The sequence below is a fragment of the Halomonas sp. SpR8 genome, from assembly GCF_031010195.1.
Classification (GTDB): Bacteria; Pseudomonadota; Gammaproteobacteria; order Pseudomonadales; family Halomonadaceae; genus Vreelandella.
The window spans coordinates 1-57,671 of record NZ_JAUAMC010000004.1 but is presented as its reverse complement, the minus strand read 5'-3'; the positions used below and the strand labels follow the sequence as shown (position 1 = coordinate 57,671).

Below are 57,671 nucleotides of genomic sequence, written 5' to 3'. Positions count from 1 at the left end.
GCCTCGATTACCGAGTCACGAAATTCCCCTTCCCGGCCTGGCAGGCTCGCTAAGCCTCGTTCACCAGCCTCCCAATCCCCCGGGGGCAGGTTAAACAGCACCTGCTCCAACTGCGATTCTTGCAGTGCTTGGCGCAGCTCTTCTGGGGAGAACGCATAAGGAAATAGGTACTCAACACCTTTAAAGCCCGCACGCGCAGCCGCGGCAAAGCGATCCATAAAGGCGTGCTCGTTAAACAGCATGCTGAGGTTGGCGGCTAATCGAATCATCGTGGGCTCTTTTTATGAATTGCATTGTTTTTGGTCAAAACGGTGCTGGTCAAAACAGTGCTGGTCAAAAAGTGTCATTAATCACGTGGAAAACGCGCTTCCAGCTCGGCGACTTGTTCTGGCGTTAGCCCACGGGGATTCTCGCCACGCAACAACAGATAAAGCTTAGCGGTCTCTTCAAGTTCTTCAGTGGCATACACCGCCGCTTCGAGATTTTTCCCCGCCACCACCGGGCCGTGGTTGGCCAGCAGTACCGCGCTGTGTTTGCCGGCCAAGCCTCGCACCGCATCGCCCAGCTTGGGGTCGCCGGGTATGTGATAGGGAATCAGCGGTAGCTTGCCTACCCTCATCACGTAGTAGGCGGTCAGCGGAGGAATACAGTCGCAAGGGTCAACACCTGGCAAACAGGACACCGCTACCGAATGGGTAGAGTGCAGGTGCACGATAGCTCCAGATTGCGGACGCTCCTCGTACATGGCCATATGCAGAAACTGCTCTTTGGTGGGCTGGTCACCGCTTAGCAGTTGGCCGTGTTGATCCAGATGGGAGATCCGCACTGGATCCAGCCTGCCCAGACAGGCATTGGTCGGGGTCATCAGCCAGCCGCCATCTTCCAAGCGCACGCTGATATTGCCGCTGGAGCCCATGGTTAGACCGCGATCAAACAATGATTTGCCGAGCGTACTGATCTGCTCCCGCAGGCTGTTCTGGTGATGATGACGAAGATGAACGCTCATGCCAGCACCTCAAACGCGCGGGTGAAGAAATCCACACCTCCAAAATTGCCGGACTTTAGCGCCAGCGATAGCGGCGCCTCACGGCCCGCCAACGGGGCTTGAGTCCAGGGCACGCCGGGGTCAATCTGCTCGCCGATGCGTAGGGTGGTAATACCTAACGCCGAGACCACTGCGCCTGAGGTTTCGCCGCCAGCCACCAACAAGCGACCCACGCCTTCGTTGACCAAAGCAACCGCCAGTTGGCTCATTGTTTCTTCAACCAGTGCGCCCGCGCGCGCAACGCCCAAGGCTTGCTGGGCGGCGCAGACCTTGTCTGGATCGGCCGAGGCGTAAATCAATACCGGCGAGTTGCTAGATAGGCGCTCTCGGGCAAAGACCAGCGCTTGCTCCTGCTGCTTGTCTCCTTCACTAAGCGATAACGGATCCAGGGCAAAGCCACCGTCAGGATGTTTGTCCAAAAAATCCGCCACCTGAGCGAGCGTGGCGCGGGAACAGCTACCAGAGAGTACCAGCGCACTGCCAGAAGCAGGGGCTAAACGACCTGGTTGCGTAATTGTCTCTAACCAGCCCTGCTTGCGATACTGAGCAGGCAGCGCCTGCCCCAGACCAGAGCCGCCGGTGACCAAGGGCATCAAAACGGTCGCATCAGCTAGGACGTCTAGATCCTGCTCATCCAAGGTGTCGCAAATCACATGGCGAACTCCCTGCTCTGCCAGCGTAGATAAATGCGCACGGGTAGCGTCTGCTCCTTGGGCCAGCATGGCACGATTGGCCAAGCCCACCGGGTGCGGCGTTTGGCGGGAGAGTACGCGCACTAAGTCTGCGTCTTGCATGGGGTTTAATGGATGGTGCTGCATCCCGCAGTCGTTAAGCAGACGGTCACCGACGAACAAGTGGCCCTGGTACACCGTGCGGCCATTTACTGGAAAGGCGGGCACCATCACGGTTTGATTAGCGCCGAGGGCTTCCAGTAGAGCATCGGCCACCGGGCCGATATTGCCCTGGTCGGTGGAGTCAAAGGTGGAGCAGTACTTAAAGCACAGCTGTCGTGCGCCTTGTTGACGAAGCCACTCAAGCGCGGCGAGGGAGTCCGCCACGGCCTCATCCGCCGGACAGGATCGAGATTTAAGCGCCACGACCACCGCGTCGATATTGTTGAGGTCGACCTCTTGCGAGGGAACGCCAATCACCTGTAGGCAGCGCATACCCCCACGCACCAGGTTATTGGCGAGATCAGTGGCCCCCGTGAAGTCGTCAGCAATGGCGCCTAAGACGATTTTCGCTCCCACCCCCATGCGCATCAGACTTCCTCGGCATCGTTGGCCGCTTCGGGCAGCGTGATGCCGGATAGCCGCTGGTAGACTTTGATGACCGCCGAGTCATCTTCACGGCCAAAACCCGCGCCGCTGGCAGCGGTAAATTGCTGCAGAGCGCTTGAAGCAACGGGCGTTGCCAGCGCCAGCTCACGACCGGTTTGATGCACGATATTGAGATCTTTGACGAAGATATCCACCGCCGAAAGCGGCGTATAGTCGCCACTCAGAATATGCGGCACGCGGTTCTCAAACATCCAGGAGTTACCCGCCGAGTGGGTAATCACCTCATAAATAACCTCGGGGTCGAGCCCCATGCGAATGCCCAGCGCCATCGCTTCGGCAGCAGTGGCAATATGTACCCCTGCCAGTAGCTGGTTGACCAGCTTCATGCTTGAACCGACGCCTGGAGTATCGCCAAGGCGGTAAACCTTGGCAGCCATGGTATCGAGAACTACTTCGGCGTAGGTGAATACCTCCTCTGCCCCTGACGCCATCACCGATAGCTCACCACTTTTGGCTTTGGCAGCACCGCCGCTAATGGGCGCATCCAAAAACATCACCCCTTCTGCCGCCACACGCTCGCCAAACTGTTTCGCCTGACTGGGCGCCACCGTGGCGCACTGCACGATCAAGCTGCCCTGGGCCAAGTGGCTCACCACACCCTGCTCGCCGAACAGCACTTGCTCAACCTGCCCCCCGTTTACGACGACCACCAGCACAATATGGCAGTGAGCAAGCTCAGCAGGAGTCGCTACGCTTTGGCCCCCTGCTGCCGTAAAAGCCTCTCTGGCCGCAGCGGAGATATCGCAACCTGTTACGTTCAGCCCTTGTTGGAGCAAGTTGGTTGCGGTGCCCATGCCCATAGCACCCAAACCAATGACACCTACTTGAAGTGATTGCTTATCGTGTTGACTCACCCGCCGACACCTCGCTGTTGTTGTGTTTGTTGCTATTTCACGGTGCTTCGCTGTTTCTTCTTTCACTCATCGCCACCAGAGCTTATCGCCACCAGCGCAGTGGTAGCGCTGTCATGATAGCGCTACCATTCGTTTTAGATTACTGTTTGCGTAACGACAAGTTGAAAATCAGGATCGTGCGACCAATGTCTAAAGACTCGCCTAGCAAAGTTTCTCCCAACGCTGACTCTCCCAGCACTACCAGGCAGCGCCGAAGCTCGGATCAGGTCACGCTCAGCCAAGTGGCCCAAGCGGCAGGGGTTTCACCGATTACCGCATCTCGAGCCCTGAACTACCCTGATAAGGTCAGCGATAGTGCACGCCTGAGTGTTCTACAAGCCGTAGAGCAGTTAGGCTACGTACCCAACCTAGTGGCCGGTAGCCTGGCCTCTTCCCGCTCGCGGCTGATAGCGGTGATTGTGCCGTCACTGATCAACAGCGTGTTTGTTGAGGTCATTAAAGGCCTGCAGGAAACACTCGAAGCTGAGGGTTACCAGATACTGCTGGGTAATACCGACTACGATTTAGACCGAGAGTATCAATTGGTGCGCACTTTTCTGGGCTGGTCATGCTCTGCACTGGTCACCGCTGGACTGCGCCATAACAAGGCCTGCCATACGCTGCTGGCGAACTGGGATCACCCCATTATGGAGGTAATGGAGCTTGGCAAAGGCATGGATCTTAACGTTGGGCTGGATCACGTGGCGGCAGGCCGCTGCATGGCCAGCCATCTTATCGACAAAGGCTACCGTCATATTGTTTATGTGGGCGCACGGCTCTCGCAGGATTATCGCGCCCGCATGCGCTTTGATGGGCATCAATCGGTGCTAAAGGAGGAAGGGCTCGACGCCCCACTACTGGAACTAGACACCCTGGGCAGCCTGCAGGCGGGCGCGGAAGGGCTTACCCAAGTATTAGCTCAATACCCTCACACCCAAGCCATTCACTTTGCCAACGACGACTTGGCGGCAGGCGCCCTGCTGGCCGCTCAACGCCAAGGGCTCAATGTACCGAAAGATATCGCCATTGCGGGGTTTAACGGACTCCCCCTTGGTCAACATGTGACGCCGCAGCTCACGACTATTCTCTCCCCCAGAGAGGAGATGGGACGCCTCGCTGCCAAAGAGCTCATCCGCCGGCTAAGCGGTAAAAACGTCTACCGTCGCCAACACGATGTAGGTTTTACGCTGCAAGCTGGCGGCAGTACTTAAGTTCTACCTGCTAACCAAGCGTCAAAGAAGGTCATAAACGCACGCGCTTTAGCGGTCACGTGCCGCCCTGGCGGATATACCGCATAAACACCGCCTTCGGGCAGTGCCCACTCGTCAAGCACGCGTACTAAACGTCCAGCGGCTATCTCCGGTGCCGCGGTAATATCCGGCAATACTGAGAGACCACCACCAGCGACCATCAGCGCGACTAAACTCACCGTTGAGTTGGCTGCCAACCCCGCGCTCATTTGCACCTCGTACCGCTCATCGCGTCGCTGGAAAGTCCAGGTTAACGGTGCTTTTAACGGCGTAAAGGCAATCCAATCGTGCGCTTCCAGCGCCTTGGGGTGCGAGGGTGTGCCGTGGCGTTTCAAGTAATCAGGCGCAGCCACCACTTGCTGCTGAAAAGCGCCTAGCCGACGGGCGCGCAGCGTGGAGTCTTTTAACCAGCCTAAACGAAACGCTAAATCGATACCGTCCTGCACCATATCGCTTATCTGATCGCCGCTACGTAGCTCTATATGCAGCGCCGGGTACAAGCGACTAAACGCCACCACCGCTTCGCTCAACACCCCGGAAGCGTAATCTTCGGGGGCCGTGATACGCAGCTCACCATGCAACTGTTGGGTGTCACTAACTGCACTGGCAAGCGCCCCCTGTAGATCTGTTAACAGCGGGTGACATTGATGATAAAGCGCCTCGCCGGCCTGGGTAAGTTGGACCCGCCGCGTGGTGCGAAGGAACAGCGTTACCCCTAGTCGCGTCTCCAACTGGCGAATTTGCAGGCTTACCCGGGTTTTCGTGCAGCCTAGACGCTCCGCCGCCTTGGTAAAGCTACCTGCCTCCACCAGGGCGATAAAGATCGGCAAACCGTTTAGGTCGAACTCGCTAGCGGTGGTCATTTAACGCCCTATTGTTATGAAATCGACAACAGTAAATTACGTTAATCGCTATTTTTCAAATCAATAACGCGTACGACAATGCAGCGACTACCCACTGAAGGAGTACTACGATGAAGATTGCACTGATTGGCGCCAGCGGATTTATTGGCTCCGCCCTGTTAACCGAGGCACTCTCCCGCGGTCATCACGTGACGGCGTTAGTGACTCGCCCTGAACGAGTGGCACCACAGAAGAATGTCACTATCGTTAAAGCCGATGTATTAAATACTGATGAACTCGCCGGGCAGCTTCGCGGTTTTGAAGCTGTTATCAGTGCCTTTAGCGGCCATGCCCAAGAGGACGTTTACAGCTACTATCTCAAAGGCTTTAACTCGATTTTGGCCGCCACTCAACACGCGTCTGTGCCTAGATTGTTGTTAGTGGGTGGCGCAGCCACACTCGAAGTAGCACCGGGTAAGCTTTTGTTAGATGCATCGGGGTTCCCAGCAGAATACCGGGCTACCGCGGAAGGGGCGAAAACGGCCCTTGAAACACTGCGCGGGCAAACGGCTCAAGCGTGGACGTTTCTCTCCCCCGCTGCTGAGATTTTCCCCGGCGAACGCACGGGCAGTTTCCGGATTGGCGGCGATACACTGTTGACCGATAGCGAAGGCAATAGCCGTATTTCCGTACAGGATTACGCCATCGCCATGATTGATGAGTTGGAAAACCCACGCCATATCAATCAGCGTTTCTGCGTCGCGTACTGAGCCAGTTCCCATAACCCCCTCACCTGAGATAGGAGAGGGGGTTATCTTTAATTCCCCGTAACATTCATCATGTCATATTTAACTACGCAAATTAATTAAAACACTACCCGACTACACATTACTTAACAGCTGCGTATTAAAAAGTTACTTACAAGTAATTCCTTACATAGAAACAGCGAATCTCCTACAAATACCATCAGCAATATCCTACATACACAGCCGCCAATACTTTCAACAATCATGTAGACATAAATAAAGAAATACTAAAAAAACTTGCACATTTGTGACAGCTAATGAACTTGATAGGTTCAGAATCAATTACTCAGACATGCACGCGCATAGAGCTCGCATTAACTGACCCAATTACTGCAAGGAAAAGATCATGAAAGCCCAAACCGAACTCGTTGAGATAGGCAATCATTGCGTGCATGTAGAAATCTATCAACAGCCACAAAATACTGAAAGTATTATTATGGTTAACGGCGCGCTAGCCACCACGGCCTCTTTTACCAATTGCGTCAAATACTTGAGTGACGGCTTAAACGTTATCCTGTTTGATTTGCCTTTTGCTGGGCAGTCAAAACCGTATAACCCTGTGGGTGGTATCATTACCAAGGAGGATGAAGTCAATATCCTCCTAGCTCTGATTGAACGTTACCAACCAACGTCGCTACTTTCCGTTTCTTGGGGAGGTTATGCCGCCATGAGGGCGTTGGCGCAATCCCCCACCTCTATTAAAAGAGCAGTGCTAGCCTCATTTTCTACTCAGCTTAACGACGGTATGCTGCGCTATATCAATGGTGCACGCCATTATATTCAGATTGGCGATGTCAAAACCGCTGCTAATCTGCTTAATGACGAAGTGGGAAAATACTTACCCCGCTTATTAAAATATATCAATTACCGGCATCTCTCGCGGTTAGATGACCAAGAGCTTCAACAGGTTTGCTTTCATATTGAACAGATACTCTCCATGAACGACACCGACTACGAGCAGCTACTGGGTAATATTGAGATACCGACGCTGTTCGTGAATGGCAAATTGGATGAGTATACAACGCCGGAAGACATCCTAATCGCCGACGACTATATGCCAAAATGCGAGTTCGAAGTCGTGCCCAACGCAGGGCATTTTCTTGACCTTGAGCATGCTGATGCACGGCAGAGAATGGAGAAAATCCTGCGTGGTTTCTTGATTCCTGGTGAGCTTGAAAGGCAGGTTGCCTAATCCAAGACGGTGGATGACTGCCACTGTTCTTCAACAACACTACACCACCTCGCTATGCGCAATAGCCGCTTAGCGAGGTGTTTTGATATATCCTTTAGCAAAATAGCGACAGTATATTCAAGGATTAAGCGCTATCTGCATCAACGCGCCGACTGCCAACGGCATCACTGCCTCATCAAAGTCAAAGCAGGCGTGATGATGGCCAGCCGCAAGATCAGCGCCGAAAATCATGTAAGTTGCCTGACCACCACGCTCCATCACCCTGGCCATTAGCGAGGTGGCATCTTCAGAACCTGCGGGCGTCACGTCGTGCCTCACTAACTGGGTGATGCCAGGATAATCGGCGAGGCAAGCGGCAATTTTTTCTACCAAAGCAGGACTGGCGGCACACGCACTGGCAGCGCCTACGCGCTCGGTAGAGATGCTTACTCCCTGCATAGCGGCAGCCCCTTTGAGCACCTCAAACGCACGATTTTCCATATAACTGTTTATGTCCGCGGTGGCGCCACGGGTCTCCAGCGTTAATAGCGCACTATCGGCGATGATATTGCGCCCACTCCCGGCATGCAGCTGACCAACATTGATCCGCGCAGCGCCTTGGCTATGAGGGGCAATGGCGTGCAAACCCAGGGTCGCATGGGCGGCCGCCAGCAAGGCGTTTTGGCCAATCTCCGGCTGCCCACCAGCATGGGCCGCTTTGCCGGAAAAGTGAACATCCAACTTGGTGGTGGCAAGAAAGCCATCCGCCGCGCATATCACCTGGCCGCTGGGGTGGCCGAGGCCCAGATGCGTGGCGACCAGTCTGTCAACGTCATCAACGACACCCGCCTCGACCATCGACTGGGCCCCCCGCACGCCCTCTTCAGCAGGCTGGAAAATCAATTTAATTTTGCCAACCAGCTGATTGGAAAATTGGCTCAGCAGTTCGGCCATTCCCAAGCCAATGGTGGCATGACCATCGTGGCCGCAGGCGTGCATTGAGCCTTGATTGAGCGAGTGAAAACCCGCTTGGTAAGGGCGGTGATTGCCCTCGCTGGACTCTACGATTGGCAGGGCATCAAGATCGAAACGGAACGCCTGGGTTGGCCCCGGGCGCTGCGTATCCAGTGTACCCACCACGCCGGTAAAGCCCCCTTCCAGGGCAGGCAACCAGCGTTCAATGGCGCCCTGTGTGCGCGCGCGCGCCAAGGCTTCTTCCAGGGTTTGCCTATCCGGCACGCCCATGCGTGCGCACTCACTCACCACCGCTTGCCCCAGTTGAACGCTGAACCCCAGTTGGCTAAGCCGTTCAGCCACAAGGCTGGCGGTGCGGAACTCCATCCACCCCTGCTCGGGGTAGCGATGAAAGTCACGCCGCTGGGCATTGAGTTGGGGGGTGATAGCGTTAGCAGCATCCACAATATTCGCGTTCATAAGGTCTCTCCACCGCTAGCCCATGGCCTGAGATATCAAGCCAAAGCGCGTTAACGGCCCCTCCTCAACGCTCTCGCCATAGTACATGCGGGTCACTTCGTCGACGCAGTTGAGCCCTGAAGCAGTCAGCCAGCTATCATCGTCGGGATCCACTAAGTCGATGCGTATAAATTCTCCCTCACTCTCCGCCAGCAGCGCCAATACCAACGCCTGAGCCTGTTCAGCACTGCGCGCCAGAATGGGGCCAATTTGCGCACCTCGCCCATATGTTCGCTTCAACGCTACCCCTTCAATCACGCCCGCCTTTTCAATGACCACCCCATGGGTAGCCGATTGAGCGACCGCCGCATGAGCCGGGCTATCGGGTGAGAGAGCAAGCAGCGCCGCCTGATCGCTTGCCTGCATCGCACGTAAACCCGGCAGCGGCGGCGCAGGCGGTGCAACGGTGACTATCCCTTGGTATTGGCAGATGCGATTGGATGCCTCAAAGCCCAGCTTTTGATACAGAGGCCGGCCCGCGGCCGTGGCTACTAATAGCAGCGTCCGGGCGCCCGCCAGCGCCATCAGCCGCACCATCATCTCGCGCCCCAGCCCGAGGCCCTGCCACTCGTCGCTAACAACCACCAGCCCCAGGGTGGCCACAGCCCCTTGATTGAAACAGAGCCCAGTGCCTACCAGTTCACCGTCGATGCTCTCCAGAGCGACGCCCTCTCCCACCTCAAGCATCTGACGCCAATCGCCGATGCGGTGGGGCCAGCCGAGTTTAAGCGACAGTCGATGCGCCGCCTCAAGATCGTTAGCGGTCATTGGTCGCCACGTTAAGTCCTCACGCTCAAAACGGGCGGGAGCACTAGCTGAAGCAGACGTCAAAGGGGAGTGAGTCATCGCACTATTTTCCTTGCGCTGGGGTTGATCGGTTTGCCGCTACTTTGGCACTCAGGGCGGTGCGATGCCACGCCGTAAACGAGCGCTTGGTGCAATTCAGCAGATTTAACCGTCGCTGCTATAGGGGAGCGCATCACCTGCGCCCAAGCACCCTGTACTCAGCACCCCATGCTGGGGTATCCGACCTAGGATGGTAGGTAAACGAAAACGCTATTGAACTAACTTCAAGGACTCTCATGCCAAGTTTCGATCCTGCCCGCATTGCCTTGCCCTGTGCGCACTTTATTCAGGGCCAGCACGTCACTGACCCAAGTGCGCTCAGCGTATCCCGCCCCTCCGACGGGGCTGTCTATGCCGAACTGCCCATGGCCGATGCCAACCGCGTCGATGATGCCGTCACCAGTGCCCACCAGGCGTTTGTGCGCGGCGACTGGTCACGCTGCGCGCCGCGGGAGCGGGCACGTATTATGCGCCGCTGGGCGGATCTGATTGAAGCCGATATTGACTATCTCGCCCCACTGGAATCACTCGGCTCCACCCGGCCGATCGATCAGACGCGGGCCTGGGATGTGCCCTACACCGCCGAGGGTATTCGCTTCTTTGCGGAATTCGCCGACAAACACGGCGGCGAGGTCGCGGCGACCGCCCACGACCACCTGGGTATGCAGATTGCCGAGCCGCTGGGCGTCGTTGGCGCGATCGCCCCCTGGAACTTTCCCCTCAGCATGACCTGCTGGAAAGTCGCCCCCGCGCTGGCCGCAGGCAACACAGTGGTGCTCAAACCTTCCGAGATGACCCCTTTCACCGCCGTGCGGCTGGCCGAGCTAGCCATCGAAGCAGGCATGCCGCCAGGGGTGTTCAACGTCATTCAGGGCAATGGGCCAATCACTGGCGATGCGCTATGCCGTCACCCCTATGTGGCCAAGGTCACCTTCACCGGCTCAACGGTAACCGGGCGCACCATCATGGGCGCCTGTGCAGAAACCGGGCCCAAGCCGGTCACCCTGGAGCTGGGTGGCAAGAGCCCGCAACTGGTGTTTGCCGATATCCCGGATATTGATCGCACCGCCAAAACCCTTGCCGCCGCCATTACCGGCAACGCCGGGCAAGTGTGCGTCGCCGGCTCGCGGTTATTGATCCAACGCGAGCTGCTTGAGCCCATAATTGAACGGCTTAGCGGGCTTTTCAAAGCCCTCACCCCTGGCCACACTTGGCAGGCGGGCGGTTGGTTTTCACCGATTATTTCCAACACCCAGTTGACCCGCATTGAATCGATTGTGGCACGCTCTCGCGAGGCAGGCGCTGACCTATTGAGCGGAGGAGAGCGCTTCGAACGCCATGATGGCGGCCACTTTTACCAACCCACCCTGCTGCATACAAACGATCGCCATAATCCCGCCGTGGAGGAAGAAATCTTCGGCCCTGTGCTGACCATTCAAACCTTCGACAGTGAAGAAGAGGCCTTAGCACTGGCCGAGCACGATGTTTACGGCCTGGCAGCCGGTATTCATACCGCTGACCTGGGGCGCGCGCTGCGCACGGTAAGAAAACTCTCGGCGGGCACGGTATGGGTTAACCGTTACGGCCGTAGTAACGACTACATTCTGCCCACTGGCGGCTACAAGCGCTCTGGGGTGGGCCGGGACTTGGGCCGTGCTGCTTTTGACGCCTGCCTGCAACATAAAAGCGTGCTGATCGATCTCGACCAGTGAGTGACACCGCGTATTAGATGATTACTTTATCTACCAAATAGAGGTAGCAAGCATGTTTATCAACGTGGACACCGTACACGACAGCCCGGCCCTTCCCGAGCAGGTTGATGTGGTGGTGATCGGTGGCGGCATCGTGGGGACGACCGCCGCCTATGAACTGGCGCGACAAGGGGTCTCGGTTGCCGTTTTGGAGAAGGGACTTATCGGCGGCGAGCAGTCAAGCCGCAACTGGGGATGGGTACGTCAGCAGAATCGCGACATGTTCGAACTGCCGCTGGCCATGTATAGCCTTGACCGCTGGGAGGCGTTCTCCCAAGAGATAGGCCGCGACGTGGGCTTTCGGCGCAACGGCATCGTCTACACCACCGATAGCCAAACCAGCCTTGCCAAGTGGGAGGCATGGGGAAAACAGGCCCGGGAACGGGGCTTTATCAGCCATATGTTGAGTGCCGAAGAAGCCCGTGAGCGCTCGCCAGGCAGCACCACACCCTGTATTGGCGGCGTTTGGTCACCCAACGATGCCCAGGCCGAACCCTCGATGGCCTGCTCGGCCATCGCTATTGGCGCCCGTGAACACGGCGCCTATCTTCATCAAAACTGTGCTGTGCGCGGCCTGGATCTGCACGACGGGCGAGTGAGTGGCGTTTGGACGGAGCACGGATTGATTAAGACCTCGATGGTCATCTGTGCAGGCGGGGCCTGGAGTTCTCGCTTCTGCCGTCGTCACGGCGTTGAGCTACCTTCGGCCAATATTATGGGCACCGCGCTGCAAACCACCGCCGCACCGGAGGTCACCGCGGGTTGCTTGATCACCCCCAAGGTCGCGCTGCGCCGACGCCTAGATGGCAGCTACACCTTGGCGTTGCCGGGGCTTGGCCGGGTGGAAATCAGCCCCCAAGGGCTTCGCTACGCGAGCAAATTCTACGCCGCCTACCGCAGCAAATTAGCCAAGAAACTGCAGATCCGCATCGGTGCGTCTTTCTTCAACGGGCCTGAAGCGGCGGGTAGCTGGCAGTTTGATCAGGTATCGCCGTTTGAGCGCCAGCGCGTGCTTGATCCCACCCCAGACCTTCCTCAGGCACGTGCGGCTCTGGCAGAACTGAAGGCAGAGTACCCAGCGCTTAAAGGCGTGCATATTGCCCGGGCCTGGGCCGGCATGATCGATACCACGCCGGATATGATACCTATCATCTCTCCGGTTGATGCCATCCCTGGCTTTATCGTCGCCGCTGGCTTTAGCGGCCACGGCTTTGGCATTGGGCCTGGTGCAGGAAGACTGGCGGCGGATTTGGCGACCAATGCCACTCCCGTTGTCGATCCCCTGCCTTATCACATCAAACGCTTCTCCGATGGCAGCCGTATCCGCCAGCCCGAAATGATGTGATCGACCTGCCGCATTCTGTGCTGCATCAATCCCAAAAAAAGGCGGTTTGTGTTAGCCGGGCGCGTACTTTCAGCGTCGGGCGCCTGCTCAAGAATGCTGTAATGAAATGAGTCGTTGCGCTAAGGACTCTCCAATTACTCCAATCATGACACAAGAGGATCAAACACCATGAGCGAGATTATGCGCCCTAAGTACATCACCTTTGATTGTTACGGCACACTCACCAACTTCCAGATGGGGCGCATGACGCGCGAAATTTTTGCCGATCGCATCCCTGATGCTGAACGCATGGAGCGCTTCGTGCAGGACTTTGGCGCTTATCGTTACGATGAAGTACTCGGCGAGTGGAAACCCTATGCGGAGGTTCTCTGCAGCGCTCTGGAGCGCACCTGCAAACGCTGGGGCATCGAATACCGTGACAACGAAGGCATGCTCTATTACCAGGCCGTCCCTACCTGGGGCCCACACCCGGACGTGATTGAGGGGCTGGCGAAAATTGCCGACAAAATCCCCCTGGTGATTTATTCCAACGCCGATGACAGCCAAATCATGTCGAACGTGCAAAAGCTCGAGGTGCCCTTTCACAAGGTCTTCACCGCCGATACGTTCAAAGTCTACAAGCCACGTTTAGCCGCCTTCGAGGCCATGATCGACAGCCTGGACTGCCACCCCGAAGAGCTGTTGCACGTCTCATCGAGCTTCCGCTATGACCTTATTTCAGCTCACCTAATGGGCATCAAGAACAAGGCGTTTGTGGCGCGCAACCACGAGCCCTATTGCGACGGCTATGGGGCGACCAAGATTAATGATATCCGCGACTTGCCCGCGTTAGTCGGTCTCTAAGCTGACTGTTTCGCCAACCGTGCAGGAGCCGCCCATGCAACTCAACTCCTATTGGCTGTCCACAGCGCCCGCCTTTACCGGGGGCCAGCAGGCCCTCACCCAAGAGCACTACGATGTTGCGGTGGTGGGCGGTGGCTTTACCGGGCTATCGGCTGCCCGCACGCTGGCCCGGGGCGGGGCCCGCGTAGCACTGTTGGAAGCAGGCCAAATCATTGGCGAAGCCTCGGGGCGCAACGGCGGCCAGTGCAACACCGGCGTGGCCCAAGACTACGCCAGCTTGGTCGAGCAGCTTGGCCGCGAGCGCGCGATTGCTCACTACACCTCTTACGCCGATGCCGTCTCCAGCGTCGAGCAGGTGATGGCCGAAGAGGCGATCGACTGCGACTACCTGCGCCACGGCAAGCTGAAACTGGCGGCTAAACCGGAACACTACGACAAGCTCGCGCGCACCTGCGACGCCATTCGCCGCGACGTGGATAGCGACGTGGAGATGCTCTCCGCCGCCGCCGTTAAAGAGGAGGTCGATTCAAAGCTCTACCATGGCGGATTGCTTCAGCGTAACGGCGGCCAGATGCATATGGGGCGCTTCGGCGTCGGCTTGGCCGAAGCAGCGGCAAGGCATGGTGCGCATATTTTTGAACGTACGCCGATGACCCGCGTCACCCGCGAGAAGTCCGCGTACTGGCTAGGCACACCCAGCGGTGACATTCGCGCCGAAAACGTGCTGCTGGCCACCGGCGCTTCGCAGACAGGCCCACTAAGCTGGTTTCGCCGCCGCCTGGTGCCGGTGGGCAGCTTTATCGTCGTCACCGAGCCGCTTTCAGCCGCCCAGTGTGCCCAGCTGCTGCCCCAGCGACGCTCCTATGTCACCAGCCGCATTGTCGGTCACTACTTCCGGCTTACCGCCGATAACCGACTGCTGTTTGGCGGGCGAGCCCGCTTTGCCATGTCCGGCAGCCAATCGGATGCCAAAAGCGGCGAGATACTGCGCCGCGGCCTGGAAGAGGCCTTTCCCCAACTAAAAGGGGTGCGGCTCGACTACTGCTGGGGCGGGCTGGTCGATATGAGCCAGGATCGGTTTCCCCATGCAGGCCAGCACAACGGCATGTACTACGCCATGGGCTATAGCGGCCATGGCGTACAGATGTCGGTGCATATGGGGCATGTGTTAGCCGAGGTGATGCTTGGCAACCGCCAGACCCATCCTTGGCAGGATACCAAGTGGCCAGCTATCCCCGGCCATTTTGGCAAACCGTGGTTTTTACCCCTGGTGGGCAGTTGGTACCGACTACAGGATCGATTGCATTAAGCCATCACCACAGCACTCACACGACTTACCAAACTCACCAAGAGAGCGATCATAACAGCGATTACAAAAACAGAGCTATTAAGAAAAAAGCTATTAAGAACAGAGCTATTAAGAACAGAGCTATTAAAAATAAAGCTATTACAAAAACCAGTTAAGCACGCGCTGCCAGACTCACAACAATACTTAATCGCAGTAAGGAGAAGGCTTATGACACGTGAAAAGAATCCTAATGATCTGTTTGTTTCTCCCGAACAAAGCATGCAGGTTTACAACGCCATGCGGCTCGGGCTGTCTCGACGCGAAGCTATGAAAGTCCTTGGCGCGGCGGGCGTCTTTGCCGCCGCGTCTGGCGCCTTTCCCGGTTTCTCTTCGGCCTGGGCGGCGGATAGTGAAAGCGCAACACCCCAATACGGCGGCCGTATCCGCATAGCGGCCCATTCGGCATCCACAAAAGACACCCTGGATCCCGCTTTAGGGGCGACGGCCATCGACTATGTTCGCGCCTACATGTTTTATAACGGCCTGACCCAGTACGATGAAGATCTGACACCCCAGCCCTGCCTGGCGGAGTCGTTTGAGAATACCGATAACGGCAGCCACTGGATCTTTACCCTGCGGCGCGGCGTTACCTTCCACGATGGCAAACCGCTGACACCTCAGGATGTGATCTTTTCGATCATGCGTCATCAGGATCCCGCGACGGGTTCAAAGGTCGCCTCCATGGTCGAACAGATCGACAGCATCCGGGCTCTGGACGATCATCGCATCGAATTCAACCTCTCCTCGCCCAATATCGAGTTACCCTCCATCCTGGCCGTTTCGCACCTTGTGATTGTGGCAGACGGCACGACCGACTTCTCGAAAGGGCTGGGTACTGGCGCCTTTAAGTGCCAAGAGTTTACCCCCGGCGCGCGTTCGGTCGGCGTTAGGAATGAGAACTACTGGCGCGATGGCCATCCCTATCTGGATGCCATTGAGGTGGTGGGGATTAGCGACGAATCATCACGGGTCAATGCGCTGCTGTCTGGCGATGTGCAGATGATCAATGAAGTCAGTGGCAACTCCGCAGAGCGATTGAAAGGTAGCGACGGCTACCAGGTAAAAGCGACGAACGCCGGTAACTACACCGACCTGGTCATGCGCTTTGACCAGCAGCCCACCAGCCGCCCCGAATTCCGCGAGGCGATGAAGTACCTCTTCGACCGCGAGCAGATCAAGCGCGTCGCCCTGCGCGGCTATGGGGAGATTGCCAACGACCATCCGATTATCTCCAGCTCCCCCTACTACTTCGATGGGCTACCCCAGCGTGAGTACGACCCCGAGCGGGCGGCCTCCTTGCTTGCCAAGGCAGGGCTGGCTGGCGCAACCGTGCCTCTGGTGGCGTCGCCTGCAGCTTCCTCGTCGGAAGATATGGCCGTGCTTCTCCAGCAGTCCGCGGCTCAAGCAGGGCTCAACCTTAATATCAACCGTGTTCCCTCTGACGGCTACTGGTCGAACCACTGGATGAAACACCCGCTGGGGTTCGGCAATATCAATCCCCGCCCCACGGCGAATATTTTGCTCTCGCAGTTTTTCCTCTCCAGCGCTGCCTGGAACGAAGCCGGTTGGCACAACGAGCAGTTTGATCAATTGCTGATTGCCTCGCGGGGAGAGCCGGATTTGGCCACCCGTAAGCAGATGTACGCCGACATGCAGACCATGATCCATGAAGAGGGCGGCATCGGCATCCCCGTCTTCCTAAGCAGCATTGAAAGCTTCGATGCCCGCATTGGCGGCATGGATCGTACCATCCCCCTGGGCAGTTTCATGGGCTATATGTTCGCCGAGCATATCTGGTGGAAAGGCTAATTCCTGCTCTCCCTACTGTGATCACAGGCCATGGGTATTATCTCCGGCGCGGCTAACGACGCTTGATGATGATGAACATGGCCCTTGAGCCGGAGAAGAAAGATGCGCGACTCACTCTTTGGACTGGTACTAGGTCGCTTAGCCTCCAGTCTTATTACCCTGCTGCTGGTCTCCCTGGTGATCTTTGCGATTACCTCGCTGCTGCCAGGGGACACCGCCCAGCAGGTGCTGGGGCAGTTTGCCACGCCGGAACAAGTGGAGGCACTGCGAGCCCAGCTAGGTCTTAATCAGCCGCCCTTGCTGCGCTACTGGCAATGGTTAAGTGGCTTTGCCACCGGCGACCTTGGCCGCTCCGCCAGTAATGGCGTCGATGTCATACAACTGGTCAATGACCGGCTGCCCAATTCGCTACTGTTAGCCGCGATTACCACGGTTATATCAGTCCCCGTGGCGCTGATTATGGGTATCGCCGCCGCCATGCGCCGGGGTGGCGTGCTTGACCGCACCCTGAACCTGATCACCCTGTCGATGGTGGCGGTACCCGAGTTTCTGGTCGCCACCCTGGCGGTGCTGATTTTCGCCGTGCAACTCGGCTGGCTACCGGCGCTCTCCTACGTATCCACCGTCGACAGTTTGGGCGCCTTTATGAAAGTTTACGCCATGCCGGTGCTCACCCTGTGCAGCGTGTTGATTGCCCAGATGGCGCGCATGACGCGGGCAGCCTTAATCGATCAGCTCGACAGCGCTTATGTGGAGATGGCCCGGCTCAAAGGCGTTCCCCCGATGCGGCGTGTACTGCGCCATGCGCTGCCTAACGCCGTCGGCCCGATTGCCAATGCGGTAGCGCTTAGCCTCTCCTACCTGCTGGGCGGGGTGATCATCGTCGAAACCATCTTCAACTATCCAGGCATCGCCAGCTTAATGGTCGATGCGGTTTCCAACCGCGATCTCGCCCTCGTGCAGGCCTGCGCCATGATCTTCTGCGGCGCTTATCTGCTGCTGGTCATGCTGGCTGACCTATGCGCGATCCTCTCCAACCCGAGGCTGCGAAACCGATGAATAATACCAAGGCAATACCATCCGCCAAGGACAACAGACACCAACATGCTATGGCTGGCAGTCGCCTGCCGGTTACCTCACCAAAACAACGCAACCGTTCCCGGCTGCAACTCACCCGCTGGATCGGTCTTGGTTTGTTTAGCTTCTGGCTATTAGTGGCCATGTTTGGGCCACTGTTATCACCGTATCCCATGGGGGCTTTTGTCTCTGATCAGATTTATGGCGGCGCGAGCACAGCCCACCTGCTGGGCACCGACTATATGGGCCGCGATATGCTCAGCCGCATGCTCACCGGGGCACGCTACACCGTAGGGCTGGCCTTGGTCGCCGCGCTATTATCGAGCCTGGTCGGAGCGGGATTTGGCATGTTGACGGTGCTCCTGCCGCGCTGGCTCGAGGAGAGCGTTCGGCGGATATTCGACACGCTGATCTCGATCCCCAGCAAAATGATGGCCCTGGTGATGGTCTCCGCCTTTGGCACCTCTATCCCACTGCTGATTCTGGCGGCAGTGCTCAGCTACGCGCCGGGCTCTTTCCGTATTGCCCATAGTTTGGCCAAAAATCTCGCCACCCTGGAGTACGTTCAAGTCGCCCGTACCCGGGGGGAGGGACGGCTGTATATCGCCGCCGTGGAAATTTTTCCCAACATGATCCAGCCCGTGCTCACCGATATGGGCATGCGCTTTGTGTTTATCGTCCTGCTGCTCAGCGGCATGAGCTTTCTGGGCTTAGGCGTGCAGCCGCCGGTCGCCGACCTGGGCTCCCTGGTGCGTGAAAACATCGGTGGTCTTAGCCAGGGGGCGTTGGCCGTGATTGCGCCAGCCCTAGCAATTGGCTCATTAACCGTCGGTGCCAACCTGTTGATCGACAGTCTTTCAAACAGCCGCGACAACCAGAAGGAGTGATGCCATGCAAGGTGAATCGCTGATCGTACGCGATCTTGATATCTGTGCGACCCCGCCTGGTGAGGATGAGCGCACGATAGTCAGTCAGATCAATTTTGCGCTTAAGCCCGGCGAGGTGATGGCACTAATCGGTGAATCCGGTTCAGGCAAAACCACCATTGCGCTGGCCATGATGGGCTATGCCCGGCGCGGCTGCCGGATCGCCGGGGGCAGCGTGCAACTGGGCGAGACCGACATACTCACCCTTTCAGCGGTGGAAACCCGCGCGCTGCGCGGCCACCGGGTGACCTACATCGCCCAAAGCGCCGCTGCAGCCTTCAACCCCTCGCGCCGGCTAATGGATCAAGTCATCGAAGGCGCGCTTATCCATGGCGTTATGGATCGACAGCAAGCGCGGCAAAAAGCCATTCAACTGTTTGGCGAGCTGGCCCTGCCCGACCCGGAACATATCGGCGACCGATACCCTCACCAGGTCTCCGGGGGCCAGCTACAGCGTCTTATGGCCGCCATGGCCTTGATTACCGATCCCGCGCTGGTGATTCTGGATGAACCGACCACCGCACTGGATGTGACCACCCAGGTCGATGTACTGCGGGCCTTCAAGCGCGTTATGCGCGAGCGGGGTACCACGGCGCTGTATGTCTCTCACGACCTTGCCGTGGTTGCCCAGATTGCCGATCACGTGCTGGTGCTGCAGGCCGGGGAAGAGCAGGAGCAAGGGCCCATCGGGCAAATTTTGGACAATCCGGGCCATGCTTACACGCGTAGCTTATTGGCGGCGGCACGTCCGGAGACCCGCGTGCCCACCGGCCTTCAGTCCAGCGGCGACGAATTGTTGCGTATCGATGATCTTCAAGTGGGCTATGGGCGCTGTGATCGCAATGGGCTCCCGAATAATGTCGTGCTGGATCACATCCAACTGCGCATTGATCGCGGCCAGGCGTTAGGCGTGATCGGGGAGTCCGGGTCAGGCAAATCGACGCTTGCCCGAGCGGTCGCTGGTTTGGTGGCACCGTCACGGGGTGAAGTTCAGTTCAATTGCCGTGAGCTACCGCCGACGCTGCGAGGACGCACACCCGACCAGTTTCGGCGTATTCAGATCGTCTTCCAGAGCGCCGACAATGCGCTCAACCCGGCCCACACGGTTAGGCGGCTGCTCAACCGCCCGCTGGAAACCTATTTTCAGATGAGCCGCGACGCCCGCCAGCGGCGGGTTGAAGAGTTAATGGACTTGGTCAAGCTGCCACGCACGCTGCTCGACCGCAAGCCCCGCGAGCTCTCCGGCGGCCAGAAGCAGCGCGTTAACCTCGCCCGGGCGCTGGCCGCCGAACCCGACCTGATTCTCTGCGATGAAGTGACCTCGGCGTTAGATACCGTGGTGGGCGCGGCAATTCTCGAGCTGCTGGCCGAACTGCGCCGTGAACTGGGCGTCGCCTACCTGTTTATCAGCCACGATATCTCGACAGTACGTTCGTTGTGTGACGACGTCATGGTGCTTTACCAAGGGGAATGTGTGGAGTTCGGCCCTTGCAGCACAGTGCTCAACCAGCCACAGCACGACTACACCCGCAAGCTGATCGGCTCGGTGCCTGAACTCCAGCCTGGCTGGCTGGAGGCTTGTGAATGGTCAACCCATACGCAGCCCACAACCGCGCCCGTTTAACCACTAGTTCTATTGATGTCCCAGACCGATTGATGACCTAGCCCTATTAATGACAAGGAGAAAAGCATGCCGACGCTGCCCCTTAATGACAGTGACCTGCTACGCGAGCAGGCCTTTATCAACGCACAATGGTGCGACGCCGATGATGCGGCCACGCTGACCGTCACCAACCCCGCCACCGGCGAAGCGCTGGCTAGCGTACCCAGCATGGGTGCCAGCGAAACCCGCCGGGCAATCGAGGCCGCCGAAGCGGCGTGGCCCGCCTGGCGTACCCGCACAGCGGCAGATCGAGCAGCACTGCTGGAGCGCTGGTATGCACTGATACTGGAAAACAGCGAGGATCTGGCGGTATTGATGACGCTGGAACAGGGCAAGCCGCTAAGCGAAGCGCGGGGAGAGACCCAGTACGGCGCGAGTTTTATCAAGTGGTTTGCGGAAGAGGCACGCCGCGCCTACGGCGAGACCATCCCCTCGCCCAGCGCGGATCGTCGCATTGTGATCCTTAAACAGCCGGTGGGCGTGTGCGGTGCGATTACGCCATGGAACTTCCCCATTGCCATGATTACCCGCAAGTGCGCACCCGCGTTAGCGGCCGGATGCCCGATTGTCATCAAACCGTCGGAGCTGACGCCGCTGTCAGCACTGGCCTTGGCAGTACTCGCGGAGCGGGCTGGTTTCCCCCCCGGCGTGGTGAATATCGTCACCGGATTGCCCGAAGGCATTGGCGGTGAACTAACCTCCAACCCCACCGTGCGCAAACTCTCCTTCACCGGCTCAACCCGGGTGGGCAGCCTGCTGATGCGCCAGAGTGCCGACGATATCAAGCGCCTCAGCCTGGAGTTGGGCGGCAATGCCCCGCTGATCGTGTTTGACGATGCCGACCTGGAACTGGCGGTGGCTGGTGCCATGGCGAGCAAGTTCCGCAACGCCGGTCAGACCTGCGTTTGCGCTAACCGTATTCTGGTTCAATCCGGTATTCATGACCGTTTTGTGGCCCGTTTGGCGACGGAAATCGAGGCGTTGCGCTGTGGCGACGGCATGCAGGAAGGCACCACTATTGGCCCACTGATCAATGACCAGGCGGTGAGCAAAGTCGCCCGCCATCTCGATGACGCCCTATCCCATGGGGCTGAAAAGGTGCTCGGCGAGGTACCCAGTGGTAAGGATCGCTTTGTGGCGCCGGTACTGCTCACCAAGGTAACCGAAGCCATGCTGGTCACCCAGGAGGAAACCTTTGGCCCCGTCGCCCCCATCATGCAATTTGAGCACGAAGAAGAGGCTATTCGTATTGCCAACGCAACGCCCTTTGGACTAGCCGCTTACTTCTTTACCGAAAGCGTGCGCCGGGCCTGGCGGGTGGGCGAAGCGCTGGAGTTCGGCATGGTCGGCCTCAACACCGGCTCTATCTCAATGGAAGTAGCGCCGTTTGGTGGCATGAAACAGTCTGGCCTGGGCCGTGAAGGCGCCCGCCAAGGCCTGGATGAGTATCTGGAAGAGAAAGCCTTTCATATGGGCGGGCTTAACTAGCCTGGGAAAGTACCTGGAAAAGTAAGTGAGGCGCCCGCGCCATGGCGGTCGCCTCTTTCTATAAGAACATATAAACACCCCTAAATCACTTATGGGGAGGTCTCATGCAATCGTTATTAACATCGGATTTTATATCTGATTAAAAAACAAGAGACACTTAAATGAAGACACTTTTACTTAACAAGGAAGAAGTCAGCAAGTTAATAGGTATGCAGGAAATCATCGATGCTGTCAGGGAGGCATACAAAGCATTCAGCCGTGGCGAGGTGGTACAACCTGACTATATAGGGATAGATCTCCCTGATCCTCGCGGAGAGATTGATTTTAAAGCGGGGTACTATAAAGCCAATGAAATAATCTCGATGAAAACCTCTTCAGGCGGATTTGTTGATAACCCCGCACACGGTCTGCCTAGCGGCATGGGTAACATACTGCTGTTCGATGCGATGAGCTGCGCCTTGATTTGCGCTATGGATGGCAGTTTGCTCACCGGCCTTAGAACGGGAGCCGCCGGGGCTGTTTCGGTACAAGTGCTGGCCAGAAAGAACGCCAAAAAAATCACGACGATTGGCACCGGCAACCAAGCCCGGATGCAAATTCGAGCCATCAATGAAGTGATGAGGATTGAGGAGATCCACGCCTGGAGCAGAACCCCGGCGACGCTTTCCCGCTATAAGGAAGATATCGAAAGAGAGTTCGGTATTCCTGTGGTACTAGCAAATTCAAACAAAGAGGCCGTTGAGCAGGCTGACATACTCATTACGACAACCCGTGGTCAAGGCCCACTCGTGGATGCAGACTGGATTAAGCCCGGCACACATATCGTGGCCATCGGTACAGACCAACAAGGTAAACAAGAACTGGATCCAGAGATATTCAGAAACGCAAAAATCGTCAATGACTCCATCGAGCAGTGCGTTACAAAAGGAGAAACTTGGCATCCTTTGAATAAAAACATCATCACTAGAAACGATATCCATGGTGAAATTGGCGAAATACTTCTGAACAAAAAACCGGGAAGAGAAAACGATACTGAAATTACCATTTTCGACTCTACCGGCATGGCCATACAAGACAACACCACTGCATTCAAAATCTACAGCAATGCAATAGAGAACAGCATTGGGACTTCTTTTGAATTCTTTTAATGCTGTTTATGGAGATAAGCACTATGTGCGACCGTCCTACCATTCAGGATATTCGAGAAGCCCAAGAACGATTAAAACCTTACATTAAGCACACACCGCTATTACGCGGTGAAAAAATGGATGAAGCACTCGGCTGTCAAATATACCTTAAGCCAGAGAACCTACAAATTACCGGCGCCTTTAAAATCCGCGGGGCTTTAAACAAGTCGCTCTCCCTCCCGAAAGGAGAGATAGCTAATGGCATAATTGCCACTTCTTCGGGCAATCATGCACAGGGACTTGCCTACGCCGCCAGATTGCTGGGTGTAAAAGCGCTATTAGTGCTTCCGGCAACCGCACCAAAAATTAAAATCGCCAATACAAAAGCGCTTGGGGCAGAAGTCATACTGTTCGATGGTGATACGGCAGCTAGATGGAAAAGAGTGTATGAAATTGCGGAAGAAAATAAGTATGCAGTTGTTCACGCTTTTGAAGATCCGATGGTAATGGCGGGCCAGGGCACCATTGGATGTGAAATATTAGAAGACTTGGAAGATGTTGACACGGTCATCATTCCCATGGGCGGTGGAGGCCTTATTTCAGGGATCGCCACCGCTATAAAAGCAATAAAACCATCGGTGCGTGTGATCGGTGTGGAACCTGCCTTAACACCTAAATATTTTCAAAGCAGGATACATAAAGAGCGTATATCGCTGCCTTTACAAAACACCATTGCGGATGGATTAAGAATAAGCGTACCTGGCCAAAACCCATACCCGATTATTGAACAACATGTCGACGAAATCATTCTCGTAGAAGACAGCTATATTATTGCAGGCATGCAAACCCTTGCTAACGATGCAAAGCTGATAGTGGAGCCTGCCGCTTCAATTGGCATTGGCGCTTTGTTGGCCGGTCATATTAACACCAGACCAGATGAAAAAGTCTGTGCTGTATTGACGGGCGGAAACTGGGACTTAGGTGAACTAGCAGAGATATACAAACCTACTCACTCGCCGATCCCCAGGGCGAGCGAGTAGGTAGGAACGCTATTGTTAAATGTTAGAGCTTGCACGAACAGACGGCGAGCGCAGGCAATTTTTGTACAACGCCTAGTAGCCACGCTGCAGATCGACCCTGCCGATCATTGCCTCTCCGCGCTGGTAACGACGCAGGTTATCCAGCAGAACCGGGAAAGCGCTATCGGGCTGCGTCATGGCGGCCACATGGGGGGTCAGCAAAATCCGCTCGTCCCGCCAGAAGGGGTGATCATCGGCGGGCGGCTCTTCACTCAACACATCCAGCACCGCGGCACTTAGTTGCCCCTCGTCGAGGGCTTGCGTCAGATCGTGGTCAACCAGGTGCTCGCCACGGCCAATGTTGATCAAAGCCGCGCCTTCGGGCATACGTGCAAAAAGATCTCTATTAAGGATGCCGCGGGTGGCGTCGGTCAGCGGCAATACGCAGATCACAATATCGCTTTCAGCAAGGAAACCATCCAGCGCTTCCTGGCCACTGTGGCAGTGAACATTCGCCACCTGTTTTGGCGAACGCGACCAACCGCGCACGTCAAAACCGTAACCTGCCAGATGGGTCGCGATGGCGTAGCCCAACTGGCCTAAACCGAGTACACCGATGCGCCGTTTTGCTGTAGGCACCAGCATATGCGCCTGCCATTTTCCCTCGCGCTGCTGGCGCACATAGTCGCCCATGCGGCGGTGCAACCATAGCGTTGCAAAGGTGGCGTACTCAATCATGCCGCTCTCAATAGAGGGGTCAAGCATCCGCACGACCGGCAGCTCTGAAGGCAGTGCGTCAAAATCAAACTGATCGACACCCGCAGACGTGGCAAACAGCACCTCAAGGGAGGGCAGGCACGCCATGATGTTTTCCGGGGGCATCCACGCCAGCAAATAGCGAATCTCGTTAGGGTCGCCGATATCGGGCCATTGGCGGAACTCGATATCCGGCGCGTGTTGGGCAAAAAGTTCTTTCCAACGGGCGCCGCGCACCGGGTCGGATTTATACAGCAGTGCCATCGCAGCGTCTCCTTAGCTAAAACTTCATCCTACGGTGGTTTCACAGGCAGCGGATACCGTTTTGGCGGTGATGAAGCGAAGCCATGGGCCTAAATCCGCCCTCAAGACGCAGATTACACTGCGCTCCCCCATGACAGTGGATGATGCTGCACAGGCTAGAAAATACGAAGGATTACGCGGTTACCGATGCCATGCCAAGCGTAACTAGCTTGCTAACGACGGTAAGCTCAAGAACGCATGGGGTGTTGGCGCTCGCGTTCCACGTTCTGCCAGCGGCGCCAACACACCACAACATGAAAATCGTGACTATAACGTGACTATGTTCAAGGAGCCCGCAGATGAAGACCGACGCCCACCCTTCCCACGCCATGCTAAGCCAGCGCGATCAGTGCATTCCCCGCGGTGTGGTGAACGCCCACCCTATCGTGATTTCCCATGCCCGCGGCAGCGAAGTCTATGACGTCGACGGCAAGCGCTATTTGGATTTCGTGGGGGGTATCGGCGTGCTCAATGTCGGCCACAATCACCCACGGGTGGTGGCAGCGGTTCAGGCCCAGGTGGAACGTATTTCCCATATGAGTTTCCAGGTGGCGGCCTATCCAGGCTATATAGAGCTCGCTAGCCAGTTGGCCAAGCTGGTTGGCGGCGAAAATGCCTACCAAAGCGTGCTGTTTACCTCCGGTGCTGAAGCGGTAGAAAACGCCATTAAAATTGCCCGCTCCCATACAGGGCGCCCCAACGTGATTGCCTTTCGCGGCGGCTTTCATGGACGCACACTGTTGGGCACCACGCTCACTGGCATGAGCCAGCCCTACCGACAAAATTTTGGCCCTTTTGCCCCCGCTATCCACCACGTCAGCTACCCGGATGCGCTGCGGGGCGTCAGTAGCGAGGACGTACTTGCCGAGCTGGATACGCTGTTCGCCACTGAAGTCGTCCCCGATCAGGTCGCCGCTATTCTGATCGAGCCGGTACAGGGGGATGGTGGCTTCCTGCCTGCACCGATCGAGTTTATGCAGGCCCTGCGCGCCTTGACTGAACGCCACGGCATTGTGCTCATCGCCGATGAAATCCAGACCGGCTTCGGGCGCACGGGCAAGATGTTTGGCTTTGAACACAGCAATATCCAGCCAGACCTGGTCACTGTCGCTAAAAGCCTGGGCGGTGGCTTACCGATTTCAGGCGTGGTTGGGCGTACCGAGATGATGCAAGCTCCCGCGCCGGGTGGGCTTGGCGGCACCTATGGCGGCAGTGCGCTGAGCTGTGCGGCGGCACTGGCGGTGCTGGATATTTTTGAAGATGAGCAACTGCTTGAACGTGGCATCGCCATGGGCAAACGGCTGGAAACAGGACTACGTCGACTGCAAACCAAGCACCCTTTGATTGCCGAAGTACGCGGGCAAGGCCCGATGCTTGCCATCGAACTTCTCAACGGCCCACGGGTAACACCGGAAGACGCCGCCCTGGTGCAACAGGTCATCGATCACTGCCGTGCAGCGGGCTTGCTGGTGATCAAGTGCGGCGTTCACCGCAATGTCATTCGCTTCCTGGCGCCATTGAATACGAGCGACGCACAAATCGACGAAGCAGTGGCGATGTTAGACAACGCATTATCGAACACCACTGACTAATTCATCGCCAACGCCAGGAGAGCAGGACGTCATGCAATTGACCGACTATACGACGCTATGCATGGATGCCCATGGCGTGCTGATCGATCGCGATAGAGACATTGTGCGTGGCCTATCGCCACTGTTAGCGTTGATGCCTGCCCCGCCACCGCAGGAGCAGGTATTAGCAGACTATGTACAGGCGCTGCATGAACTCACGGATGAGCAGATGGGCGCCGTTTCGGCTCACTGTACTGTCTATCGCGCCCTGGCCAACCGCTGGGGGCTGGAGGTGGATTGGCAAGAAGGAATTGAATTTGCCAGCTCACTTGGCTTTGGCTCACTTTATGAAGATGCCCCTGGGGCTATTCACTATCTGCGCAAGTTCTATCGGCTCAAAGTGGTGACGTCCCTCAATGAGCAGGAGTTCTTTGCCTTTAATCAGCGCATAGGCCTTTTAGCTAATGAGCGTCTCACCACTGGCAGCTTTGTGGCCGCGCGTGCCAAGCTTCGGGAGATGGAGGCGGATAGCCAGGTTCTGCTCTTAACTGCTGGCCCCGCCTCGGTAAATAGTCGTGGGGGGCACTGCCGTATCACGCGCAGTGCCAAAGCTGACCGGCCACAAACACAGACGTGTATCTCGCTTAGCGACTTTATTTATCAACACCAGCTTGCTCTACGCGGCGAATTGCTTTAGACAAAGGTATTAGTTCAAATCAACGGGGCATAACTTATTGCCCCCCTAATAAATAAAGGGCTTTGTATGGTGGCTAGCGTTCGTCTTGACCGTATCGACATCAATATTCTGGTACAGCTTCAAGCAGATGGAAGGATGACTAACGTTCATTTGGCCGATGCAGTCGGGCTATCGCCCAGCCCTTGTCTACAGCGAGTCAAGCGACTAGAAGCCGCCGGTTACATCACTTCGTTTCAGGCCCGCCTCAATCTAGCCAAAATAATGGAGAGCGTGACCGTCTTTACAGAGGTCACCCTGTCGGATCACCACCGGGAAGATTTTCTACGCTTTGAGCAAAAAATTCGTCAGGTTGATGAAGTCATGGAGTGCCACCTTATCAGCGGTGGCTATGACTATTTGCTGCGCTTTATCACCCGCAGTATTGCCCATTACCAGCGTGTGATGGAGGCACTTATTGAGGATGAAATCGGCATTGAAAAGTACTTCAGCTATATCGTTATCAAGACGCCCATCAATAAAGAGCAGCTTCCGCTGCGCACGTTAATGGAAGGCCAGGGTCAGTGAACAATATTTAACCCTCCCGAAACGCCTCGACCACTCGTTCGGCCAATACCTCACTGGCGTCGCCACTCCCTGCGCGCTTCACCAGTGCCACTTGGTAATCGCCTAGCGGGGGAAGCGATTCGTTGTGAAGGCGTTTGAGGGGCGGGCGAACCAAGCTTTTGGGGAAGGCCGTCACGGCCAAATCGGCCAGCATAGCGGCCTCCTGCCCAGCACAGTGGTCGCAGGAGTAAGCAATTCGGTATGCAATCCCCGCTTGATCAAGGGCATTGAGGGTAATTCGACGCCACGCACACCCCTGTTGTGCCAGGGTTACCGGTAGTGGCGTGCGCTGCACGGCAACTCCATCCTCACGCCCCGCCCATACCAGCGGTTCGCTGTGGACGATCTCCCCCCGCGCCGCCTGACCAGGCCCTCCGGCCATCACCAGGGCGAGATCAAGCTCGCCCTCATCCAGCCTGGCGAGCAGGTCTTTGCTGCGTCCCACCTCGACATCGACCTGCACCGCCGGGTGCGAACGGGCAAACTGGGCGAGTACCGTCGGCAGAATACGCCCCACCACGTCGTCTGTTATGCCCAGTCCCACGCGCCCTTCTATAGTAGGCGCTAAAAACTGGGTCACGGCTTCCGCATTGAGTTTAAGCAGTCGTCGGCCATAGCCCAGCAGCACCTCCCCCTCGGCAGTCAGGCGGACGTGCCGCGCCTCGCGCACAAACAGCGTCTGGCCGAGGATCTCTTCCAGGCGTTTGATTTGCATGCTCAGCGCAGAAGGGGTGCGAAACAGCTGCTGGGCGGCGCGGGTAAAACTGCCGCTCTCGGCAATCGTCACAAAAGTACGCAGCACCTCGCTATCCAGTAGCGGCAAGGCGGCCCGGCTGGGTGGTAGGGTTGAGAGTTGGTTCATCGCACTAACCTTTCAGAAAATCTTAACACACAGTGTAGATCTTTTCGTTTGATTGATTCAAGGCGAAGCGCCAAGCTGATAACCAGAGGTCGCGACCCTCCTACTTATTCACCACAGTTCACACCTGCCCAGTCGGTGCATAGGCACCGCTTACTGTGCAGCGGGGGTGACGATGGAGGTGCGCGATGAAATGCGAAGATCCTACCCAACATGCCCACAACGCCTGGGAAAAGGCCAGCCAACTGGCGCCGCCGCCCAAGCCACCACAATTGCATTTTTACATGCCCGCCATGCCGTCAATGCGGCTGATCCGAGCACTGGATATGGGCTGGTGGCGTTACCGGCGGCGCAGGCTTTACCGCCGCCATATAGTGCCGCTACTGGACTACGACGATCATGTACTGCGCGATATTGGCCATTGCCGCGACGATATCCTCTGGGCTAGCCAACTGCCCTTGAAGGTCGATGCCATTCAGGCGTTAGAAGCCCGGCAGAAAAAACGACAGGCTCAGCAAGCCTAAAACCAAAAAAGCTTCGAACCTGAGAGAGGTTCGAAGCTTTTAATAGCGCGCTTGTTATCACTCCAGCGCTTAGTACCTGATTTTTAAACCCCTATAGGCCCACCATCACGCTTTTGAATCACCACGGTCGAGGCCCGGGGCCGTACCTGACCGCTAGCAGCGGCAGTGGCATCTTGCACTAGCGCATTACCATCGGCTGGCCAGTTATCTGGATGCTGAATATTGATAAACAGCGCGGTTTTATCCGGCGTGGTAAAAATGCCTGTCACTTCGCAGCCGTTGGGCCCTACCGCAAAGCGCTTAAGCTGTTGCTGGTTACTGCTGTTAATCACCGGGCCGGTTCCCTGGATGTCGTCTAACCCATTGGGTACCACGGCAAGCAGTTGGTCGTTGGTGTACTCCGTAATGCCTTCATAGCCGTTATCGGTCTGAATCCACAGAATGCCCTGACCATCATCGCGCTCATCAAACCAGAGCCCATCAGGGCTGGCAAACTGGTTCATTTCGGTTAGACCCGAAAGGTTATCCGCATCGTCGGTCGCCGCACCAAATACAAACACTTCCCAGCGAAACGCATTCGGCAGGCGACTTTCACGCCAGCGGATAATGTGACCCGCGCCGTTATTTGCGCGAGGGTTGGCGGCGTCAGTCGGGGCAGTAACATAGCCAACCCCCAACTGAGCAATCTCGTCACCTTCATTGGTAAAGGTAGGCACTGCGGCCTCCTCACTACGCTGGGAATTGTTAGTCAGCGTTAGATACACATCTCCGGTGGCCGTATCCACGGCGGCCCATTCAGGGCGATCCATCGGTGTTGCCCCCATCAGGTCCGCCGCATCGCAGGTATTGATAATCACACCGGCTAAATCATTCTCTGCCAAGCCCAGCGCCGCTGCCAAGGTACGGCCATCCTGGGCCTCAGCATCAGGCGTCAGCGGCAACCACTCACCGCTGCCATCGGCGTGAAAGCGGGCCACATAGAGGGTGCCGTTATCCATATATTTATTGCCGATGGCGAGACGGTCGTACGCCTCGCCTGGGCGGTTGGCATCAGCGGGATCCCAGGCCGCGTCGGAGACGTATTTATACACGTACTCGTTGCGGGCATCGTGGCCGGAATAGAACACCACCGGCTGGCCAGCTTCCAGTTTGCCTAACCAGCAGCCTTCATGGCGGAAACGGCCCAGAGCCGTGCGCTTAACTGCCCGGGCACCGCTATAAGGGTCGATTTCGACCTGGTAGCCGAAGGTTCGCGCTTCATTACGGTAGTCATCCTCGGCGCGCTCACCGCGTGGCGTGATATCAAAACGGGCAAACTCGTCGTTCTTTTCAGAAGCATCACCCGCCGACGTTTCCCAGGCGTAGCGGCCGCGCTCGGTGGGAATGCCAATCCGGGCGTCGTCCTGGAAGCGCTCGCCGGTGTGAACAAAGACGTTGGGCCAGTTCTCTTCACAGGCAATATAGGTGCCCCAGGGCGTGATGCCGTGTCCGCAGTTATTGTTGGTGCCCCGGGTTTGAGTACCCGCCGGTGAAAAGCGCGTTTTGACGTAATCACTGCCTGCCACGGGGCCAGCCAGATCCATTTCCGTTGCGCTGGTAAAGCGGCGGTTATAGCGCGATCCCGGCACATGCGACCACTGCCCGTTGGCGTCTTTTTCGACCTCGACAATGGTCACACCGTGAGCATTGATCTCGGTGCGCGACTCCTCCGCCGGGCGCTTACCCTCATCCGCGTTGGTGGGACCACCCTGCGGTGCCCAGAGCGCATCCTGATCAATATATTCATGGTTTAGCGCCAGCAAAAAACGCCGTGAAGCATTTTCGGCATCCAGCGGAAAGGCGTCCATACCATCATGGTGCATGCCCACGCTGGTGGCTTGATGCTCGGTCGTCATAGGCTGGTCAGACTGCCAACTTCCGCCAGCGCTTAGCGGCGTACCCCACGGCACCAAGACTTGGGCCACGTAACCGTCCGGCACCACGACGGCGTCGGTGAGTGACCCATGAACCGCTTCAAACGCCAGTGTCAGAGGTGTTTTTTGTGCCCCGTTTGAAGCAAGCGCTTGAGCAGCACCGCCAAAACCAAGCATTGAGGCAGCGGCCATGCTCAAACCACCGCGCATCACATCGCGACGGGATACATGGCGCGCCAATACATCGGCGAAAGGTTGGTTGCCGCTGTGGTTAAACAGGCGATGATCTTCGATCTCTTTACTCATTTTAGTCTCCCCCTGATCGTTTGTAAGCCAACGATTGAACGTTAGGAGACACTAAACAAGCTAAATGACAGCACGATGACGGCCTGCCTGCATTTAGATGAAGAACTCGGGTCTAGACGTTAATTCCCTCCCCTCCCCCCAACTCCTGTTGAGAGGCTATTGAGAGACAGTCTCAACTCTGCTAAATTAACGTTAATAGTTATCATTAACACAGGAGTTATCCTCTCATGCAGTTCGCTGATAAGCGCACTCGCCAGGAAGACACGTCGGCTTCAGCGCCCCGCGAAGTGGATAGCAATGAATTACTGGGCAGCTCAGGCCAGCTGGTGATTCACCATGAACAGCGCCGCTACGTGTTGCGCCGCACTAAAAGCGGCAAGTTAATCCTCAACGCCTAACGCCTTAGCAACTAATTTCTCTGATTAGTTTAAAAATATACCAAGTAAAGCCAGCCAGGTAGCCCATCGCACCCAGCCAGCGACCTTTTCCACTTACCCCTGTTGGAACTCTCTGGCTTATGAACCACACACGCGCTTTTAGTGGCCTCTTGTTAACCTGTCTTCCGCTGTTAGCCGCTCAAGCAGATGAGGCAGAACTTGACCCAGTCACGGTCACCGGCACCCGAGCGCCTACCGACCTTTCCCGGGCACCGCTAATTATCGATATCATCGACCGCGATGACGCCGTGCTGGCCACCGCCAGCCGGGTAGAAGACGTTCTTAGCCGCCAACCTGGCCTGCACGTCGCAGGGCAAGGCCGCCGCAATGGCCAAACCTTAAGTATGCGCGGTTTTGGCAGCAATGGGGTGCTGGTGCGCCTGGATGGGGTTCGTCAGGATATCTCCACTGGCCACATCGGCAACTTCTTCCTCGACCCAGGCTTGATTCAAGAGGTACAGATCGCTCGGGGTGCGCTCTCCAGTCTTTACGGCAGCAATGCCATGGGCGGGGTGGTCAGCTTCACCAGCGTGGATGCCGATGACCTATTGGCCCCCGGCGAAGATAGCGGCATGCGCCTTTCCGTCGGCGGGGCAACGGCCAGCGACGAGCTACGCGGCAGCCTGACCGCCTTTGGTCGCCGGGATACCGCCAACGGCCAGGTGGACGGTCTGTTCTCCATCGGCCGTAGTGAATCCGGTGATATTCGTCGTGCCGGAGGCAATGAAGCCGAAGAGGATGCCACGCTCAATAGCCTGCTGCTCAAAGGCGGCTGGGAGCCCAGCGACGAACAGCGGCTGTTTATAAGCTGGCAGCATTACGATGAAGACGCCACCCAGCCCGCCAACCCACAGCAGCTTTCAACCGATGCCAGCAACCCGCTGCGCGACCGCGATGTGGAGAGCAACAACGTCCAGCTAGGTCACCGCTGGCAACCCAGTGCTGCCACCGAGGTTACTTCCCGGCTTACCTTTAGTCAGCAGGATATTGACGAACCCCAGGCCAACCGCACCTTAGAGCGGGTCGGGCTACAGAGCGACGGTTACCACCGTATGGATCACGGCTGGCTCTCGCAAACGCTGGTATTCGGCGCCGAGCTGGAGCAGGCACGCCAACGGCCAGATGGCGAAGCCAATGGCTTCCCTAAAGCCGATATCGACACCCAGGCAGCCTATCTCGACACCACCCTCACCGCTGGACGCTATCTAGCCGATGGCGGCGCCGGGCAGTTTGACGTGGGTCTTGGCGCTCGCTATGACCGCTATGATGCCAGTGGTCAAAACGATGCCGATAGCATTCACGATCAGGTATCGCCGCGTTTTCGCCTCGCCTGGCGGCCCGACGATGCCTTGATGCTGTTCTCGGGCTACGCCGAAGCGTTTCGTGCCCCCAGCCTTTCCGAGCTTTACGCCAACGAGCGCCACTTTGCTGGGTTCTGCGCAGGGCCGTTCTTCTGCACGCCGGACAACTACTGGATTCCTAACCCTAACTTATCGCCTGAAACCAGCCGAACGTGGGAAAGCGGTGTGGTATGGCACCAAGGCGACTGGCAGGTTCGCGCCAGCTACTTCGATACCCGCGCTGACGACTTTATTGATACCCAGGTCGACATTATGGCGGGCACTACCCAAGCGGTGAACGTACAACGCGCCCAGTTGTGGGGCTATGACGCTCGGGTGACCTGGCAGCCAAGCGCCTTCCCGCTGCTAACCAGTTTTGTGGGCCTTTCGGAAGTCTCCGGCAAAGACCGCGACTCTGGCGAACCGCTGGGCAGCCAAACACCGTTGGAAGCGACCCTGGGTAGCGAGGTAGCGCTATATAACAGCAATATCCGCCTGGGCTGGCAAGCGCGCTTTGCTCAATCGTTCGATAAACAGGGCGACGATGAACGCCTGCCCGGCTACGGCCTGCACGATGTTCATCTCGGCTGGCAAATCACCCCGGCCGTGGATACCTCGCTGCGCCTTGCCAATCTTGGCGACAAGGTGTGGTACCGCCCCGACGGTAGCCTGGGCGACGGGCGCAGCCTGTTCGCCACCCTCAACTGGCAGTGGTAACTCACTGCGATATCAAGTCCAGAGGTGACGTATGATTGAGTCTCAACAGATTGCTATTCTAGAAGCCTTTGACGCAGCACGAGCAGCGCAGCCTCGCCTGCCAACGATTGATATTGCCGAGCGCTTATCAATCAGTGAAGGCAAACTTCAGGCCGCGCGCTTGGGCCGCGACGTCTGGACGCTCCCTCTCGCCGCGAAAGAGCTTGCGATACGTTTCCCCCAGCTAGGCCGGGTCAAAGCACTCACTCGTTCGCGCTTAGCAGTGCTTGAACAAACGGGCGACTACCCCGAACTAAACGGCGGGCCACAAACTGGTTTGCTGCTCGATCCCGGTGGCCTAGATTTACGACTACTGTATTCCCACTGGCACTGGGCCTGTCTGATTCGTGACCCCATGCCAACTGAGAACGGACAACCGCAGTGGCGCTGGAGCCTGCAAATCTTCAATCAGCATGGCTGCGCTATTCACAAATGTTTCGCTTTGGAAAATCCGTTACCCCGCCCCTGGGGAGAATTAGCCGCACTGGGCACCCTGGACACGCCAGCGTTTACCCAATGTATGCCACGCCTCAAACGCCCTCTTCCGGAAACCCCCACGCTGGCCAGTGAATGGGGAGCAATGCGTGACGTGCACCAGTTCTTCACCTTACTTCAACGCCATCAACTAGAACGCCTTGAAGCCAATCAGCTAATGGAAGGGCACTATACTCGCGCACTACCTATGGATGCTCTGGAAAATCTGTTAAATAAAGCAACTCAGCGCGCCCTACCACTGATGCTGTTTGTGGCAAGCCCCGGCTGTGTACAAATTCGCACTGGAACGCTACCCGCGCCCCTGCGCGCCCGCGGCTGGCTGAACCTGTTTGGCGAGCAGTTCACGCTGCATCTTAATGACACCGCGATTGACCAAGTGTGGCAGGTTAGCAAGCCCAACCGCGACGGTGGTGTCACCAGCGTGGAAGCCTTTGATGCAGAGGGCTCTTTAGTGTTGCAAATTTATGCTGAGCGTCAGGAAGGTCGCGTAGAGCGCCCAGAGTGGCGGCAGTTGCTGAATGAACTCGGCAGCCAAGAGGCAGTGGCATGAACACAACACGCCTGATACGCCGCTCGCTGGCAGCACTGCTGATCGGATGGCTAACCACTGGTGCCGCATTGGCCAGCGAGCGCTGGGTAGTGCTGGGTGGCGATATTGCCGAAACCCTGGCCGCTCTGGATGCCGATATCAACGTTATCGCCCGAGACGACACCGTAGTGTATCCACCCGACATGACGGAACTGCCCTCGGTGGGTTACCTGCGCCAGCTCTCCGCTGAAAGCGTGCTTTCTATTAAACCCGACCAGATCCTAGCCGCCGGACACGCAGGCCCCAAGGAAGTGCTTGAGCAGCTAGCGGCGGTGGGTATTGGCATAGAGATCATCAACGCCCCGCCCACCCTGGAGGCTATTGGCGATAAAGTCCGTGCCGTTGGCCAGCTGACTGATCGCCGCGAGGAAGGTGAGGCATTAGCGGACGCATTGAACGCTAAGTTAGCACGGCTGGCCAACCTGCCTAACCTGCCGACCACACGCGCCATGTTTATTATGCAGCATAGTGGCTTAACCCCCCGGGCGGCGGGCAGCGACACGGCAGCGCATACCGCGCTTAAAGCGGTGGGGCTGGAAAATGCCTTTGCCGAGATGCAGGGCTATCACAGCGTGGGTGCCGAAGCCCTGGCCCGGCAAGCGCCCGACGTTGTGGTTGTCTCCGAACGGGGCTTAGCAGCAATGGGCGGCGAAGCCGCGCTGTGGCAACTGCCGGGTATGGCATTAACCCCCGCAGGACGTCATCGACAATTGATTACCATTGATGATCAAGCGCTGCTCGGCTTTGGCCCGCGCACGCCTGATCAACTGCTCACTTTGCGCCAGGACGTGGAAGCGCTACTGGGCGCATCCACCACCGCCCAAGTAAGCCCATGATTGCCATCCTTAGTGCCTATCGTTACCGCCTGCGGCTACCGATTAGCCGAACGACTCGCGTTTTAACGGGGTTAACGGCAGCGCTGCTGCTGGCCTTGGCTTGGGCGGCCGCCTCGGGTGCGCTGGGTATTTCCCCCTGGGGGCTTATCAGCGGCCAAGCCGACCCGCTCAGTGTTCAGGTTTGGTGGCAACTGCGCCTGCCGCGCTTACTGCTGGGCGTCGCGGTGGGAGCGATGCTCGCCGGTAGCGGTGCCGCCATGCAGGGACTATTTCGTAACCCGCTGGCCGACCCGACCCTGCTCGGCCTTGCCAGCGGCGCGGGGCTGTTTGTAGCGCTTTGGATTGTGCTGTTTCAAGACAGCGGCGCTGGCAGCCTTTACGGTCAGTTTGCGGCGGGTTTTCTGGGCGCTTTATGCGTCTGTTTGATTGTGTTTGGCCTCGCCAAGCGCCAGGGTGGCGGCAGTGCTGCGGTGATGACGCTACTGCTGGCTGGACTGGCCATCAATACCCTGGCTGGGGCAGGCGGCGGGGTTTTAGCCTTTATCGCCAGCGATGAGCAGCTGCGCCAGCTTAGTTTATGGGGCATGGGCACGCTGACGAATGCCCTGTGGCGTACCACGGCGCTCGCCCTGGTACTGATTGCCGTTGCCCTATGGCTGTTAATGCGCAGCGCCCGCGAACTCGACCTACTGCAGCTAGGCGAAGCGACCGCCCATGCAGCGGGGCTGGATGCGAGCCGCTTAAAACGCCGGGTGGTGGTCGCGACCTCGCTAGGCGTAGGCCTGTGTGTGGCACTCACCGGGGTAATTGGCTTTCTAGGCCTGCTGGTGCCCCACTGTCTGCGCCTCTGGCTGGGCCCCGGGCACCGGCTGCTGCTGCCCGCTTCGATGTTAGGCGGCGCGCTGCTGTTAGTCGTGGCCGATACCCTGGCGCGCACGCTGGGTGCTCCTGCAGAAATCCCCGTGGGGTTACTCACTAGCCTACTAGGCGGCCCCTACTTCCTTTACCTACTCATGCGCCGGAGCCATTCATGCTAACCCTGCATCAGGCGGGGCTGCTCAACACACCCGCATTGGCACCTTTCGACGGCACCATTCGCCCTGGCGAGCTGCTCTCCATTGTAGGCCCCAATGGGGCGGGAAAGAGCACTCTACTCAGCATGTTGTCGGGTTTTCGCCCCAGTGAACAGGGCGAGCTACACCTGGATGGTAAACCGCTGCGCGAATGGCCCATTACTGAACTTGCCAGCCGACGTGCACTGGTTGCCCAGCAGGAACCGCTAGGGTTTGACTGGCAGGTGACAGAGTTAGTGTGCCTTGGTAGTAACCCTGAACAATCACTGGTCGCTGAACTGCTGCATGATCTAGACCTGACACATTTAGCCAAACGCAGCGTGCTTTCACTTTCTGGCGGCGAACGTCAGCGGGTAATGATTGCGCGAGGAGCCTGCCAGCTACTCTCAAGGTGCACTCCTGCTGCCAAGGATGGCGGACTGTTACTACTTGATGAACCCACTAGCGCTCTGGATATTGGCCAGCAACAACGCTTAATGCGCCAACTGCGCGCCTGGGCAGAACGGCACCATATGGCGATTGTCTGCGTGCTTCACGACCTCAACCTAGCCAGCACCTACGCCGACCGAGTGTGGCTGTTAAATCAAGGTCAGCGCATTGCTCACGGCCCACCCTCCCAGGTGCTTGATCCCGCAACCATCGCGGAGGTTTATGACGTAGAACTGCAGCCTATCAATAGCCGTAACGCTGCAGCTCCTTTGCTCGCCTTGATTCCTTAATTCATGAATCATGACTAAACCCTCTTCTACCCTGCTCCGCATGTTCCAAAATGAGCGACACCGTTTAGTTAAACGTATAAAGCAAGTCGTTGGCAGCACCAGCGTAGCCGAAGATTTAGCCCAGGACACCTTTGTAAAATTATGGCAACGGCCGCCAAACGCAACCGATACCCCCGGCTTATTGCATCGTACCGCGCATAACCTGGCGCTCGACTATTTGCGCGCCCAAGAGGTGCGCAGACGCCATCAAACGGAGGAGCTACACACCGCTACTGAGGAGCCACCTCAGGCGCCCAGCCCAGAGCAGTTAGCCACAACCTTACAGCAATGGCAGCACCTGATAGAGCAACTAGATACCCTTTCTGAACGCGCCAAGCACGTCTTTCTTCTCAACCGTGTTGAAGGTGAGACCTACACCGCCATCGCCGAGCGACTTGGCATTTCAATTAGCACCGTCGAAAAGGACATGATGCGTGCCATGCGCTTATGTCGCGAATGGCAGCGCCAAACACAAAGTGAGGAAGATCGGCACCCCAAACGTTCTATCTATAACAATACGTCGCATTCCCAGGAAGGGTAACACCGTGACTATACCGCACAGATCTAACACACAGCCTCTGCATACACCGTTGCTGGACGACAACATCGTGGATGAAGCCATTGGCTGGTACCTACGGCTCAAGGACAGCAGCGCTACACCACACGACCGCCAAGCGTTTGAAACCTGGTTAAGCCGTGATCCCCGCCATCAACTCGCTTACCAGAAAGCCAAACAACTGTGGCAAGAAATTGATGCCCCTGCACGCCTTTTCGCCCTTCAAAGAGCACCACAAACCACACCCAAGCGTCTGCCTAAACAACCCCGCTGGGGCTGGGCGTTGGCTGTCACATGTCTACTGGGAATGTTGCTGAGTTTTGAACTATGGCGTGAACCTGCCCACTTGGACCATTTGATGGCTGACACCACAACAGCACCAGGACAAACACAGCACCTTCAACTGGCAGATGGCTCATCGCTGCTACTTGATGGCAACAGTGCCCTGGATATTGATCTCAACGAAACTCAACGGGGTTTAACATTACGTCGCGGCCGCCTGTGGGTTGATGCTGCAAAGGACCCTCAACGTCCGCTGATTGTCACCGCCGGAGAGGCATCAGTGCGCGTCATAGGCACCCACTTTTCGGTAATGCGTAGCGGCGATCGCGTCACTGTCACCGTGGCAGAGGGGCAAGTGGTGGTCAGCGACAGCCTGGACCACCAAGCCATGCTAGTGGGCGGCCAGCAAATTGCCTTGCAAGACGGTGCGCTCGGACCGGTTTCACCCATGGAAATCCCCCTGGCACGCGCCTGGAAGGAGGGAAGGATCATTTTTGACGACGCTGAAATAGGTGAGGTCGTGGCACAGCTTGAACGCATGCTACCGGGGCGTGTACTTCTAGATACGCAAGCATTTTCCGAGCTTCGACTATCTGGCAGTTTTCATGCCAACCAACCCGCTGCATTACTTGAAACATTAACCGATGTGGTTGGCATCACGGTGCATCACCTGCCGGGCAATCTGCTTTGGCTGCGTCCCACTCATACCCGTTGATATCGGCATACCCAAGGATCCGCTAATGCAGTCGTTACCCGAATAAACCACTTACCGTGCCGTATTTATTCACCCACAGAGCGAGTTCATCATGGAAGCACTTCTCACCCCGTCCAAAGGGGCAAATACTCTCCCGTTAAGCAAACGGTTAAAACTTGAGACACACTCAGCCCATGAGCGTGTTGATAAAGCCATTATGGCGCTATCCCCATTTTCCAGCCTAAAAGGTTACCAGCGTTTTCTTGTCGTTCAGTACCAGTTTCAACGCCGCACCGCACCTCTCTATCATCAACAGGATCTAGGTGCTTGGTTGGAAGGGCTGCCCGAGCGTTGCCGCTACAACGCGGTGATTAGCGATTGCCAAGACCTAGCCCTTAACCTAGACGATTTAAAGGATCTCTCCCCACCAGAACCGGATATCGATTCCCAGGCAGCGGCGCTTGGTTGGCTCTATGTGAGTGAAGGCTCGAACCTGGGGGCCGCCTTTTTGCTCAAGTACGCCAGCCAGCTAGGTCTCTCTGCTAACTTTGGCGCTCGGCATCTTGCTCCCAGCGATTCAGGGCGAGGCCTGCATTGGCGGCGTTTTACAGCCCAACTGGATGCCATCTCATTGTCAGACGAACAAACAAATCAGGCACTAAACGGTGCGAGAGAAGCCTTTCAGTTCGTCAAATCGCTGGCCTCCGTAGCGCTAAATAACCAATAGAAAAATAGCGCTGAAAGAAGCCTTCACGAAAACGACACCACAGGGAATTTCAATGACTCAAACCATACAAGGGCAGCCATTCAACTTACTTACTCGCAGCCTTCCCATCGCCTCCCTACTGCTCAACTGGTGGGCAGCCAGCCTGTTCATAGTCACATTAATCAGCGGATGTCTGGGCACTCTTTATGGGCTCTTCCAGGAAACCCTAGATGTATGGCTTTCACTGCTCCTCGCGGTAGGAACGGGTGCCCTACTGCATAGTGTGGTAATCGTACTCGCATTAGCCATTTGCGTAATAGCCGAACCAACCACCTAACGTAAGCCATATAAACCACAGGGTTTTAGAAATATTTGCCTAAAAAGCTGTTTTTTCATGATGGAAACCGCCCCTACAAACGTTAATGATTATACAAACGATTATTATTAGCGTAACAAGGGAGCGTTATTTCGATGCATTCTAAGGTTTTTTCCCGATCCCCAATCACAGCCGCTGTGATACTGGGCCTGCTGGCCGCGCAAACTCAGGTGCTGGCACAGGCCCAGCCCTCTGTACCAAACTCATCCAAGGCGCTGCAGCAAAATCCTTTGCAGCAGCGCTACACGTTCGACCTTCCCGAACAGCATCTGCTCTACTCGCTCGGTGAGTTCACCAGCATCACCCAGATTTCCGTCGTTCGCCAGGATGGCCAGCCCATCGACGGTACTGCGCCCGCCTTACACGGCGAAATGACCGCCGATGAAGCACTTCGCACACTGCTAGCCGACTCGTCACTGACCATTTCATACCGCAATGGCAGAACGGCGGAACTGCTGGAACAGGCCACCTCAACCACCGTAGGCAACCAAACAGCCTTTAGCACTCTGACGGTATCAGCTGATCGTATTGGCGACGACTGGGTCTATCACGAGCCGCGTTCGGTCAGCGTCATCAGCCGCGAGCAGATTGATCGCACGCCACCCCGTCATGCCGCCGATATGCTCCAGGAAACGCCCGGCGTTTATAGTGCGGTCAATGCGCAAGACCCAGGGCTGTCGGTCAATATTCGCGGCATGCAGGATTTTGGGCGCGTCAACATGATGGTTGATGGCATGCGCCAGAACTTCAACGATAACGGTCACCAGCAACGCAACGGCACCATGTATGTCGACTCCGAGTTATTGTCAGATGTCGTCATTGAGAAAGGCGCCAGTACGGGGGTGCATGGCGCGGGCGCCATCGCCGGTAGTGCCAACTTCCGCACCATCGATGTGGATGATGTTCTTCTACCGGGTAAAGATATAGGCTTACGGCTACGCGGCATGACGGGCGTGGGCGGCGAAGGCAATGGGGTCAACTTTATTGGTAGCGCGGCTGTGGCTGGGCGCCTTGGCGACCGCTGGGAACTTCTGGCGGCGCGCAGCAAGCGTAATTTCGGCGAATATGCGCCTGGGCGTCGGCGCCCCAACTATGACTTCCTGACGGTAGGTGTTCAGGATGAGTTTCACCAGCAGATAGAGCAAGACGTCGAACGGGTCAGATTTACAGATAACGAACAGGACTCAAACCTGTTCAAAGCACGTTTTCATATCGATGATGATCAGTCGCTAACGTTCTCTTACTTGGGTACCGAGCTCTCCTATAACAACGTTTCCGATCGTCAGGTACTCGACCCCGTTGATGGTAGCGTGCGCGATGGCGATGACGCCTGGCGGCGCTATGGCGATGCCAGCACAACGTCTGACTCGGTCAGCCTGCGCTATAACCTTAATCCCTCCTCCCCTCTGCTTAACCTGGAGGCTAACGCCTACTTCGTTTCAACAGAAGGGCAGCGTTATACCGAAGCTGGCCGGCCCGTGGTGCTAAACGGCACCGATATGACCGAGCTTTACTGGATGATCGGTGTGTGCGAACAGAACCCAGTCCCAGACAATGCGTATAACGCCTGTCAAGCGGGACTCTCCAACGACAACCATACCCAGATTGATACCTACGGCTTTACATTGGAAAACACCGCACACTTTTCACTGGGCGGCATAGATGGTTTTTCTTCCAATCACGGCATTGAGTATTTCATCGACAAGGGCGAGTCCACCACGATTCGCGAGCGCGGTGGCCGCCAGCTCGCCTCCACGGATAATACGCTTAACCCGAACGGAGAGCGCAGTATCGCCAGCGCCTTTGGTAATCTGCAGTGGGAAAACGAGACCTTTACCCTGGCAGCGGGGCTTCGCTACGACTACTACAAGCTTGATGGCTCCACCAAGTTGCCTGGAGCGGAATGGACTTATCGTGACCGCTATGCCATGGCTTCGCGGCACGCAGAGAATCAGTTGGCAAATCGAACCAGAAATTGTCATAACCCATCCCCCGGTTCAAGTGAGCGCTCGATACAGGGGGCTTGCGATAGCATTGCTGCTTATGAAGGCTACGCCAACGACCCAACCACTTTCCCCAACTATGAGACAAGCGGCCATTTCAATCCGATGTGGCTCTCGGAAACCGTGATGCAAGATTATGACGTCGATAACTCCATGGACAAGCTACTGCCGACATTATCCGCTGCCTACCGCCCCAATGAGAACGTCGAGCTATTCGCCAACTGGGGCCGCGGTTGGCGCCCCCCTGCACTTACTGAAACCTTGATGCAGGGCAGCCACCCCGGCGACCCCTTCGCGGTGATGTTTCCCAACCCCTATGCTGAACCGGAAACCTCGCGCAGTTGGGATGTGGGCGCCAACTTTACCGCCCAGGATCTGTTTACCAGCGGGGATAGCTTCTTCAGCAAGCTCTCCTACTACGACACCCGGGTAGACAATTACCTGATTACCTCCATGGTTAACGTGATGCCGGGGCAAGTCGGCGGCTTAGGCCACACCATGTTCGTACCCAACTTGCTGCCCATGAACTTCCGTGGTTTGGAGCTGGAGGTCGATTACGACGCCGAGCGCTGGTATACCCAGGCCAACTATACCCATGTATTGGGTAGCGACAATCAGTTCTGCCAGAAGGTCTACCCACTGGGTAGCGGCTGGATCAAAGACGATATGCCCAACGAAGATGGTAGCTACCCGGACGCACACAATGCAGCAATCGAAGCAGGTTACGACTCCCGCGAGGAACAGCTTGACGATCAAACCTATTGCGGTATCGATGTGATCGGTATGAACAGCGCCCGTCAGTTGCCTATGGATCGCGGCAGCCTGGTATTTGGCACTCGCTGGTTCGACCAGCGCCTGGATGTGGGCACCCGCCTTAACTATAGCGCCGCAGGCGGGCCAGAAGATTTCGACTTCGACCTATGGCCCAGCTACGTCACTTGGGACCTCTACGCCAGCTACCAAGTCAACCCCAACCTGCTACTGCGTGCCACCATGCTTAACGTGCGCGATCGCAACTACGTTACCGGCTACTCGGATATTTTCTCCAAGAGTTACGGGGCGGGCCGCACCCTAATGGCCGGGGCAGAACTGCGTTTTTAATTTAATGGCAGCGCGATTGTGTTGCTAACGAATATGCCCGCCCAGCGGGCATACAGGGCAGGTAACCCACGTTACCTGGCAATCACGGCCTAACGGGCCAATATTAGTAGATCAAGGAAACTGAAAATGTCTATTAGCTATACTTACGATGAAACTTGGTTCCCCATCGATTTCACTTCCGGGACACTGGAGAGTCTACTGCTCGATTTTCAGGAAAACGGGGCGGAAGGAGAGCACGATAATAGTAACCCGGGCGGTATCAACACCGGTGGTTTCTATACCAATGGGGTGGACTCGGGCCTTGCGGGCGATACTTACGCCATGGCCAATAGCGATGGTGCTTTTGCCTTCTCAGCCACTGGAGATATCTCCTATAACTTCGCCGCGCATGCACTGACAGGCACCCTGGAAAGCATCACGCTGGGTTCCTTCCTCAACAGCGACGGCACGGTGACTAACGACTTCATCACCTTTACCTTCGACGACCCGATTGTGTCCGAGAACAGCGGCCGCGACAATACCGTCCACGATATCATCTGGGGCCTGATGAACGGTAAAGTGGAAGGTGCTGAGGACAGCGCTGGCACTACGAATGACGGCGGCCTGCTGGCGGTACTGGACGATGCCGGTATTCTCGACGATGCCATCCCAGCATCCGTCACCGGTGTCTCTACCAGCGAATTCGATTTCGCCCTGGCTGCGTGAGCAACGCCATCGCTATAAACAGCTAATAAAAAAGGCAAGGGGAATCCCCTTGCCGCAACGTTCAAACACCGCGTCAGGGGCGTTATGCCTTGGCGCGGTGCCTCGGCATTCTCGCCAGATAAGACGAGAAGTCAAGCAGAGACGTGACCAAAGCACTAATGAGAGAACGAATTCGAGACGAATGGCTATGGCGATTCGTTGATTTGTTACGTCTATTTTCAGGGACATAGCTAATGACCCCCTCCCAACGCCAGCCCGGAAACGAACTCTACCGAGCACTCGGCCGCTATCGCGGCACACTGCGCTCGGTAGGGCTGTTCAGTGCGGTTATCAATCTACTGATGCTAGTGCCGCCGCTGTATATGCTGCAGGTCTATGATCGCGTACTGGCTTCCGGCAATACCACCACGCTAATGATGCTAACGGGTATGGCGCTGGGGCTGTTGGCGTTAATGGGTGCCTTGGAGTACATACGCAGCCTGGCAGTCATTCATATTGGCGAACGGTTCGATGAGCAACTGGGGGAGCGGGTTTACGCGGCGGCCTTCGAGCGCGGGCTAAGCGGCCAGGCAGCCCAGGCGGGACAAGCCACGCGGGATCTTGATTCGTTGCGCCAATTTATCACCGGCAACGCGGTATTTGCGTTCTTCGATGCCCCCTGGTTCCCGTTGTATTTGCTAGTGATGTTTATGTTCCACCCGTGGATTGGTTGCCTGGCGCTGGGGGGCGCCGTGGTACTGGTGGGCTTAGCGTGGCTGAATGAACGGCTTTCCCAGCCGCCGCTGCGTGAAGCGGGTTCGCTTTCTGTACAGGCCAATGCCATGGCGGAAGCACAATTGCGCCATGCCGATGCCATCGAGTCGATGGGTATGCTGTCGGCCTTTACCCGCCGCTGGTCGCACCTGCACGAGGGCTTTGTCGCGCTGCAGGGGCTGGCCAGCGAGCGTACCGCTCTGGTTACCGCTATCTCCAAGAGTCTGCGCGTCGCATTGCAGTCACTGGTGCTAGGGTTGGGCGCTTGGTTAGCGATTGGCGGGCAGATCAGCCCTGGCACGATGATCGCGGGCTCTATCCTGATGGGCCGTGCGCTCAGCCCCATTGATCAGGTCATCAATGCCTGGCGGCAGTGGTCATCGACACGGCTGGCTTACCAACGCTTGGGTAACCTGCTAACAGCACACCCGGCCCGCCAGTCAGGCATGGATCTCCCTGCCCCGCAGGGCAAGCTTAATGTGGAGCCGGTGAGCGCCATGCCGCCCAGCGGAAAAGTACCCACGCTGGTTCAAGTGGGCTTCCAATTGGAAGCAGGCAGCGTGCTCGGTGTTATCGGGCCTTCGGGGTCAGGCAAATCTACTCTGGCCAAACTGCTGGTGGGTGTTTGGAAGCCAAAGATCGGCACCGTGCGGCTGGATGGTGCCGATATCCAGAGCTGGGACAAGGCGCTACTGGGGCCTCATATCGGCTACCTACCTCAGGATGTCGAGCTGTTTGCCGGTAGCGTGGCGGAGAATATCGCCCGCTTCAGCGAACCAGACCCCATGAAGGTCGTCGAGGCCGCCAAAACCGCGGGCGTGCACGAACTGATTCTGGCCCTACCCAATGGCTACGACACCTATTTGGGGGAGAGCGGGATCGGCCTTTCGGGCGGGCAGCGCCAGCGTATTGCCCTGGCCAGGGCGCTCTACGGCCCCCCGGCGCTCGTCGTGTTGGACGAACCCAATGCAAGCCTTGATGACGCCGGTGAAAAGGCACTCTTGGAAGCATTACAGCGACTGCGCGAACGCCACGTGACGGTGGTGCTGATCACCCACCGCCCTCAGGTACTCAAGGCCACGTCTCACTTGCTAGTACTACGTGAAGGCCGCCTGCAGAAGTTCGGCCCCACTGAAGAGATATTGCAAGCCCTGAGCGCTGCCCGCCAAGCGGCAGCACCTGCCAATGGCGAGATGGCCACCCCGTATGCGCAAGGCGCTTATACCTACGGCAATGTTTCCATCAATCGTCAGGAGCAGCGCGCATGACCCTTCGCGATATCTCACAGGCGCCACCTGCTGCAAAACCGCATACCTCCTCATCCATACCGGACTGGCAAGCACTCGCCATGCGCCGTAAGCGACGACCGCTACACATAGGAAGTTGGCTGCTACTGGGAGGCTTAGCACTGTTTGTGGCTTGGGCAGCCTGGGCGCCGTTGGATAATGGTATCGCGGTACCCTCGACAGTGGTTGTCTCCGGCAATCGACAGGCGGTTGAGCATCCAACCGGCGGTGTGATTGGGCGGCTGTGGGTGCGTGAAGGAGACCAAGTGGCAGAAGGCCAGACGCTTATTAGCCTGGACACCACACGACTGGAACATCAAGCCAGTGCACTGCGCTTACAGCGGGCATCATCACTGGCAGAAACAGCACGTTTGGAAGCCGAGCGTGACCAACGTAGCACTATTAGCATGCCTTCTGACCTGATGAGCAGTGCCGATGTGGACGTCGGCACCATGCTGGCATTGCAGCGCCAGTTATTCACCAGCCGGCGCAATGCCCTGGCCGCTGAAATCTCGGGAATCGAGGCCAACCTGGATGGTCAGCGTGCCCGGGTGGCGGGGCTAGAGACCTCGATGACCCAACAGCGGCTGCGCCTGTCAGCCTTGGGTGAGCAGCGCAATAACCTGCGCGAGCTGGCTGCCGACGGCTATATCCCCCGCAACCGGCTGCTGGAAATCGAAAACAGCTATGCCCAGTTGCAGGCTAACATTGCCACAGAGGCTGGCACGTTGCAGCAGACCCGACGCCAGATCGATGAGTTACAGCTTCGCCTGACCCAGCGCAATGAAGAGTATCAGCGTGACGTGCAGGAACTACTGTCCCAGTCACGCTTACGTGCACAGGAGTTGACTAGCCAACTGGCAAGCACCGAGTTTGACCTGGCCCATGCCGAGATACGCGCTCCTCGTTCAGGAACGGTGGTGGGGCTAACCCAGCATACCGAAGGCGGTGTGGCCCAGCCCGGTGCCTTACTGATGGAAATTGTCCCCCAGGGCGAACCCTTAGTGGTAGAGGGCCAATTGCCCGTTGAACAGATTGACCGGGTACACGCGGGCCTGCCAGTTGAGCTTGCCTTTACCGCTTTCGAGCGTAGCAGCACACCACGCATACCTGGGGTTGTCAGCCAGGTTTCCGCCGACCGGCTAACCAATGAACAGACAGGGCTGCCCTATTACCGGATGTATGTCGAAGTAGCCGTCGATGACCTCTCCCCCTTGGGCAGCCAACCACTCAAAGCGGGTATGCCGGTCGAAGCCTTTGTGCGCACTGGCGAACGCACGCTGCTCAACTATCTGTTTAAGCCACTGCTTGACCGCGCCCGCACGGCTTGGGGGGATGCATGATTCGCGTTGCATCACGGCGATACCGCACTTGGTTGTTGACTGCTTGCCTCTGCTGCTCTTTCAATGCGTTCGCACTAGACTTCCGTGAGGCCTACGAGCTGGCCAAACAGCATGATCCAGGCTGGCTGGCCGCACAGAGCGAGAGTGCAGCCGGGCAACAGGCCCGAGCGCTAGGGCGATCAGCGTTACTGCCCTCACTCAACTATCGCTACTCACGGGCTAAAAACTGGTCGGAAGTGCGGCAGGAAACACCGCTCGGCTCGACCACAAGCGATATGGATTACACCAGTTACTCCTCTTCTTTCACGCTAACGCAGCCCTTGCTGGATGCGGCGGCTTTTGCCCAGTACCAAGCTGGCAAAGCACAAGCCCAAGCCGCTGAGCTGACGCTTGAGCGCGCCCGTCAGGCACTAGCCGTTCAAGTTCTCCAGGCTTACACCGGCGTGCTTTACGCCCACGACGATATCGAGCTGGCTAAAGCCCACCTGCGCGCCCTGCAAGAAGAGCACCAGCGTAGCCAGCGCTTTATCGATTATGGCGAAGGCACCCGTACCGACCAGTTAGAGATTGCTGCTCAGGCACGCTTGGTGGAAGCCCAACTGATTGAAGCCGAAGACCGCTTGAGTGATGCCCACAATGCGCTGCGCGCCCTGACTGGCACAGGCGCCCCACCCAGCTCACTTGCCCCACTGCAGACCGACCGGCTAGCCCGCAATGTACCAACTCCCCACCAGGAAAGCCCAGTGTTATCACTGGAGCAGTGGCACGAACGCGCACTCGTCCATAATCCTGAGCTGGCCGCCCAGCGCAGCCTACTGGAAGCTGCCCGTCACCAACTGAACCAGCAACGCGCGGGACACCTGCCAAATGTGCGCTTATACGCACGCAGCCAGATCTCCGACTCCAACTCTGAAAACGTCATTGGTCAGCGTTACGACACTGATAGCATTGGCGTGGAGATCAACTTACCGCTCTATTCAGGCGGCCGAGTCGTGGCGGCTAGCCGCCAGGCAGACAATACTTATGAACAGACGCGGCATGAATTGGATGCCGCCACCATAGAACTGCTGAACGATGTTGAGCGCCAGTACCGGCTAAGCCGTAGCAGCCAACAACGTATTGAGGCCTATCAGCAGACAGTCGCCGCCGCAACAGCACGCCTGGAAGCCACACGTAAAAGCATTCTTGGCGGCGAGCGAACCAATTTGGACGTACTAAACGCCGAGCGTGAACGTTTCGAGGCGCTACGCGACCTGTCCCGTGCCCGCTATGACTATTTATTAGCTTGGCTAACACTGCGCTGGCAGGCGGGGGTATTAAATGATGAGAACATTTCCCAAGTGGCTGGATATTTTTAGTAGTGACCTAAAACTCACTATCATAATGAGGTAATTTCCATTTACAGCCGTTTATAACTTAAGTGCAGAAATGAGGCCCAGAGGAAGTGACTAGATGACGCTGATACGTATTCTTTGGGTGGGCTTGGCGGGGTTGAGTTTTGGTGCCGGGATAGTCGGTATCTTCCTGCCCTTACTGCCAACCACGGAGTTCATGTTGGCAGCCGTCTATTGTGCCTCCAAAGGCTCACCTAGGTTCGAAGCCTGGATACGCTCGCGACGCTACGTAGGGCCGCTTTTAGAGAACTGGGAGAAGGAGCGCGCCATTCCTCGGCGCGCTAAGTACATCGCTATCAGTATGATATTTTCCAGCGCCATGCTGCTGCTTTGGCACTTGGGCCAAGGCTGGTTGCGCTGGGCAATCATTGCCTTACTTGTAGTCGTGGCGGTGTGGCTGGCCACTCGGCCTGAACCCTCGTCGTCGCCCGAATAAACTGTCCACGAGGTTGTGGTGCTGCCCATTGGTTATTACGGAAAGATTACTGCGGAGAAGACTCTATCAACTCTTCTTACGTAACTTGGCCAGCTCATCTTGGGCGATATCAACTCGCACGCGGCCCCGCTTCACAAGAGCTTCAGCGACTCGGGCCACCTCCTCCCCTTCGGCCCCCGCCATTAGCGCAATATTTTTAGCATGTAGCGCCATATGGCCTTTTTGAATACCGATAGTCGCTAACGCTTTTAATGCTGCAAAATTTTGCGCCAGCCCAACCGCTACGATGATACGCGCGAGTCGATCAGCGCTGCTCACGCCTAGAATATCGAGGCAACGACGAGCGGTGGGATGCGAGCGTGTGGCCCCACCAATTAAACCCACAGGCATGGGCATCTCAAGGGTGCCGGTTAGATTTCCATCACAATCCGCTTCCCAGTGGGTAAGTGAACGATAACGCCCTGTACGTGCGGCATAAGCGTGGGCACCTGCTTCTACTGCGCGGGTATCATTACCCGTAGCCAGCACCACCGCACTCACACCGTTCATGACACCTTTATTATGAGTAGCTGCCCGGTAAGGGTCTAAATCAGCGAAGCGGTATGCCGCTAATATACCGTCGCGTACTGACTCCCCGCCTATTTGGTCTAAATGCCAAGTCGCCCTGACTCTGGCTAGCCGACGGTCAGCCAGATTAGACAGAATACGCAGGCGGCTCTCGCCTCCTGACCACTCAGCTAACGAAGGAGCTACCGCTTCCGCCATCGAGTTCACAGCATTGGCGCCCATGGCATCGCGTACATCCACCAGCAGATGGACAATCACCATGTCCTCAAGTACGCGCACTTCTACATCGCGAAAGCCGCCCCCATGCTTTAACAGTACAGGATCAGTAGCGTCACAGATTTGTTTGATCTCCTCACGTGCTTCCAGTAAACGCAGGCGAGCAAAATCTGGATTAGAGACGCCTATCAGTTGCACCTGGGCGATCATAATGGGGCTAGAGGTATCGGTATAAAAGCCGCCGGCATCTCGGCACTGCCGAGCCGCATTACATACAGCGGCGACCACCGATGACTCTTCCGTTGCCATGGGCACCAGCGGCTCTTCACCATCAATAATTAAATTAGTGGCCACGCCAATCGGTATGTTTAAGGTGCCAATGACATTTTCGATCATGCTATCGGCGGTCTCTGCTGGCAGATTACCGGTGTCTACCAAATGAGCCTCCCCATCAGCATCAAGCCCACTCATATCAGCCACTTTTCGCAGCCGTTCGCGTGGTGAAAGCTGATAAAACCCAGGGATGCGCGATGTGCTAATTATCATATCCATTACCTAAATTTAAATGAATGACCGGTATAACTACGTAAAATTAAGCTTTCAGGCCATCCAACCCATTAGCCAAGGGGCAGCGTAAAGCGTCATAAACTGCACGCCATAGTTCACACCCCAACGGTTTAGAAGCCCTGCTACCAGCGCTAGCACCCCTACGCCTAGAATGCCCATCACACCTGCGTCCATATAAGCCAGCAGCATCACCAGCGAGAAGAACATCGCCAGGAAGGCCTCATGAGGAATGCGCTGGAAAACAAACACACAGATATATCGGGCATAGCGCACAGCAATGGGATAAGTAATCAATAGCGCTACCCCAGCGCCCAAAATGCTGGCGACCGCGATCTCGCCAAAGCTCATCAGGTGGTGAGCATTCTGTTCCAGGGTGAGCACGGGAGGAGCATTAAAGAACGCATTACCAGGACCAATTGCCATGGGGCTCATGGGGATGCCTAACGCTGCAAGGGGGATCAAAATGCCAGCAATATAGGCGGCATTAGTCACCGCATCCATTGAGGAGAGCGCACGACTAGCCTTCTCCACCGTGCCTTTTACCCAGCTCGACATCACTTCGCCCAGAAAAATAGTGATCCCGACCGGACTCATAAAGAAGGTAACCGACCCAAGCACCGAGCTAGCGGTCGCTGACACCGCTTCCTGACGCGTCAAAATACGAAACGGATTAGGAAAACGGTCACCATCGTCATTGCCATCCGTCGCATAAATCTTGATGGTTTTGGGCTCATTCACCGACATTTTGCGCCGCTCTTCGCGAACCGTTAGCTGCGCCAGATTAAAGATCATCGGACCGATAGTGATGCCCAGGAAAAACGAGATAAAGACAACTTGCCCCTCAGGGATCACCCCCATTCCCCAGTAGAAGTGGCGCAGCGCCTGTATCAGCGCTGCCAAGATGACAATACTGATTAGGCTGATGACTTTTTCGCGGCTCATTAATGCCAGGAAAACAGCGCCAACAAAAAATATCTGACTGGCGTACTGACTCAGCACATCTGCCAAGGGGGTTAGTAGGAAGGCCAGTAACAAGCTAACGGGAATCGCGACAAGTGTTCCAATGACCGAACCCGAGGCCATTTTGCGGATCGCCAAGGTAGCGTGGCCTTCACGCTTGAGAATCATTGCATGCTCGACCATGGGAGCCGACATCACCCCGCCGGGTATCCCTGCGACCGAAACGGGTATCGAGTCCGTCAATTTTTTCGCCACAATGGCCGCCATAAAGAAAGCCAGCACGACGGGCAGGGGAATACCGGCGACCACCAACGCCAACGTCACGGGGGCAAGTACCGCCGTTTCATCGGTGCCAGGCGCGACACCAATAGCGGTGTAGACAACAACCCCTATCAACGCTGCGATTAACATCTGCAGAAGTATTAGCGCATCCATATCTACACCTCCCTTTCAATATCTAGGCGGCGTTTAGGACGCAAAAAGACGGCATTAATAGCAAAACCTAACAGCGCACCACACAAGCCGATAATCAACGGCATCGGCGCTGGCCACGGTGTGAAAATAAAACCACCCAGTGTCAGTGGGGTAGAGACGGCTAAGGCGATAATCAGGTCTTTACCTGTCACCGTATCGTCCCAAACGGTTAAGTAATTCGTTGTTTTATCAGACATGCCCATTCTCCGCGGAGATCATTATTAGTGTTGTATACCCAATCAGGCTGGCCCTAGCTTGTGGAAAGAGAAGGCGCTGAGTAAGGTACAGTTATTGGAATTGTACGAAGTACTGTACCTATAAAATAAAAGGTACAGCTCCACCGCCATTGAGAGACATTCATGTCAAAATCCCGCCAAGTAGCCACCGCTCTCCTAAAAGCCATCGACGAGGGCCGTCTCTCACCTGGCGCGCGCGTGGCTTCCATCAGAGAAGCCGCTCAACAGTTTGGCGTATCGAAAAATACGGTGATTGATGCATATGACCAGTTAGTTGCACTTGGTCATTTAAGCGCCCGACAGGGAGCAGGCTTTTTTGTATCGCCCCCCCGTACATCACCTATTGGTGAGCAAACTCACGACCTTTCTGAGGCAGTGGATAGCGTCTCACTTCTGCGGGAACAGTTAGTCGGTAATTTTGCGGTACGGGTGGGGGACGGACGAGCGCCTGCAAGCTGGATGGGCGGCACTGAGTTGACGCGATTAATAAGGCGCAGGACTGGCCTACCTGATGACATGAGCGACATCGAATACGGCATGCCTCAGGGCTACTCCCCATTGCGCGAGAGCTTAGCGATGGCATTGGCTGGACGTTCAATCCATGCCTCCCATGATCAAGTGATGATGACCTTCGGTGCCAATCACGCCTTCGATCTAATCATTCGCCACTTCGTTGCCCCAGGAGAAAGTGTTTTAGTTGAAACACCGGGCTACTACCCACTGTTTGGCAAGCTACGCCTGGCGAAAGCAAAATTAGTAGGCGTGCCGCGTACTGCGGATGGCCCTGATCTGGAAGAGTTTGAAAGAAAAGCCAAGCAGTATCGGCCTCGGTTGTTTTTCTTACAGCCCAACGCTCACAACCCCACCGGCAGCTCAATGTCGCTCAGCAACATGCATCGGCTATTAAAACTCGCCGACCACTACGGGGTCACGCTGGTGGAGGATGATGTTTTCGCAGATATTCTACCCAAAGGTAGCGCGCACCTTGCGGCTTTAGATGGACTAGAAAGCGTTATTTATGTAGGCACTTTTTCTAAAACACTCTCCACAGGCCTACGCTGCGGCTATGTGGCAGGCAGCCGCTCAATTATCCGGGCGTTGGTCGATATCAAGATGCTTACTGTTGTGAATACCTCGACCTTCAATGAGATGGTCGTGCATGACATGTTAGTGAGAGGACGCTATCGGCGCCACTTAGCACAACTTCGCGAGCGCGTTACCAAAGCAAGCGCCACTGCAGTACGGGTGCTTAAGCAGATTGGTATTAACGATGTGACGGGACCAGGCGGTGGTTATTATTTATGGGCCAAGCTGCCACCCCATATCAACACCACTGAGCTTGCTAAATGGGCCTCAGAAAAAGGCATTTTTATTGCGCCCGGCGCCATTTTTTCACTGCGCCCCGACAGTACCGATGCCAACTCAATGCGTATCAATATTGCTCATGCCAGCGATCACCGATTTTTGGAGTTTATGAGTAGTCTCAACGGCTCTGGCAATCATGAGTCACGTCACTTTTTGAGTAGAAGAAGAGTGACGTGACTCTACATTCTAAGCGCTAATTTTAAGCGCTACTCATCACATTCATGACATTCTTTCTTCTCGAAATTTGTTCAAGTCTTTACTGCTTATCTTGTCATCTTCTTTATTACCGTGTTTATAAGTATCAAGAACACGGAAAAAGCCCTCTTCTTCTTCAAGAAGCCAGCGAATAACCTCTTTATCTTTTTCCGACGTGTCGTCGCTATCTAGACGCTCTTCAAAATCATCCCTACTGACGATGTCGTCCGACCCGTCCCACTTAGTCCATCGATCACTGAGATACTCTATGTTGTCAGCATTATCATTATAGAATTTCTCGCCATAGCTTTCTTCAACGTGCTCATCGTACTTCTTGTCTATCCACGTATGGCGCCACTCGTTGAGATCCCTGCTACCAATTTTGTCATCGGCCCCGTTATGACTGCCGGCACTCCATCCTCGATTGGTTCCCCCTAGCAGGCTGAAATAGTCCAGCACTTCAAAAAAGTCGTCATCCTCCAAAAGAAAGTTGATAGCCTCTTTTTCTTCCTCTGTCGTATCATCTTTTTCAAGCCGTTTTTCAAGATCTTTGCGGCTGACGATATCGTCCGAACCGTCCCAGTCGGTCCATTTCCGGCTAATGAGTTCAATCTTGTCTCTGTGTTCGTCATAAAACTCTTCACCGTACTCATGCATTACAAGGTCGTCAAAGCTATACCGCAACCAACTCTCGCTAATTTCCCCATCGTCGGCCACTGTTTCGGTGAACTCCTCAAACACCTCGGGCTGCGCCTCCCAAGTGGGGGTGTCTTCTGGAAACCAGCTTTCGTAGACCGCATCAATTTTACCTTCATGGTAAACGGACTTACTGTACTCGGTGTGGATAGTAAAATTGAACTTATCGCCCCAATCATCTTCCGTAACACCGTCGTCAGACAAATCATTAAATACATTTTGGATATCTTCAGTAATCCCCGCATTTTTCTTATCCGCAAGTGCCAACATCACCCCGGATAGGATCGCACCCACGAAACCGAGCGCTGCCCCTGCCAGCCCGGTGCCTGCGGCAATTTTGGTAGCAATCTGCGGGCCAATGCCGAAACCGGACGCGGCCGAGGCAAGCCCCATGGTGGTAGAGAAAGAGCCAGCCCCCACCTGTAGACTCTTCTGTGCAAACTCGATGGGCTCGCCGCCGTTGTTTGATAGCTTTTCCAGCCCTTTTGCGCCCAATACGACATCGAGCACGCCCCCACCCGCTTCCGCTATCCCTCCCAAGACATTGAGCGCACCGCCCGCCCACTGAAACTTCTTGGCTGGATCAATTTTGTCGAAATTAACCTTGTCTATACCAATCTTGTCTGGATCTAGATCTCGATTCTTACTATTCTTCGATCCCCGTATATCGTCGGCCACCTTGTTAATGCGTTCCCTAAGGTCGTCTCCCTCCTCCTTGTGCTTGTCAGGGAGGCCGGAAATCACCTTATCAATAGAATCGACCGAGTGGTTTTGATTTTTATTCACTTCATTCCATACATCTTTGGTCGTGAATGACTCACCAAGATCCATTGAGGGGAGATCGCGGTTATTCGGTGTCGATGGCGGTGTCTTAGGAGAAGATTTGGTGTCGAAGTGTTTGTCCCAGACGGTCTCTTTCAGGTTCTTATCAAGCCCAAGAGCGTCAGCAAAGCCGGGTTGGCCGGACAGTAACTTATAGGTTTCACCGGTCATTGTGACCAACGAGGGAGTAGCACCGACCAGCGTGAGGAAATTGCGCGCCACTTCCATGCGCTCCTCAGGGGTCTCCCCCAGGTTCAAGCCGCCATCGGACGTCTTATAGATGCCCGCGACCATGGAGACTAGACCACCTGCAGAGGAAAGAGCACCCGATTTCGCTAGCGTACCAAGGACACCGGCTACCCCTTTGCGTTGGTTGGTAGGGACGTTGGCCTTGTCGATCGCACGATCAATCTCATCGACAGTGATTGACTTATAGTCAATTTTTCCATTTTTACCGGTATCTAGGATTTCGCGGGCCTGATCGTCGAGCAGCTCAGTCAGCGCCTTGTGAGAATTTTTAATCGCTGTCAGCTGTTTTTGTTCTTCCGGAGTAACGTCAACCTTTTCGCCATTGATAATTTTATTATATACCTCGACGCCCCGCTTAGTTCCAGAGAGAGAGGTCGTCAAGGCTTTCAACAAACTGGTCGCAACATCCCCTGCGGCGTTGCCGAGGCTCTCGTCGCCAACGGCATCCGCACCACCCTCAAATATCTCGTTAAGCCCACCGATGGCATCTTGAAATTTTAACGTGTTCTGTACTTCTTCGGCTCGATCCGGACTGAGCATTTGAAGGCTCTGCATATCATTGGCGAAGCGGGTCGCCGCACCGTCGATATTACCGTTCTCTTTTAGCTCTTCTATGGCCTTGAGGTAATTATCATCCAGCATGCTATCGGCAATTTTATCTTCCAGCTCATCCTTGTTTTTTATTTTATCAACCGCTTTGTCGAGAAAATCTTCGCTGTCTGCCATGATGTCTTCATCGGCCAGCAGATCCGACAATTCATTGCCTAGCGCTTCTTCGTCAAGCATGCCACGGGCATCGGCTGCTTTGAGCTCGGACATTTTCTCAGCATAATCAGTATCAGATCCAAACTGCCCGGGCCCTGTATTGTAAGGCAGGTACTGGAAGTTGCCTTGCAACATGCCTTGGGCTTCCATCAAGCGAAGATACTTCGCCTCTTTGGAGTCGTCGGGCGCATCCTTGTAAGCTTCCTGCATGTACTCCTGATAGAGCTCGGCAACGGTTTTTCCATCTTCGGTCGTTTCCGCTTGCATGACATCGGTTTCATTTGACGCAGGCAGATCGTTATCTTTAAAAAGCTCGTCAACGTCCCCTAGCTGCTGACTCGCGGCATCAGAAGTAATCGTGTCGAATTGATGCGGCGTCTTAGATTCGAGAACAACGTACGTCTCGTCATCTCTAGTAACGAGCTTGATCCCCTCCACAGGATTGCCATTTTTATCAGTGACACTGTCAACCTCATTATCACCGCTTAGTACCGGCGAATCATCGCTGCCATAAAACAGCTTATAATCGCCATCACCGATTTTCTCATCAACCTTATCCCATGCCTCTTTAAGGTCTTTAACTTGGTCGTAAACCTTGGGTGTGTACTCTTCAGAGACAGCGAAACGTTTTCCTTCACTGTCTTTATAAATTAGCGTACCGCCCTCAGCCCACATTGCGTCCGAATCATCCAGCGTTATCTGAACACCCGAATGAAAATCGTGCTCAGGATCACCATGGTCAGAATATGAAATGTCGTTGAAACTTTTGGGCGTAGGCACATCAGAGCCGGGGGTCACAATCTCAAAGTCTTGATTACTTTTGGTCGATAACCAATCTTTATCATCGTCCGGAATATCTGCATCTGCCCAGTCATTATCTTTGCCCAGCCGGTCTGTCTCACCGCCGTCCATGACCGATTTAACCTGCTCATAGAGTTCCGGTGTAATGTCTTTCTGCACTAAAAACTTATCGCCATTCTCGGTTCTGACTTCAAGCATATCAAACCAATAAGAGAGGGTGACGCCGCCACCGCCGACATATTCTT

General features: G+C 56.2%; 49 protein-coding genes (1 of these 49 running past the window's edge). 35 read left to right on the top strand and 14 right to left on the bottom strand.

Annotated features, from left to right (window positions below; all coding sequences use genetic code 11):
* The 4 genes from otnI to ltnD form a co-directional block, all read right to left on the bottom strand.
* Window positions 1-269, bottom strand: partial view of a 2-oxo-tetronate isomerase gene (gene otnI / locus QT230_RS09685; protein WP_308321463.1) — the start only. It extends 529 nt beyond the left edge of the window; the window shows 269 of its 798 coding nt (coding positions 1-269); the start codon lies at window positions 267-269; the stop codon falls past the left edge of the window.
* Window positions 270-346: 77 nt separating this feature from the next.
* Window positions 347-1,006: a 3-oxo-tetronate 4-phosphate decarboxylase gene (otnC, locus tag QT230_RS09680; RefSeq protein ID WP_308321462.1), complete on the bottom strand. Its 660-nt coding sequence runs from the start codon at window positions 1,004-1,006 to the stop codon at window positions 347-349.
* Complete coding sequence (otnK, locus tag QT230_RS09675) at window positions 1,003-2,301, bottom strand: 3-oxo-tetronate kinase (RefSeq protein ID WP_308321798.1); 1,299 nt, start codon at window positions 2,299-2,301, stop codon at window positions 1,003-1,005. The genes otnC and otnK overlap by 4 nt, the downstream gene beginning before the upstream one ends.
* A 5-nt stretch (window positions 2,302-2,306) precedes the next feature.
* Window positions 2,307-3,239: an L-threonate dehydrogenase gene (gene ltnD / locus QT230_RS09670; RefSeq protein ID WP_308321461.1), complete on the bottom strand. Its 933-nt coding sequence runs from the start codon at window positions 3,237-3,239 to the stop codon at window positions 2,307-2,309.
* Between the two features lie 185 nt (window positions 3,240-3,424).
* On the opposite strand from ltnD, the gene QT230_RS09665 reads away from it, so the two are divergent.
* Window positions 3,425-4,489, top strand: coding sequence for a LacI family DNA-binding transcriptional regulator (locus tag QT230_RS09665; RefSeq protein WP_308321460.1), 1,065 nt, complete (start codon window positions 3,425-3,427; stop codon window positions 4,487-4,489).
* On the opposite strand, the gene QT230_RS09660 is transcribed toward QT230_RS09665, so the two are convergent.
* Window positions 4,486-5,391: a LysR family transcriptional regulator gene (locus QT230_RS09660; RefSeq protein WP_308321459.1), complete on the bottom strand. Its 906-nt coding sequence runs from the start codon at window positions 5,389-5,391 to the stop codon at window positions 4,486-4,488. The two genes, QT230_RS09665 and QT230_RS09660, sit on opposite strands and share 4 nt — an antisense overlap.
* A gap of 110 nt (window positions 5,392-5,501) precedes the next feature.
* Between QT230_RS09660 and QT230_RS09655 the strand changes: the two genes are divergently transcribed.
* Complete coding sequence (locus tag QT230_RS09655; protein ID WP_308321458.1) at window positions 5,502-6,140, top strand: NAD(P)-dependent oxidoreductase; 639 nt, start codon at window positions 5,502-5,504, stop codon at window positions 6,138-6,140.
* 382 nt (window positions 6,141-6,522) lie between these two features.
* Window positions 6,523-7,368, top strand: coding sequence for an alpha/beta hydrolase (locus QT230_RS09650; protein WP_308321457.1), 846 nt, complete (start codon window positions 6,523-6,525; stop codon window positions 7,366-7,368).
* A gap of 117 nt (window positions 7,369-7,485) precedes the next feature.
* Here the strand turns inward: QT230_RS09650 and QT230_RS09645 are convergent, their stop codons facing one another.
* Entirely contained in the window at window positions 7,486-8,781 is a 1,296-nt protein-coding gene (locus QT230_RS09645) for an amidohydrolase (protein WP_308321456.1), read from the bottom strand.
* A 15-nt stretch (window positions 8,782-8,796) separates the two neighbouring features.
* Complete coding sequence (locus tag QT230_RS09640) at window positions 8,797-9,666, bottom strand: GNAT family N-acetyltransferase (protein WP_308321455.1); 870 nt, start codon at window positions 9,664-9,666, stop codon at window positions 8,797-8,799.
* A 236-nt stretch (window positions 9,667-9,902) separates the two neighbouring features.
* Between QT230_RS09640 and QT230_RS09635 the strand changes: the two genes are divergently transcribed.
* The 11 genes from QT230_RS09635 to QT230_RS09585 all read left to right on the top strand — a co-directional run bounded on the left by QT230_RS09635 (window position 9,903) and on the right by QT230_RS09585 (window position 24,083).
* Window positions 9,903-11,378, top strand: a complete 1,476-nt coding sequence (locus tag QT230_RS09635) for an aldehyde dehydrogenase family protein (RefSeq protein WP_308321454.1) — start codon at window positions 9,903-9,905, stop codon at window positions 11,376-11,378.
* 52 nt (window positions 11,379-11,430) lie between these two features.
* Window positions 11,431-12,762, top strand: a complete 1,332-nt coding sequence (locus tag QT230_RS09630; protein ID WP_308321453.1) for an FAD-binding oxidoreductase — start codon at window positions 11,431-11,433, stop codon at window positions 12,760-12,762.
* A gap of 168 nt (window positions 12,763-12,930) precedes the next feature.
* The gene (locus QT230_RS09625; protein ID WP_064235415.1) at window positions 12,931-13,605 is read left to right on the top strand and encodes a haloacid dehalogenase type II; all 675 of its coding nucleotides are present in this window, start codon (window positions 12,931-12,933) and stop codon (window positions 13,603-13,605) included.
* Window positions 13,606-13,639: 34 nt separating this feature from the next.
* Window positions 13,640-14,914, top strand: coding sequence for an FAD-binding oxidoreductase (locus tag QT230_RS09620; RefSeq protein ID WP_308321452.1), 1,275 nt, complete (start codon window positions 13,640-13,642; stop codon window positions 14,912-14,914).
* 207 nt (window positions 14,915-15,121) lie between these two features.
* Window positions 15,122-16,762, top strand: a complete 1,641-nt coding sequence (locus QT230_RS09615) for an ABC transporter substrate-binding protein (protein WP_308321451.1) — start codon at window positions 15,122-15,124, stop codon at window positions 16,760-16,762.
* Window positions 16,763-16,864: 102 nt separating this feature from the next.
* Window positions 16,865-17,821: an ABC transporter permease gene (locus QT230_RS09610; protein WP_308321450.1), complete on the top strand. Its 957-nt coding sequence runs from the start codon at window positions 16,865-16,867 to the stop codon at window positions 17,819-17,821.
* Window positions 17,818-18,726, top strand: a complete 909-nt coding sequence (locus QT230_RS09605; RefSeq protein WP_308321449.1) for an ABC transporter permease — start codon at window positions 17,818-17,820, stop codon at window positions 18,724-18,726. The genes QT230_RS09610 and QT230_RS09605 overlap by 4 nt, the downstream gene beginning before the upstream one ends.
* A 4-nt stretch (window positions 18,727-18,730) precedes the next feature.
* Window positions 18,731-20,389 (top strand): ABC transporter ATP-binding protein, encoded by a 1,659-nt coding sequence (locus QT230_RS09600; protein WP_308321448.1) that lies wholly within the window; start codon window positions 18,731-18,733, stop codon window positions 20,387-20,389.
* Window positions 20,390-20,455: 66 nt separating this feature from the next.
* Complete coding sequence (locus QT230_RS09595) at window positions 20,456-21,916, top strand: NAD-dependent succinate-semialdehyde dehydrogenase (RefSeq protein ID WP_374694453.1); 1,461 nt, start codon at window positions 20,456-20,458, stop codon at window positions 21,914-21,916.
* A 161-nt stretch (window positions 21,917-22,077) separates the two neighbouring features.
* Window positions 22,078-23,064, top strand: a complete 987-nt coding sequence (locus tag QT230_RS09590) for an ornithine cyclodeaminase family protein (RefSeq protein ID WP_308321447.1) — start codon at window positions 22,078-22,080, stop codon at window positions 23,062-23,064.
* Window positions 23,065-23,087: 23 nt separating this feature from the next.
* A complete protein-coding gene (locus QT230_RS09585; protein WP_308321446.1) occupies window positions 23,088-24,083 on the top strand; it encodes a threonine/serine dehydratase in 996 nt (331 codons plus the stop codon).
* Between the two features lie 72 nt (window positions 24,084-24,155).
* On the opposite strand, the gene QT230_RS09580 is transcribed toward QT230_RS09585, so the two are convergent.
* Window positions 24,156-25,082 carry a glyoxylate/hydroxypyruvate reductase A gene (locus QT230_RS09580; protein WP_308321445.1) on the bottom strand — a complete coding sequence of 309 codons (927 nt, stop codon included), beginning with the start codon at window positions 25,080-25,082 and terminating at the stop codon, window positions 24,156-24,158.
* Window positions 25,083-25,420: 338 nt separating this feature from the next.
* Here QT230_RS09580 and gabT point away from each other — a divergent pair, with 338 nt between their 5' ends.
* The 3 genes from gabT to QT230_RS09565 all read left to right on the top strand — a co-directional run bounded on the left by gabT (window position 25,421) and on the right by QT230_RS09565 (window position 27,953).
* Window positions 25,421-26,713 (top strand): 4-aminobutyrate--2-oxoglutarate transaminase, encoded by a 1,293-nt coding sequence (gabT, locus tag QT230_RS09575; protein ID WP_308321443.1) that lies wholly within the window; start codon window positions 25,421-25,423, stop codon window positions 26,711-26,713.
* A gap of 31 nt (window positions 26,714-26,744) precedes the next feature.
* Window positions 26,745-27,389, top strand: coding sequence for a hypothetical protein (locus tag QT230_RS09570; RefSeq protein WP_308321442.1), 645 nt, complete (start codon window positions 26,745-26,747; stop codon window positions 27,387-27,389).
* A 66-nt stretch (window positions 27,390-27,455) separates the two neighbouring features.
* A complete protein-coding gene (locus QT230_RS09565) occupies window positions 27,456-27,953 on the top strand; it encodes an Lrp/AsnC family transcriptional regulator (protein WP_308321441.1) in 498 nt (165 codons plus the stop codon).
* A 7-nt stretch (window positions 27,954-27,960) separates the two neighbouring features.
* Here the strand turns inward: QT230_RS09565 and QT230_RS09560 are convergent, their stop codons facing one another.
* On the bottom strand, window positions 27,961-28,854 hold the full coding sequence (locus QT230_RS09560; RefSeq protein WP_308321440.1) for a LysR substrate-binding domain-containing protein: 894 nt from the start codon (window positions 28,852-28,854) through the stop codon (window positions 27,961-27,963).
* 185 nt (window positions 28,855-29,039) lie between these two features.
* On the opposite strand from QT230_RS09560, the gene QT230_RS09555 reads away from it, so the two are divergent.
* The gene (locus tag QT230_RS09555) at window positions 29,040-29,375 is read left to right on the top strand and encodes a hypothetical protein (RefSeq protein ID WP_308321439.1); all 336 of its coding nucleotides are present in this window, start codon (window positions 29,040-29,042) and stop codon (window positions 29,373-29,375) included.
* Between the two features lie 83 nt (window positions 29,376-29,458).
* Here QT230_RS09555 and QT230_RS09550 read toward each other — a convergent pair whose 3' ends face one another.
* A complete protein-coding gene (locus QT230_RS09550; protein WP_308321438.1) occupies window positions 29,459-31,594 on the bottom strand; it encodes a PhoX family phosphatase in 2,136 nt (711 codons plus the stop codon).
* Window positions 31,595-31,821: 227 nt separating this feature from the next.
* Between QT230_RS09550 and hemP the strand changes: the two genes are divergently transcribed.
* The 16 genes from hemP to QT230_RS09470 all read left to right on the top strand — a co-directional run bounded on the left by hemP (window position 31,822) and on the right by QT230_RS09470 (window position 49,513).
* Window positions 31,822-31,992, top strand: a complete 171-nt coding sequence (gene hemP, locus QT230_RS09545; protein ID WP_308321437.1) for a hemin uptake protein HemP — start codon at window positions 31,822-31,824, stop codon at window positions 31,990-31,992.
* A 119-nt stretch (window positions 31,993-32,111) separates the two neighbouring features.
* Window positions 32,112-34,088, top strand: a complete 1,977-nt coding sequence (locus QT230_RS09540) for a TonB-dependent receptor domain-containing protein (RefSeq protein WP_308321436.1) — start codon at window positions 32,112-32,114, stop codon at window positions 34,086-34,088.
* A gap of 31 nt (window positions 34,089-34,119) precedes the next feature.
* Complete coding sequence (locus QT230_RS09535) at window positions 34,120-35,172, top strand: ChuX/HutX family heme-like substrate-binding protein (protein WP_308321435.1); 1,053 nt, start codon at window positions 34,120-34,122, stop codon at window positions 35,170-35,172.
* Window positions 35,169-36,047, top strand: a complete 879-nt coding sequence (locus QT230_RS09530) for an ABC transporter substrate-binding protein (RefSeq protein WP_308321434.1) — start codon at window positions 35,169-35,171, stop codon at window positions 36,045-36,047. Before QT230_RS09535 ends, QT230_RS09530 begins: the two co-directional genes overlap by 4 nt.
* A complete protein-coding gene (locus QT230_RS09525; RefSeq protein ID WP_308321433.1) occupies window positions 36,044-37,084 on the top strand; it encodes an iron ABC transporter permease in 1,041 nt (346 codons plus the stop codon). The genes QT230_RS09530 and QT230_RS09525 overlap by 4 nt, the downstream gene beginning before the upstream one ends.
* A complete protein-coding gene (locus tag QT230_RS09520; RefSeq protein ID WP_308321432.1) occupies window positions 37,078-37,839 on the top strand; it encodes an ATP-binding cassette domain-containing protein in 762 nt (253 codons plus the stop codon). The genes QT230_RS09525 and QT230_RS09520 overlap by 7 nt, the downstream gene beginning before the upstream one ends.
* A 10-nt stretch (window positions 37,840-37,849) precedes the next feature.
* Window positions 37,850-38,419 (top strand): RNA polymerase sigma factor, encoded by a 570-nt coding sequence (locus tag QT230_RS09515; RefSeq protein ID WP_308321431.1) that lies wholly within the window; start codon window positions 37,850-37,852, stop codon window positions 38,417-38,419.
* A gap of 4 nt (window positions 38,420-38,423) precedes the next feature.
* Window positions 38,424-39,431 (top strand): FecR family protein, encoded by a 1,008-nt coding sequence (locus QT230_RS09510; protein ID WP_308321430.1) that lies wholly within the window; start codon window positions 38,424-38,426, stop codon window positions 39,429-39,431.
* Window positions 39,432-39,522: 91 nt separating this feature from the next.
* Window positions 39,523-40,137: a biliverdin-producing heme oxygenase gene (locus tag QT230_RS09505; protein ID WP_308321429.1), complete on the top strand. Its 615-nt coding sequence runs from the start codon at window positions 39,523-39,525 to the stop codon at window positions 40,135-40,137.
* Between the two features lie 52 nt (window positions 40,138-40,189).
* Window positions 40,190-40,453: a hypothetical protein gene (locus QT230_RS09500; RefSeq protein WP_308321428.1), complete on the top strand. Its 264-nt coding sequence runs from the start codon at window positions 40,190-40,192 to the stop codon at window positions 40,451-40,453.
* 134 nt (window positions 40,454-40,587) lie between these two features.
* On the top strand, window positions 40,588-43,596 hold the full coding sequence (locus QT230_RS09495; RefSeq protein ID WP_308321427.1) for a TonB-dependent hemoglobin/transferrin/lactoferrin family receptor: 3,009 nt from the start codon (window positions 40,588-40,590) through the stop codon (window positions 43,594-43,596).
* Between the two features lie 126 nt (window positions 43,597-43,722).
* Complete coding sequence (locus QT230_RS09490) at window positions 43,723-44,301, top strand: heme acquisition protein HasA (protein WP_308321426.1); 579 nt, start codon at window positions 43,723-43,725, stop codon at window positions 44,299-44,301.
* A gap of 233 nt (window positions 44,302-44,534) precedes the next feature.
* Window positions 44,535-46,322 (top strand): type I secretion system permease/ATPase, encoded by a 1,788-nt coding sequence (locus tag QT230_RS09485; RefSeq protein WP_308321425.1) that lies wholly within the window; start codon window positions 44,535-44,537, stop codon window positions 46,320-46,322.
* A complete protein-coding gene (locus tag QT230_RS09480; protein ID WP_308321424.1) occupies window positions 46,319-47,683 on the top strand; it encodes an HlyD family type I secretion periplasmic adaptor subunit in 1,365 nt (454 codons plus the stop codon). Before QT230_RS09485 ends, QT230_RS09480 begins: the two co-directional genes overlap by 4 nt.
* A complete protein-coding gene (locus tag QT230_RS09475) occupies window positions 47,680-49,041 on the top strand; it encodes a TolC family outer membrane protein (RefSeq protein ID WP_308321423.1) in 1,362 nt (453 codons plus the stop codon). The genes QT230_RS09480 and QT230_RS09475 overlap by 4 nt, the downstream gene beginning before the upstream one ends.
* Before the next feature lie 94 nt (window positions 49,042-49,135).
* Window positions 49,136-49,513, top strand: a complete 378-nt coding sequence (locus QT230_RS09470) for a YbaN family protein (protein WP_308321422.1) — start codon at window positions 49,136-49,138, stop codon at window positions 49,511-49,513.
* Window positions 49,514-49,579: 66 nt separating this feature from the next.
* On the opposite strand, the gene QT230_RS09465 is transcribed toward QT230_RS09470, so the two are convergent.
* From QT230_RS09465 to QT230_RS09455, 3 genes are read right to left on the bottom strand one after another with little or no spacing between them, the layout of a single operon-like run.
* On the bottom strand, window positions 49,580-50,842 hold the full coding sequence (locus QT230_RS09465) for a hydroxymethylglutaryl-CoA reductase, degradative (RefSeq protein WP_308321421.1): 1,263 nt from the start codon (window positions 50,840-50,842) through the stop codon (window positions 49,580-49,582).
* A gap of 54 nt (window positions 50,843-50,896) precedes the next feature.
* Window positions 50,897-52,258 (bottom strand): tripartite tricarboxylate transporter permease, encoded by a 1,362-nt coding sequence (locus QT230_RS09460; RefSeq protein WP_308321420.1) that lies wholly within the window; start codon window positions 52,256-52,258, stop codon window positions 50,897-50,899.
* A gap of 2 nt (window positions 52,259-52,260) precedes the next feature.
* Window positions 52,261-52,494 (bottom strand): hypothetical protein, encoded by a 234-nt coding sequence (locus QT230_RS09455; RefSeq protein ID WP_308321418.1) that lies wholly within the window; start codon window positions 52,492-52,494, stop codon window positions 52,261-52,263.
* A 162-nt stretch (window positions 52,495-52,656) separates the two neighbouring features.
* Here QT230_RS09455 and QT230_RS09450 point away from each other — a divergent pair, with 162 nt between their 5' ends.
* Window positions 52,657-54,075, top strand: coding sequence for a PLP-dependent aminotransferase family protein (locus QT230_RS09450; protein WP_308321417.1), 1,419 nt, complete (start codon window positions 52,657-52,659; stop codon window positions 54,073-54,075).
* Between the two features lie 42 nt (window positions 54,076-54,117).
* Here the strand turns inward: QT230_RS09450 and QT230_RS09445 are convergent.
* Window positions 54,118-57,671: hypothetical protein (locus tag QT230_RS09445; protein ID WP_308321416.1), on the bottom strand; the 3,554-nt coding region annotated here is incomplete at its 5' end.

Coding starts and splice junctions, on each gene's coding strand:
- otnC (WP_308321462.1), bottom strand. CDS start 1,006: ATGAGCGTTCATCTTCGTCATCATCACCAGAACAGCCTGCGGGAGCAG.
- otnK (WP_308321798.1), bottom strand. CDS start 2,301: ATGGGGGTGGGAGCGAAAATCGTCTTAGGCGCCATTGCTGACGACTTC.
- QT230_RS09665 (WP_308321460.1), top strand. CDS start 3,425: ATGTCTAAAGACTCGCCTAGCAAAGTTTCTCCCAACGCTGACTCTCCC.
- QT230_RS09660 (WP_308321459.1), bottom strand. CDS start 5,391: ATGACCACCGCTAGCGAGTTCGACCTAAACGGTTTGCCGATCTTTATC.
- QT230_RS09655 (WP_308321458.1), top strand. CDS start 5,502: ATGAAGATTGCACTGATTGGCGCCAGCGGATTTATTGGCTCCGCCCTG.
- QT230_RS09650 (WP_308321457.1), top strand. CDS start 6,523: ATGAAAGCCCAAACCGAACTCGTTGAGATAGGCAATCATTGCGTGCAT.
- QT230_RS09645 (WP_308321456.1), bottom strand. CDS start 8,781: ATGAACGCGAATATTGTGGATGCTGCTAACGCTATCACCCCCCAACTC.
- QT230_RS09640 (WP_308321455.1), bottom strand. CDS start 9,666: ATGACTCACTCCCCTTTGACGTCTGCTTCAGCTAGTGCTCCCGCCCGT.
- QT230_RS09635 (WP_308321454.1), top strand. CDS start 9,903: ATGCCAAGTTTCGATCCTGCCCGCATTGCCTTGCCCTGTGCGCACTTT.
- QT230_RS09630 (WP_308321453.1), top strand. CDS start 11,431: ATGTTTATCAACGTGGACACCGTACACGACAGCCCGGCCCTTCCCGAG.
- QT230_RS09625 (WP_064235415.1), top strand. CDS start 12,931: ATGAGCGAGATTATGCGCCCTAAGTACATCACCTTTGATTGTTACGGC.
- QT230_RS09620 (WP_308321452.1), top strand. CDS start 13,640: ATGCAACTCAACTCCTATTGGCTGTCCACAGCGCCCGCCTTTACCGGG.
- QT230_RS09615 (WP_308321451.1), top strand. CDS start 15,122: ATGACACGTGAAAAGAATCCTAATGATCTGTTTGTTTCTCCCGAACAA.
- QT230_RS09610 (WP_308321450.1), top strand. CDS start 16,865: ATGCGCGACTCACTCTTTGGACTGGTACTAGGTCGCTTAGCCTCCAGT.
- QT230_RS09605 (WP_308321449.1), top strand. CDS start 17,818: ATGAATAATACCAAGGCAATACCATCCGCCAAGGACAACAGACACCAA.
- QT230_RS09600 (WP_308321448.1), top strand. CDS start 18,731: ATGCAAGGTGAATCGCTGATCGTACGCGATCTTGATATCTGTGCGACC.
- QT230_RS09595 (WP_374694453.1), top strand. CDS start 20,456: ATGCCGACGCTGCCCCTTAATGACAGTGACCTGCTACGCGAGCAGGCC.
- QT230_RS09590 (WP_308321447.1), top strand. CDS start 22,078: ATGAAGACACTTTTACTTAACAAGGAAGAAGTCAGCAAGTTAATAGGT.
- QT230_RS09585 (WP_308321446.1), top strand. CDS start 23,088: ATGTGCGACCGTCCTACCATTCAGGATATTCGAGAAGCCCAAGAACGA.
- QT230_RS09580 (WP_308321445.1), bottom strand. CDS start 25,082: ATGGCACTGCTGTATAAATCCGACCCGGTGCGCGGCGCCCGTTGGAAA.
- gabT (WP_308321443.1), top strand. CDS start 25,421: ATGAAGACCGACGCCCACCCTTCCCACGCCATGCTAAGCCAGCGCGAT.
- QT230_RS09570 (WP_308321442.1), top strand. CDS start 26,745: ATGCAATTGACCGACTATACGACGCTATGCATGGATGCCCATGGCGTG.
- QT230_RS09565 (WP_308321441.1), top strand. CDS start 27,456: ATGGTGGCTAGCGTTCGTCTTGACCGTATCGACATCAATATTCTGGTA.
- QT230_RS09560 (WP_308321440.1), bottom strand. CDS start 28,854: ATGAACCAACTCTCAACCCTACCACCCAGCCGGGCCGCCTTGCCGCTA.
- QT230_RS09555 (WP_308321439.1), top strand. CDS start 29,040: ATGAAATGCGAAGATCCTACCCAACATGCCCACAACGCCTGGGAAAAG.
- QT230_RS09550 (WP_308321438.1), bottom strand. CDS start 31,594: ATGAGTAAAGAGATCGAAGATCATCGCCTGTTTAACCACAGCGGCAAC.
- hemP (WP_308321437.1), top strand. CDS start 31,822: ATGCAGTTCGCTGATAAGCGCACTCGCCAGGAAGACACGTCGGCTTCA.
- QT230_RS09540 (WP_308321436.1), top strand. CDS start 32,112: ATGAACCACACACGCGCTTTTAGTGGCCTCTTGTTAACCTGTCTTCCG.
- QT230_RS09535 (WP_308321435.1), top strand. CDS start 34,120: ATGATTGAGTCTCAACAGATTGCTATTCTAGAAGCCTTTGACGCAGCA.
- QT230_RS09530 (WP_308321434.1), top strand. CDS start 35,169: ATGAACACAACACGCCTGATACGCCGCTCGCTGGCAGCACTGCTGATC.
- QT230_RS09525 (WP_308321433.1), top strand. CDS start 36,044: ATGATTGCCATCCTTAGTGCCTATCGTTACCGCCTGCGGCTACCGATT.
- QT230_RS09520 (WP_308321432.1), top strand. CDS start 37,078: ATGCTAACCCTGCATCAGGCGGGGCTGCTCAACACACCCGCATTGGCA.
- QT230_RS09515 (WP_308321431.1), top strand. CDS start 37,850: ATGACTAAACCCTCTTCTACCCTGCTCCGCATGTTCCAAAATGAGCGA.
- QT230_RS09505 (WP_308321429.1), top strand. CDS start 39,523: ATGGAAGCACTTCTCACCCCGTCCAAAGGGGCAAATACTCTCCCGTTA.
- QT230_RS09500 (WP_308321428.1), top strand. CDS start 40,190: ATGACTCAAACCATACAAGGGCAGCCATTCAACTTACTTACTCGCAGC.
- QT230_RS09495 (WP_308321427.1), top strand. CDS start 40,588: ATGCATTCTAAGGTTTTTTCCCGATCCCCAATCACAGCCGCTGTGATA.
- QT230_RS09490 (WP_308321426.1), top strand. CDS start 43,723: ATGTCTATTAGCTATACTTACGATGAAACTTGGTTCCCCATCGATTTC.
- QT230_RS09485 (WP_308321425.1), top strand. CDS start 44,535: ATGACCCCCTCCCAACGCCAGCCCGGAAACGAACTCTACCGAGCACTC.
- QT230_RS09480 (WP_308321424.1), top strand. CDS start 46,319: ATGACCCTTCGCGATATCTCACAGGCGCCACCTGCTGCAAAACCGCAT.
- QT230_RS09475 (WP_308321423.1), top strand. CDS start 47,680: ATGATTCGCGTTGCATCACGGCGATACCGCACTTGGTTGTTGACTGCT.
- QT230_RS09470 (WP_308321422.1), top strand. CDS start 49,136: ATGACGCTGATACGTATTCTTTGGGTGGGCTTGGCGGGGTTGAGTTTT.
- QT230_RS09465 (WP_308321421.1), bottom strand. CDS start 50,842: ATGATAATTAGCACATCGCGCATCCCTGGGTTTTATCAGCTTTCACCA.
- QT230_RS09460 (WP_308321420.1), bottom strand. CDS start 52,258: ATGGATGCGCTAATACTTCTGCAGATGTTAATCGCAGCGTTGATAGGG.
- QT230_RS09455 (WP_308321418.1), bottom strand. CDS start 52,494: ATGTCTGATAAAACAACGAATTACTTAACCGTTTGGGACGATACGGTG.
- QT230_RS09450 (WP_308321417.1), top strand. CDS start 52,657: ATGTCAAAATCCCGCCAAGTAGCCACCGCTCTCCTAAAAGCCATCGAC.